Source organism: Haloarcula sp. S1AR25-4 (genome assembly GCF_031624555.1).
Lineage (GTDB): Archaea > Halobacteriota > Halobacteria > Halobacteriales > Haloarculaceae > Haloarcula > Haloarcula pellucida.
This window is the reverse complement of record NZ_JAMQOR010000008.1, coordinates 1-52,551: the sequence shown is the minus strand read 5'-3', so window position 1 is coordinate 52,551 and position 52,551 is coordinate 1. Positions and strand designations below refer to the sequence as shown.

Genomic DNA, 52,551 nt, shown 5'->3' with positions numbered 1-52,551 from the left:
GAAGCCGACGTCGTCAAGGCGATTGAAGGCGCCGGCTACGAGGTCGTCGGGGGCTCGGACGCCGAGGGCGATGATGAGGACAACCAGGCGGCCGATGGCGTCGACATCGCACCACCATCGGAGGTCTGGACGAGTCCTCGCGCGAATAAGACGTGGCTCGGCGCGGCGTTCCTCACCGCCGGGCTCCTCTTCGAGTTCCTCCTCGCAGGACAGAATATCGCCATCGCAAGTGTCCTCGAGTACCCGCTCCACATCGCAGATGTCCTGTTCCTCGGCGCCGTCGCGGCCAGTGGCATCCCGGTCGTCCGTAGCGGGTACTACTCCGCGAAGAACCGGAGTCTGGACATCGACCTGCTAATGGGGACGGCCATCATCGCAGCGACCGGCATCGGCTATTTCGTCGAGGCCGCGACGCTGGCTGTCTTGTTCAGTATCGCCGAACTGCTCGAAGACTACGCGATGGACAGGGCGCGAGACTCCCTGCGTGAGTTGATGGAACTTTCGCCAGAGGAGGCGACCGTCCTTCGCGATGGTGAGGAAGTCACGGTGCCCGCCGACGAAGTGGAGGTGGGCGAGACCGTGGTTGTTCGCCCCGGTGACAAGATTCCGCTCGACGGGACGGTCATCGAAGGCGAGAGTGCAGTCGACCAGTCGCCGATCACGGGCGAGAGCGTCCCCGTCGACAAGGCTGCCGGCGACGAAGTGTACGCGGGCAGCATCAACGAGGAAGGATACCTCGAGTTCGAGGCCACTTCGGCCGCCTCGGATTCGACGCTCTCGCAGATCATCGAGATGGTGCAGGGCGCACAGGCGAAGAAGACCGAGTCCGAGCAGTTCGTCGACCAGTTCGCCGGCTACTACACACCCCTCGTCGTCGTGCTGGCAATCCTGACCGCCGCTATCCCGCCGCTGGTTATCGCTGACCCGGTGTCGGTGGACCTAGCCGGTTACGGGTTCACCTTCGCGGGCGACTGGCAGGCGTGGTTCATTCGGGGGCTTACTCTGCTGGTGATCGCCTGCCCGTGTGCGTTTGTCATCTCGACGCCAGTCTCCGTGGTGTCGGGGATCACCAGTGCCGCGAAGAACGGTGTCCTCATCAAAGGCGGAAACCACCTCGAAGCGATGGGCGATGTCGACGCCATCGCCCTCGACAAGACTGGTACCCTCACCAAGGGCGAACTCGCGGTCACGGACATCGTAGCGCTTGGCGGTACGAACGACGAGACGGTACTCCGGCACGCGGCTGCACTCGAGCAGCGAAGCGAACACCCAATCGCCGAGGCGATACTCGAACGCGCCGAGAAGGATGCCGGCGATGACGTGCCGAGTATCGAGAAATTCGAGAGCATCACCGGGAAGGGGATCAGCGCAGACATCGACGGTGAGACGTACTATGCAGGCAAGCCCGCCCTCTTCGAGGAGTTGGGTTTCGACCTGTCGCACGCCCACCTCCGTGCCGACGGCGGCGCAGTCGCCGAAGTGGCCCACGAGCAGTGCGAACGCGAGGACTGCACCGACCTCGAGGACGGCGCGATCTCGCGGTTCGAGAATGAGGGGAAGACGGTAGTCCTCGTCGGCACGGATACCGAATTGATCGGCATTATCGCCATTGCCGACGAGGTGCGGCCGGCCGCCGAACGGGCGGTCGCACGGCTGCACGAACTCGGCGTCGCGCATGTCGTGATGCTGACCGGCGACAACGAGGGGACGGCCCGTGCGATCGCCGAACAGGTCGGCGTCGACGAGTATCGCGCAGAACTATTGCCCGACGAGAAGGTCGATGCCGTGGAGGCGTTACAGGCGGAGTACGGCGACGTGGCGATGGTCGGCGACGGCATCAACGACGCGCCTGCGCTGGCGACCGCTGAGGTCGGCATCGCGATGGGCGCGGCCGGAACGGACACCGCAATCGAGACCGCCGACATCGCGCTGATGGGCGACGACATCGGCAAGCTGCCGTATCTCTACGGGCTGTCGCACACGGCGAACGGCGTGATCCGTCAGAACATCTGGTCGAGCCTCGGCGTGAAGGCCCTGCTTGCACTCGGCGTCCCGCTGGGACTGGTGAGCGTCGCGGTCGCGGTCATCGTCGGCGACATGGGGATGAGCCTCGGCGTCACCGGGAACGCGATGCGGTTGTCACGAATCGCGCCTGAACGCATGGACAGTAAGACTGGCCAAGAAACGGGTGCCTGAACCCATGAACACTAGCGAGGAAGGCAGTGCCACCTTATGCAGAACTGTACCACTCGTCGAACGCGAGAGCAACGAGCTCTCTGAACCCCTTCGGGCAGGTCCAACTGCTCGAATCCCGTCTCCCGAGAACGGGGACAAGAATAACCGTTACTCCGTTTGAAGTATTCCACAATAATGAACCCCTTCAATGCGATCCGCGAGTTCGAAGCCGATGGAACGACCTACAAGATGGCCGACCTCACCGTCCTCGAAGAGGAAGGCCTCTGTGAACTTGATAAACTCCCGGTTAGCATCCGTGTCATGCTCGAATCCGTCCTCCGAAACGCCGATGGGGAGGACATTACCGAGGACGACATCCGTGACCTCGCTGGCTGGCAACCGGACGTTTCCGACGCCGACATTCCGTTCCAGCCGTCCCGGGTCATCCTCCAGGACCTCACAGGCGTCCCTGCCGTCGTAGACCTCGCGGCGCTCCGGTCGGCCGTCGACCGCAAGGACCGCGACCCAACTCTCGTCGAACCCGAGGTGCCCATCGACCTCGTGATCGACCACAGCGTCCAAGTGGACTACTTCGGTAGCGAGGACGCCTACGAGAAGAACGTCGAACTGGAGTACGAGCGCAACAGCGAACGGTACCGGGCACTGAAGTGGGCGCAAAACGCCTTCGACGACTTCAGCGTCGTCCCACCTGGAACGGGAATTGTTCACCAGGTGAACCTAGAGTATCTCGGGCAGGTCGTCCACGAACGCGAGCAGAACGGCGAGAACTGGCTGCTTCCGGACACGCTCGTCGGCACGGACAGTCACACGCCGATGATCGGCGGCATCGGCGTCGTCGGCTGGGGCGTCGGTGGCATCGAGGCCGAAGCCGCGATGCTCGGCCAGCCCATCACGATGAACCTCCCCGAAGTCGTCGGCGTCAAACTTACGGGTGAACTCCCCGAGGGTGCGACAGCGACCGACCTCGTACTGCACGTCACCGAACTGCTCCGGGACGTCGGCGTCGTCGACCGATTCGTCGAGTTCTACGGCCCCGCCGTGGAGACGCTGACCGTCCCTGACCGGGCGACCATCGCCAATATGGCCCCCGAGCAGGGCTCGACCATCAGCATGTTCCCCGTCGACGAGGCCACCCTCGACTACCTCGAACTGACGGGCCGCGACGAGAAACACATCGAACTCGTCCGGAACTACCTGGACGCCCAGGGGTTGTTCGGCGAGCAGAATCCCGAATACACCGAGACAGTCGAACTGGACCTCTCGACAGTCACTCCAAGCCTCGCCGGCCCCAAGAAGCCCCAGTCCCGCGTCGAGATGGGTGACATGCGGGGCCACTTCCGGGAGTTACTCCACGGCGAGTTCGAAGAAGCCCTCGATGAAATCGATGAGGAGGCGCTGGCCCGGTGGCTCGGAGAGGGCGGCAACACCCAGGCCGAGTTGACCGGAGAACCAACCGACGCCGAACGAACTGACGGCGGCGTTCAACAAGCGGGCGACACTGAAAAACAGAATCTGGGACCCCTCACGAAGCGCGCTACAGTGAACCTCGACGGCAACGAAATCGAGATCGGGCACGGGAGCGTCGTCGTTAGCGCCATCACCAGCTGTACGAACACGTCAAATCCGTCCGTGATGCTGGCAGCCGGGCTCCTGGCGAAGAACGCCGTCGAGCGCGGCCTCGACGTCCCGGACTACGTCAAGACCAGCCTCGCACCCGGCAGCCGCGTCGTCACCCAGTACCTCGAAGCATCGGGACTCTTGCCGTACCTCGAAGACCTGGGTTACAACGTCGTGGGCTACGGCTGTACGACCTGCATCGGAAACGCAGGGCCACTCCCCGAACCGATTGAGACCGCGATCGACGAACACGACCTCTGGACGACGAGCGTACTCTCCGGGAATCGGAACTTCGAGGCACGCATCCATCCAAAAGTGCGGGCGAACTACCTCGCCAGCCCACCGCTGGTGGTGGCATACGGGCTGGCCGGTCGGATGGACATCGATCTGGAGCACGACCCGCTGGGGTACGACGAGGACGGCAACCCGGTCTATCTGTCGGACCTCTGGCCAGACAGCGACGAGATCCACGAAGCCGTCCACGACTTCGTCGACCCGTCGATGTTCGAGGAGAAGTACGCCTCCGTGTTCGAGGGCGACGAACGATGGGAGGCGTTGGATGCGCCGACTGGCGAGGTCTACGAGTGGGACGAGGACTCGACGTACATCCGGGAACCGCCGTTTTTCAAGGACTTCCCACTGGAGAAACCTAGCGTCTCCAACGTCGAGGATGCACGGTGTCTGTTGACACTGGGTGATACGGTGACGACCGACCACATCAGCCCCGCAGGACCGTTCGGCTCGGACCTCCCCGCCGGGCAGTGGCTGATGGACCACGGTGTCGAGCCTCACGAGTTCAACACGTACGGTGCCCGCCGGGGCAACCACGAGGTGATGATGCGGGGGACGTTCGCCAACGTCCGCATCGAGAACCAGATGCTCGACGACGTCGAAGGCGGCTACACGATTCACCAGCCGACGGACGAGCAGACGACCGTGTTCGAGGCCAGCCAGCGCTACCACGAGGAGGGGACGCCCCTCGTCGTGATGGCGGGCGAGGAGTTCGGAACCGGCTCGAGTCGTGACTGGGCGGCGAAGGGAACCGACCTCCTCGGCGTTCGCGCAACCATCGCCGAGAGCTACGAGCGCATCTACCGGGACAATCTCGTCGGGATGGGCGTGCTGCCGTTGCAGTTCCAGGACGGCGACTCGTGTGAAGCGCTCGGACTAGACGGGTCAGAAGTCTTCGCTATCTACGGGTTGGACGACGGGCTGGAGCCGATGGCCGAGTTGACGGTGACTGCGGAGCGGTCGGACGGGTCGTCGGTCGAGTTCCCGGTGACGGCCCAGGTCGGGACGCCCGCCGGTGTGCGATATGTTGAACACGGCGGTATCCTGCACTACGTGCTTCGGCAACTTCTGACCGACTCGTGACGCGTTCCGGGTGAAATCGCGTAGGATCGACTGCTTTCAGGTATCTGGTTTTGTATTTGGAACTACTTAGAATCGAAAACAGCAGTACTGTGTTGAGGAGAAGTCCGATTTGGTTGCGATCCTCATTTCATTCCAAACACATTCAGCCGTAAAAGTTCCCTTCTGTTCTAATCAATCACACACCCAATATAGCTCAAGCCACTCATACTACGTTCAGCCATTCACACAGCCTCAGATGCCAATCATCAGTTATGAGTTCTCATGAGAGCCGTGTTTGTTATTGCACCGGCGATGGGTGCCGGCGCAGCAGGAGCGAGCGAGCAATCACTCCCGATGCGTCGGCGTTTCGAGGTGTTCGAGATGCATATGGTGATTTACGCACTGGTAGAGGCATCGACGCACGACGACGCGCTGGTCACCGGAAAGACGGTGTTCGATCGCCTGGTCGGCGCGGACCCACATGCCGGCGCCGTCTTCGACTACTATGTGACCTTCGACGAGGAGGACACGTCCGTTGCGGGGAAGGCACGATGGGGGGAGTTGCCGACGGCAGCCCCCGTCGACTCCGATGACGGCGAAGACCTGCTCGAGCGTGGCTGGGAGGCGACGAAGGAGGAATTCGAGCGTAATCTCGACCGGGTGAAAGAGGCCATCGAGGAGCTCTCCAACGAGGAGATCATGCGCGACGAAGATCTCGCTCGGCACGCGTTCCACCAGGTCGGTGCCTACGACGGGCCAACGATATTCCTGTACAACGAATATGGGAACGGTATCCGTCACCGTGACCACCTGGATCGAGTGCTGGAGGAGAGCGAGGAGCTCTGGATCGTGCCCGCCGACGTCCACTTCTAACAGATGTCCCGGATCACAAATTGGAAGCGCGAGAGCCGCACACCCACACTCGCATACCGGAATACCGAGACCGGCGCTCGGGCTGTCCTACACCGAGCCCCGGACTCGTACCGCTACAAGTGGCGTGGCGCAATCCTCGTCGACGGCTACCCAGTGTGGTCGCGGGGGTACGAGACGAAAGACGCGAACGCGTTCAGGAACGTTCTCCGCGACCAACCTGCTCCCGAGATGAGTTGTCGGGAGTGTCTGGACGGTGACGTGGTCGTCGGTGATAAATCGGCTGACGGTGCGAAGGTCCAGCGCTGGTTCGAGTGTCGGAACTGTGGGTACGAAGCGCCCTCAAGGATCGTGTACGGCGCCGAGCGCTGAGGGGACATCCCCGCCTTTACCGTGCTAAATATCGGTTTCGTCGAGAACTTTTCTATCGGAATTGTTCCGCTGGTCTTCCAGCCAAGTGCCGATATCTGAAGGAGACTTACTATCAAGTGTTCTATTTAATGACTTTGCACGAGAATTGAATGCCTTCTGTTGGAGATTGAACTTGTCCTCGTTATTCTTTTTGAACGTTACCAGCACAAGCGCGATGTTGTGTTCGTCACCGGCAAAGTACCCAGAAAACGCTCTCGCACCGCTACCATTTCTAGGAGACCATTTGAACTGCCATAAATCACTCTGCAGCGGTTTTGCAAAAGCGGCCTCAGGGCGCCAAGCATCAAGAAAATCCGTGATTTGGTTTTCCAGCCGTGTCGCCATATGATTCCCCATCGCATCAAGATTCGTCAGAGCTGGCTCAAAGAACACGACGTATCGTCGGCCCATCTATACGAACAGCAAGCAAACAGGAGTAATAAAGGCGAGTGTTAGAATTCGGCCTCAAACTCGTCTTCGTCAGGCAGCATCTCAAGTGCCTCCTCAGGAGAAACAGCTTCAGGAGACTCATTATCGGCTTCGTCTCCGGCTTCTCCGGCCGTGGGAGCGGACATACAAAACCATACACAGTGTGGTCTGATAAACCTTTGCCAGCAGTACAGCACCAATCGACATCCCTCACGGCGAATGACGTTTATTTGTGGGCCGGGATGGGTGGCCCGTCTCAAGCGGGCCAGATCCACAGATGAGTCTGGAAGTCATCGACCGCCACAGCGAAGCACTGTTCGAGTTCCTCTGGTGTCCGGTCTGCGGGCACGAGATATTCAGTCACATTCCCTTCGAGGGAGTGTTCTGCAAGAACTGCAACACGCAGGTCATCCTCCGGGAATCCAGAGAAGACCGTGGCTACGAGGAGGCTGTGCTCGCGTGCTTCGACACCGACTCGACGTGGAACCTTCACGTCGACGAGAAGTTCCGTCGTGACCTACCCGATGGATCGGCACGGGTGAAAATCCTCGGCGCACCGGGGGCCTACAAAGTCGACTGGTGGAGTCCAGCACCTGGGGAGGATTGGGAGCCGGTCGAGCGTGGTGAATTCGACGACGTGGAGGAACCAGCCGATATCTCCCATCTCGCGTAGGGGCAAGCAGTCCCTGTGACTGTTTTTCACCCCCTGAGGGGTGCGGGGGTGCTCGAACGAGTAGCTCCCGAACAGACCGATGAGTAGACCTAGCGACACACACTCGATTGAACAGACACGCCCAGCGAGCGGCTGCGACATCGTCTACGTCGGGTATCGGCAGAGCGGGCAGGCTATCGTTGAGAAACGTCCCGGCCAAGAACGGCTCACACCAGAACGGAGTCTCGCGCTGGTGAATCACAGTCCCTCGGGATTCGAATGGGGATATGGTGGTAGTGGTCCGGCACAACTCGCGCTCGCACTCCTCCTCGACTACACGGGAGACGAGGCGTTCGCCCTCGATCACTACCAGGCATTCAAAACCGAGGTCGTGAGCCAACTGGACTGTGCTGGGTCTGCTGGACGCTGGCGACTCACCGGGCCCGAGATCGACGCAGTCCTTCACGAAACACCCGGCGAGCCGGCCGCACCGTCCATCTAAATACCAATCACCGAAAGAAATCCATGTCAGAACATACCCAACCATCTCGTACGGATGGCGAATCGGCTGAATCGAGCGAACAGACGACACGAACGGAGTACGTCGAACGCAGTGATGTCGGCGTCTCCCTCACCGTAAAGCTCAAGCGTGGAACCGGCACCAGGGACCAGGACGAGGTAATCGCGAAAGCGAAAGGCAAGACCCTCGAAGACGCTCGCGAGGACATGGAAATCCTTCGGGAGTACATCCACGATCTCGCGGAGGACGCTCGACAGATCCAACCCGAGGAAGCAGACGGGTAACGGCGAGGGCTGTTTTTTGTCGCCTCAGCAGTGACGGAGGCGATCATCAGTGAGCAATCCAGACGGTCAAACAACAGACGCAAGCGAGCTTTCGCCAGAACAACGGCTCGAGCCATCGAATACGCGACTCATCAACGCTGGTATCGTGACGATCAACGATATGGAGACGCTGCGAGCCTGCGTCGCCTACGAGAACGCGAATCAGCAACGGGTCCAGATCCTCCGCCGGCTTGAACAGCGGGCCAGCGAACTCCGCGCACAAGACGATTGACCCAAACGCCCGGAGGTGTCTGTCGGAGCCTCGGTGGGTGGAGGCTCAATCCAGATGAGCGATCGACCAGAGTTCGAGATTCAACGACAGACCGCATTCGGTGACGATGGCCAACTCGAAGTAACCGAAACAAGCGTCGAGACCTCGCTTGAGGACTTCGGCGCTGACGTGGATCATCGCGACCGGGATTCGCGTCTTGACCAGCCCGAGGCGAGTGAGTTCGGCGTCGACGATCGACCCGAAGTTGAGCAAACATCCGAGGGAGATCAGTCAACACTCTTCGCTGATACGGACGAGGATCAGCAGACCCTCGCTGGCGACGATGCAGCCGCTCGCTGTCTCTTCGAAGAATAGACTTGCCTCTATCGATTGGTTGTCTGATGAATTGTTATAATCTGAACTATAATAGTCTGAATTCTAACTTTGAAGCGACGTTGAGGGGCTAATAGCCGGTGGTGGTTTTTCGACCCCCAGCAGGGGCGCGGGGAATCCGAACGCCCGCATTCAACCGATGGAGACGAATTCGACTACCGACCCACGAGCAGTCGTACAGGATGCGAGTGAGCGATGGCAGGCGAATGCAGACTGCGTTGAGTACGTCGGAATGCGTGTCGAGGGAACGCCAGTGGTCCTGAACCTCACCGCACACGAACGCCTCTCCCCAAATCGAAGTCTCCGTCTCGTGCGGCATAGCCCGGCGGGATTCGACTGGGGCTATACGGGAAGCGGACCGGCACAGCTCGCCTGTGCGCTCCTCCTCGATTACACCGACAACGAAACCGTCGCCCAGCAACACTACATCCAGTTCCGCAACGACGTAGTCAGTCAGCTGGTGTGTGCTGGCCCGGCCGACTGCTGGCACCTCACCGGGGAGAATATCGAGGCGGCACTCGCCGAATTCGAAGAGTCCCGAGCACTCACGCCAGATGGTGGGACGCCGTCATCGTCACTGCCGGCGAATTGGAGTGCGGTGAGCCGGACAGATCGGACAGTCTTCCAACGTCGGGATATCGACCACTACGTCGTCCTCGCCGAAGGGAGCGAAGAGTGGTTGATCATACTTTGTGCGCAGGGGGTCCGGGCGTATCCCGCCCCGCTTGACCATCGAACACTTCCGGTCGAGAACGACCCTGCCTCAGCTGTTCAGGCACTCGTCGCTGAGAGTAACGACCTCGTCGAGCCAGAGGAGGCCAACTGATGGAGAAATTCCGACTTTCGCGAGCAACGTACCAGCTCATCGAACGCGCTGTCACGGCGCTGGAGTGCATCAGCCGAGAACTCGAGCGATACAACGACCGGCACGAGCGAACGGCTGGGAAAGACACAGACGAGACGAATCCCGGCGAATCATGACCGCCAAAGCGACGCTTGACGATTTCGAGGGCGAGAATTCAGCCGGTGGGTCTCGGTCGCTCACGCTGGAAGAGCGACTCCTCACCCCAATTTCTCCGTCCATCGGTCTGCGGGTGATTGCCGGGCGCGGCGATCCGCTCTATCTCCAAAATCGGGGAACAGAACGGTATCTCTTCCGCGACGATCATAACCGATGGTTCATCCTTCAACCCACAGCGAAGGACTCAGAGGACACGTTCGTCCGGTGGGTGTATCTCCCAGCAGACCGGCCCGAACGGCTAGCGCAGTCGGCGCTTCGTCGACGGACAGTGATCGGCTATAATTATATTCAGCGGTCGGCCGCACCAGATCCAGTCAGGTCGACGGTGACGGCGATGTTCGTCACGGAACCGTGGACCGAGACGGCCTACGAGTGTGGGTCGTGTGAGGCGCTGTTCGACACGGCACAAGAGCACGCCCTCCACTGCTGGGACGACCATCCGTGGGTGCCAAATCCTGAACAGGTGCGCCGTCGACGCCACGCCGACGAGTGAATTGAAGAGCCGAAGCCAGGTGTCGGGACCGCCGGATGATTAACCAACAGTGCTGGATTATTGGGTAGAATGTTGGTTAAGAGTGGTTGTTTTTGCGCCCGTGAGAGGGGCGCAGGGCGCGTGATGAGAGCGCCGTCGCGGGTGACGAATCCGATTTCGAGGTGACTGCAATGAAAGACCCAGAATCCAGAACCGTGTTCGCTGGCGTCGACGGACGAACCGATACAGAACTCCCCGACTGGTACCGCCGGAAGAAAACGATCGACGAACCGAAGTCCTTCGCCGAGACGGTTCGTGACCTCCCGCAGGCCGTCGAGACGACAGTCGCATACCGGAATCCCTACTCCGACGAGTGGGTCGAAACGGAGCGCTTCAACGCCTTAATCGAGCCGACGAGAGCGCGCGACCACGCGACAGACGATGAGCCCGACGCAGACCCACTATTTCACATCCCTACGGACAGTTACGCGATCATCAATCCGGTGGACGTGTACGGACCACTAGAGGAGGTCCTTCGCGAGGAGACCCTCGACGGAACGCCGCTGGGTGACGTGATGTTCGGCGAGATCCGGCGCTACCGGGGCGGCGGCGAGGTCCACATGGACATCATGTTCGACGGCCTCGAGGTGCGCCTTCCTGGTCGGTCGGATCCGATTACGATGGGCGTCACGTCGGGGTACGACTTCTTCGGAGAGCACGCCGTCTACGTGGAGGGGTTTGCCCAAGATGGGTACTGCTCGAATACAATGCGCTCGCTCACCGACAAGGAGGTCATCAAGCACGTCGGCGACGTGCGGAACTTCCGCACTTGGTGGGAGGAGCTCCTCGCACAGGTCGAACTCGTCGCCGACGACCTCTTCGAGTTCATCCGGGACGCCCAGGACATCGACCTCGACTTCTCGGACCTGCCGTTCACCGTCACGGAGTTCTACAGCCTGCTCGGCTTCCCGGACTACCTGGCCGAGCGTGCCGCGAGTGATGCGGAGGCCAATGCGACCTCCCCCGTCGAGATCGATATGTGGACGCTGCATTCCGGGGCGACGTACGCTCTCACCCACTTCTTCCAGGGGAAAGAAGGGGCATCCCTCGATCAGTACGTTCGGATCGCCAACGACATCCTGTTCAACCCGGAAGGCACCATCGAGCGCGTCGAGCAGGCCTACGAGCAGCAGCTAGAGGCAGACGGTGACGACGGATCGCAAGCCTCGCTGGAAGGTGAACGAGCACTGGCGAGCATCGAACGCGTTAGCGACGACCTGCAGGAGAAAGTCGAGCAGTTCGAAGAACGCGAAGATGCGCTGCGTGAGCGGTTCCGAGAGGTGATGGGCTGATTGTCAGAGTGGCGTTCACTGAGAGGATCTAAGAGGGATTATATGAGCGGCTCCGGTTCCTCGTTATATTCAACTACTAATTCGACGTCCTCAGGCCCGAGTTCATCACGTTCCGCTTCCAGCGTATCAAGAGCGTCCTTAACCGGGAAGAAATCCGGCTTCTCGAGTGCATCTTCTGTCGCCCAGCTGTATCGAACCGTTTGGTCGGAATCGATGAGGAACACGGCACGCTGCGGGACGCGCTCGTGGTTCTCCCATCCGTCATAACAGACATCATATGACTCGGCAACGCTCCCGGAGCTATCACTAAGTAACGGGAAATTGAGGCCGTATTCCTCGGCGAATGCTCGGTGAGCGTAGACGCTGTCACCAGAAATTGCCCAAACATCGAGCGCCGGCGTCAGCTGAAACCACTCCGCATCGCGAATCGCACACAATTCGTTTGTACAAACAGGACTGAAATCAAACGGATAAAATACCAGCAACACAGCCCGATCATCCGCAGTTGTCTCATCCAAATTGTACTCAGTTTGTTCTCCGTCACGGAGACCTGGAAGAGTAAACGACGGTGCAGACGCTCCCTCGTTTATCATGTGTCACAGTAGCACACGGAGAAAGGATAGTCTTTGGGCCAACACTCTGGCCTGAATTATTGACCCCCAGATATGGGATCAAGTTCACTAGAACCTGTACGTCAGGAGTTCGCCGTCGCCCACTCAAGAAGGGGTTCTAATCTCGAACGAATCTCATCCCCCTCGTCAGTTAGCGCGTATTCGACACGCGGTGGGATTTCATTATACTGCGTCCGTGAGACGAGTCCTGCCTCCTCGAATTCGTCGAGGCGTTTCGAGATTGTCGACGTGCTCGCTGTGGGGAGGTGCCCCTCGATCTCCGCGAACCGCAGCGATTCGTGTGCGCCGATGATGCTGACGAGTTGCATCGCGTATTTCCGACTTAACGTGTCGATGACCCCTGTGAGCGGACAGTAGCACGTCCCGTCGACATCGCACGTGGGCGCCGATGAAGTAGTATCTGCCATAGCTTCGTTGCCTCCAACTTACTCTATAGCTTCGGACTCTGGAGTATAAGAACTTCCTGTCGTAAAGTATTGGCACTGATGACCCACACCTCCGACTATGATCTCGTGATTCTCGGCGGTGGCGCCGCAGCCTTCGCCGCGATCACTGAAGCGAGCCGCCGAGATCTTTCAACGGCGATGGTGAACACCGGCCTGCCAATCGGCGGGACGTGCGTGAACGTCGGCTGTGTCCCGAGTAAGCATCTGCTCGCCGTCGCCGAGAGCGGCGCTGCAGCATCGGAGAACCCCTTCGACGCCGTTCGATACCCCGAGGAGCCGACCGTCGACTGGGCCGACGCCCTCGACGGCACCGACGACCTCGTCGAACGGTTCCGGCAGGAGAACTACGTCGACGTCGCCGAGCACTTCGAGACCGACCTCTACGAGGGCTACGGCCAGCTGGTCGACGACACGACCATCGAGGTCGTCGACGGCGCCGACAAGGGCGCGCGTATCACTGGGGAGAAGGCGCTCGTCGCGACCGGCAGTTCACCGTGGGTGCCGCCCATCGACGGCCTCGACGACGTCGACTACTACACGAGTGAGACAATCCTCGAGGAGCGCGACCTTCCCGAGAGTATTCTGATAGTCGGCGGCGGGTACATCGCGCTGGAATGGGGCCAGATCCTCCACCGTGTCGGCGTCGACGTGACGGTTCTCCAGCGCTCCGGTCACGTGCTCTCGGACATGGAAGGCCAACTTGGTCGCGAGATGCAGCGTGCATTCGAGGAGGAGGGCATCGAAGTGATCACCGGCAACGACTTCCAGCGCGTCCGCACGCTAGCAGCCGATGGCGGCGCCGAAGCGATCCAGTCAGGCATCGCCGTGGAAACGACCGTCGACGGAGCCGAGCGAACGGTCACCGGCGATGCGCTGTTCGTTGCGACCGGTGTCCAGTCGAATAGCGAGGGCATCGGCCTCGAAACGGTGGGGGTCGAAACGAACGACGACGGGACAGTCCACGTCGACGAGCACTTCCAGACGACGAATCCCGACGTCTACGCAGCGGGCGACGTGATCGGCGACCCCGAACTGGAGACGGTCGCCGCCAAAGAGGGCAATCACGCCGTCAAGAACGCCTTCGGGGACGAGGGCGTCAGCATCGACTACGATGCCGTCCCCGCAGTCGTCTTCACCAGCCCCGAAGTCGCAGCCGTCGGCACGACCGAACGCGAGTATATGGACGAGCACGGCACCTGTTCGTGCCGGACCGTCCAGATGGAGGACGTCCCGCGGGCGAAGGCGGTCAAGAACACTGACGGCCTCGTCCAGGTCGTCAAGCACCACGAGACCGGCGATATCGTCGGCGTCCACATGGTCGGCCCCCGTGCCGCCGACATGATTATGGAAGCCACGCTAGCGGTGACGTTCGGCCTCACGGTCGACGACATCATCGACATCGTCCACCCGTTCCCGACGTTCTCCGAGGCGTTCAAACAGGCCTGTCAGGCGTTCCGACGGGACACGTCGACGATGAGTTGCTGTATCGAGTGAATCTCACTCCGGGTTGGCCGGCGCAGTACTGCGGAGGAGCATCGTCTTCACGCGACCGACCCCATCGAAATCACGGAGCCGATACACGAGTTCCCGCACCCGTGCCGCATCGCCGTGACAGAAGACGGTCTCCAAACACCACTCCCCCTGGTGAGTGTGGCTCATCGTCTCGATGACGTCCTGAAACTGGTGCTGGGCAGAATGGAGATCGTGAATCACCTCGTGATGCTGGTAATCGAACGCCAGTACAGCGACGACCTCACCGGAAACCTCTTCGAGCTGTGAATGTCCCTCGATGTATTCCTGCATCGCTTCACGAATTGCCCGCGAGCGGGAGTCCAACCCCTCAGCCTGCCATGTCTCATCGAACTCCTCAAGAATATCCTCAGACACGTTCAAGCTCGTGCGCATACTCCCCAATTGATCCCCTACTGTCTTGACCCCTCGATTATTACGGAATTCCCGTTTCAGTCTTAACAACCGCTATACAGCGCAGGGATAGAGGAATAAATGATGCTCCACGGTGAGGCGTTACCAGTATTGGTCGGCGCGATTGCGCTCGGATTTGTGCACGGCATCGAGCCCGGACACGGATGGCCAGTCGCCGCGAGTTATGCGCTCGACCAATCCAACAAGTGGCTCTACGGACTCGCCGCCAGCTCGCTAATCGGCATCGGCCACCTCATTAGCAGTCTGGCGATGGTCGGCGTGTTCTTCTATGCGAAATCCTACTTTCAGCTGACCCAAGTGAACGAGCCGATCTCGATTCTTGGCGGCATTACCATCGGCGGTCCAGTGAGTATCGTTGCAGGCGTTTTACTCATCGGACTCGGGGTTCGAGAGTACACACACGGTCATTCCCACCAGCACGAGGACGAACATGGGCACAGCCATGGACACGACCACGATAAGCATACGGAGGAGCAGTCGAGCCACCACAGTCACGGCACGTCACCCACGCACGAACACTCCTCAGATGGGCTTCTTACACGCGTAAAAACTCGGCTTCCAGGAATCGGCGGGCACTCCCACGAGCACGGAGCCGATCCAGGTACTGACGCCGACCGCGGACTACTCGGAATCGCCTGGTTCGCATTCGTCCTCGGGTTCGCTCACGAGGAGGAATTCGAGATTATCGGCCTCTGTGCCGGTTCGACGTACTGTCTGGAACTCATGACCGCATATGCGCTGACGGTCATCGTCGGTATCGTCGGGTTAACGATGCTCCTCATCGCCGGCTATCAGGAGTATGAAGAAACGGTGGAGAAGTATACACCGTACCTGCCACTGTTCTCAGCGACCGTCCTCGTCGTCATGGGACTCGGCTTCATCGCCGGCGTCTTCTGAATCACGTCGAACGCTCTCCACCGTCCCATTCTCAGTGAGGTCAATAAGCGCGCGATTTAGCAATTCCCGAAGGACGAACTCCTCGTAATGCTGGGTCGCACAGTACTCGCACGGCTTCATCTCTCGTGCCACCGCTTCGATGTCGTCGCCGTGCTCCCCATAGAGCCTCTCCACGAGCCCTGCTAATTCGGCTGTCGCGGTGTCCTGCGCCCCAGCGAGCGTCTGCTCAGCGTCCTCTGGAAGCTCATACGAGAATATCCGCGTGTTCGACTTGTAGTACTTCCGCGTCCCCCCACCAGCTTCCTCGAGACGGGCGATCTCAACCATCCCTGCGTCCTTCAGGACGTTCACGTGGTGGCGCACCGTCGTCTCCGCCTTTTCCTCGCCACGACGATGCAGTTCGTCGTGGATCTCCTCAATCATCAGCTCCTCGGCTGCGAGCATGTCGAGGATCTTCGCCCGAACGTCGTTCTCCAGTGCCTTCGCTTTCTCCGGGTCCGTCGTCACGACTTCGCGGATCGGCACGTTAGATTCGAGGAGCGCCATTATTGTGACGAGGTAAGTGGACGACTACGGTAAGAGTAACGCCACGCTCCCGACAGCAGTATTAGTATCTCGAAACCGCTATAACGTTTGTCATAATGGTTATCCGCGTCGCAGGATAACCAACAGGCACGATGGGAACGACACACGAACAATTCAACGTCGGGGGGATGTCCTGCTCGTTTTGCGCCGAAAGCATCGAGAAGGCCTACAGCCGAACCGATGGTGTCGAGGACGTCGACGTGAGTCTCGCCCACGAGGAAGTTCTCGTTGAATACGACGACGACCTGCTGAGCGAGGTGGCGGTGAAGGACACACTCCGGGACCTCGGCTACACCATCCGAGACCCGGACAAGGCGAAACGATACGAGCAGCAGCAGGCCGAACTCGCCGACGGGAAGCGCCGTCTCCTCATCGCCGGCGGCGCATCTATCGTTGTCGCTGCCCTGATGGGATGGATGATTTTCGTAATGGGACGCTTCGAGTCAGCGTCACCGGCGATGGATCTGGTGGCCTTGGGGCTGGCCCTCGGGACGATGTTCGGTCCCGGGCGCTACATCAAACAGAAGGCGTTCCAGAGCCTTCGCCGGGGGATCTTCAACCAGCACGTCCTCCTAGAGGCGGGCGCCTTCGCAGGGCTCCTCGGTGGGTTACTCGGCCTGTTTGTCTTCCCGAGCTTCCCGACCGTCCACTTCTTCGCCGTCTCCGTGTTCATCACCACCTACCACATCCTCTCCGAATATACGAGCCTCATCGTCCGCACACGAGCCTCACAGGCCGTGCAGAACCTGCTCGACCTCCAGCCCGACACAGCACGCCGCGTCAGTGATGACGGTGACGTCGGGGAAGTTCCCCTTGACGATCTCGACGTCGGCGACTACGTCCGGGTCAAACCTGGCGAGAACATCCCCGTCGATGGGACGGTCGTCGAGGGAGAGTCCACCGTCGACGAGTCAGTCGCCACCGGCGAGTCCATCCCCGAGGAGAAAACGGGCGGCGACACGGTGATCGGTGGTAGCGTAAACGAGACCGGGACGCTGCTCATCGAGGTAACTGCAACCGGGGAGGACGCGTTCCTGACTCAGGTGGCACGCGAGATCGAGGAGGCGCGGGCGATGAAACCCGGCATTATCCAGCTCGCCGACCGCGTCCTCAAGTACTTCGTCCCAGGCGTCTTGACGATTGCCGCGCTCTCGTTCCTCTTCTGGGTGGTCGCACCGCTCGCGTGGGGGGCAGCTCCCAATGTCCAGCGCGGGGCGTTCGCAGCGCTGGCCGTTCTCGTCCTCGGTTATCCGTGTGCGCTTGGGATGGCGACACCGCTCGCCCTAATTCGGGGTGGCGGGAAGGCGGCGAACCGCGGCATCCTGATGCGGTCGGGCGACGCCTTCCAGATATTTCCCGATGTCGACCACGTTGTGTTGGACAAGACCGGCACCATCACCGTCGGCGAACCTGCCGTCAGTGAGGTCGTCGCGTTCGGTGCCGACGAGGTGGATGTACTCACGACTGCAGCCAGTGCAGAGGCGTTCTCCGAGCATCCTCTCGCTGATGCAATCCTCGAATTCGTCGACGAGCAAGATGTCGAGGTCGCTGACCCCGATGCTTTCGACTCCGTGACCGGCAAGGGCGTCCGGGCAACCGTAGCCAGCGACGACGTGCTGGTCGGGAAACCGGGCTGGCTCAGCGACGAGGGAATCGACCTGTCGAAGGGCGGCGACGATATTGAGCGACTCCAGGGCCGCGGCCTCACCGTCTCTGGGGTCGTCCATGGCGGTGACCTCATCGGCTTGATCGGCATCGGCGACGAAATCAAAGCCGACGCCGCCGAGACCATCCAGCGGATGCGCGACGCCGGTATCACACCCGTGATGCTCACCGGCGACAACGAACGCACCGCACAGGCTGTCGCCGAGGAGGTCGGCATCGATCGCGTTATGGCCGACGTCCTCCCCGACGAGAAACGCGAAGAGATCGGTCGCCTGCAGGAAGCCGGCCACCGTGTGGCGATGGTCGGCGACGGCATCAACGACGCGCCCGCACTTACGCAGGCGGACATCGGCATCGCAATCGGCGCAGGGACCGACATCGCCATCGAGTCGGCGGATATCGTCCTGATGGGCGACCGGCTCGGCGGCGTGATGGACGCCTACGAGATTGGGAGCGAGAGCTATCGGAAGACTCGCCAGAATCTCGCAACGGCCTTCGCGTTCAACGGTATCGGTGTCGCCGCTGCGACCACCGGGCTCGTTCATCCGGTGTTCGCGATGCTCGCGATGGTGCTGTCGGTCTCGGCCGTCCTCGCCAACAGCTTCGCTGGCCAGCTTCTCTCGGGCAAGGGTATCAACACCGAGTTCGCCCTCGACGAACGCACGGACGGTGACGTGAGCGACGGCCGGACGGCGGCCGATTAGGCCACGACGTCGTAGCCAGCCTGTTCGATTGCCGCGTTCACCTCATCATCGGAGACCTCATCCTCGAGGACCACGTCGACCGTGTCGTCGTCGTGGTCGGCCTCGACCCGATTCACACCGTCGAGGTTTCGCAGGGCGGTCTCCACGTTCTGTTCGCACCCGTTGCACGACATCCCGGTGACTGAGATCGTCTTTCGCTCCATACGGGACTGTAAATACTCGCGGAGGATGACCATTACGGTAACTGTTGTATCGGTTCAACCCTATTAGAGGTGGAGCGTCATCGTCCGGAGAGTTGTTTGTGTCGGCCCCAAAGGGGTGGGGGCTCTTTGAGATGGAGACCACTGACGACGAAGAGAGTAACGAATTCCCTCCAGAAAAGCGTCTGGAAGCACCGAACCATCGACTGATCAAGGCAGGGATCGCGACGATTCCCGATATGGAGACCTTGCAAGAGTGTGTTGCCTACGAAAACGCCCACCAGAACCGGACGCAGATCCTGCGACGGCCCAAGTGGAAGGCTGATGAGCTACGTGAGGATGAAGGGTAAACTCTGCCGTTAACCAACACCCTCCACGTGATTTCCCTCTATTGTTGGTTAATATGCTGTGTCTCGGGTTTTCGGGCCCCGAATGGGTGCGGGGCAGCCAGCAGCAGCCTCGCGATCCAATCATGTCCTCCGATCTGAGATCCAGCGCCACCACGGCGAGTGAAATCGCTGCCGCCAGACAAACTGACTTCGTGGCGTTTCTCCACCGAGCTCCCTTCGCCGGCGATGCTCTCGCCCTCGGATTTCTCCCTGGATTTCGAGAAGATTGTGGATATCAAACGGACCAGTATCAGAACCTCAGCCTCCCCGTCGGGATGCTCGACAACGATTTTCGGAATCCCGATCTGGAGCGGTTCGTCGACCGCTTTTTCGAGTACGAACCACAGGTCGGCGTCATCGGGGACGTCGACGATATCGACGATGTCGACGCCCATGTCGCTGCTGCTCGTGAGATCCAAGCAAGCTACCCCGAGGCCGAGCTCATCATCGTCCCGAAGTCTAGAGCGGTGATCGACGCGATTCCGAAGGGTCTCGTCCTCGGGTATTCACGGGGATACGCCGACCGCCTGGCCCACGATTTCTCCGACCCGGCAGACTGGCGCGGTCGGCGCGTCCACATCCTTGGCGGAAGCCCACCCAAGCAGCTCGACACCATTCGACAGCTGACCAGACCGACGCTCTCTGACGATCCGCCAGCCGACATCGTCGGCGTTGACTGGAACGGACTGCATCGCGGCGCACAGTTCGGTGAGTTTTGGACGGCCGATGGCTGGGACGACAGCGGTCGCGACGCCGACCACGTCACCGTCCGAAAGACGGTGCGTTATAGTCTCGCTCGAATCCGTGACTTCTGGCAGTCACATGGAATCTGGCCCGAGACGACACCTGAGGACGCTGGGTTACACTTCGAGTATGGGGGGCCAAGCCCCGCCGATCTCGAACAGGCAGCTTGCACCGAATGCGGATCGAACGTCTGGCGAACACGTCGCGGCCCCTTCGTCGCTGAATACGATACCGGTGCAGTCTGTGGGTACTGCAGTTACGAGTGCTACTTCACCCATCGCCATCGGAACAACCTCGAGGAGATCGCTGGCGAACAGAGTGTCTACATCCCTCCAGCGTGACGCAGGGTGCTGTTTTTCGAGCCCGGGGAGAGGGCGGAGGCTCGGTCGTGAGCCTTCGTCCAGAGGTGACTTTCCGTGAGCCAGCAACAAACTGCAGACGACGTTTCAGTCGATGAGATTCCAATCGATATCTCGAACACCCAGTCCGGGAAGATAGAACCAGCCGACGTGCCCGGAGAAATCGAGTCGATAACCCGTGGTCTAGCAAGCGAACAACCACCGACGAACCCACTGGTCGTCCTCAAAGCGGCTCGCTGGTGGTACATCCATGGCAAGGGCGGCACGGATCCCGCCTTCCGGTGGGCCATCGAGTGGGCGCGCCACCTTGCGACCGACACGCCTAGCGACGTCGAGCGGTTCGACGAGTTTCTCAAGTACCTCGTCACGGTCGGCTTCGCTGACGAGACCCACGAACTCCGATAACCGAGAGGGTGGTTTTTCTTCGCCCCCTGAGGGGTGCGGCGCGTTCTGAACTGCTGCAGTCCCGGTAAACTCGATTCGGTGAACACAATGGCTACGACCAGTAATTCGTCGGTTTCCTTCGAGGAGACCGACACGCGAGACGACGAGATGAACAGCACCATTGAACAGTGGATCGACGACCTTGTCGCAGACGTCGACGAGGCAAAAGCCAGCCAACAGTTCCAAGAGTGGCTCGATGTCCAGTCCCGATTCCACGACTACTCCCATCGCAACACCCTCTTGATCAAGCTCCAGTGTCCCGAGGCAACCCGCGTGGCGGGCTACAATACGTGGAGGTCGGAGTTCGACCGGCACGTCCAAGAGGGCGAACAGGCGATCTGGATCTGGGCACCCATTATTACGAAGCAGTGCCCGGAGTGCGAGAATTCGCCGAGCTACCACGAGCAAAGCGACTGTGACTACGACGAGACATCGCCCGAGGAGTGGTCCAAAGGACTGGTTGGATTCAAACCAACGGCAGTCTTCGATGTGTCTCAAACCGAGGGCGAACCGCTCCCCGAGTTGGAAACCGAGGCCACTGGTAACGCCGACGACCTGGTGCCAGCGCTCCTTGATGCGGCAGCTACGCTCGATATCGACGTCCGTGTCGTCGACGCTGCTGAGTGGGAGCATGGCGACGCAAAAGGCGTCTGCAAACACCGGAACCTCCACGAATGCCAACCCGTCGTCGAAGCGAAAGCCCGCTCGAATCAGGCCGATCTCGCCGTGACGCTGATTCACGAGTACGCCCACGCACTGCTCCATTTCGATGTCGACGACGAACCCGAGCGTGCAAAACGCGAGATCGAAGCCGAAGCCGTTGCGTACATCGTCGGGCGGTATTTCGACCTAGATACGAGCGGATCAGCGTTCTATCTCGCCGCGTGGCAGGACGACGATGCGGAGAGCATTCAGGAGCGTCTCGGCCGGATCAGTTCGACCGCGCAAGAGATAATCGGGACGGTCGCCGAGGGCTGAACACGCCTTCCCCGGCTGTTAACCAACGCCTTGGGGTACTATCCCACTCTGTTGGTTAATTCGTTCGGCGTCCGACCCTGCGTGTTTCGATCGGTCCCAAGACATACCCCACCGACAGTCGATGTTATCGTTCAGAATCGATTCGGCGCTGCTGGTCACGAAGGAACTCAACGACGGCATCGATATCCTGGTCGGGAACCGTTTGCTGTTCGAAGACTCCTTTGAATGCGTCCGCGAAATCCTCCGATGTGAGTCGGTCGAGGACAGTCTCGATGCGACCAGCGAGCTTCTCGGACTCCCCGCGATGCAGATGAGTCGCGATCCGGTCGAAATCCGCGCCAGCAGCAAGCACTACCAGATCCCGGGAATCCGCCTTGCGGCCACTGTGAAGTTTCACGGCAAACAGCAACTCCCGTTCCGGAATCCTGGCTGTTACCGGGCGCCCGGTTCGCAGTTCCTCGGTGATAGAGTGCTGGGCCAGATAGCGATACGACCACTCAGCTTCCGTCTGGCGGCAACCAAGCGCGTCGACCATCGCGTCGAACTGAACCGGATTCCCGATGTCTTTCGTAAACCGGATAGTACGGCCCTCGTAGAGCTCGTTTCGCTCGACATCGGCCGTTTTCTTGTAGCCGCGGTCGGTGAGAAGGTCGGTGTAGTCGTTAACCGCTTGTGCCGGAATGACGACGTCGACGTCCGTGGTGAAGCGCTGATTGAACGCCGCGATCGCCCACCCACCGACGAGCACGTACGGCAGGTCAGCGTCAATGACGGCCTCCAGCGTATCCAGCAATTCGTCTTCGCGTTCACCGAGGCTCATGCATTGAGACGCGGATCCTCGTGGGACGCGTCGATATCGCGGTCGTACTCGTCGGCGATCATCTCCAACGCCGGCTCGTAGTTCACCCGGTACTCCAACATGTGCTCAATCGTCTCATCCAACGGAATAACCGGATTGCCGTCGACCCACTCGCGAGTGATCTCCCCACTCGTCGGGAACAACACGTACGAGACGGTCGCGTCGTAGTCGGTCGCATCCGGCCGCTCTTCGATCCGGCTCGGAATCCCGAACTCATCGAAGAACGCCGTCCACCGTTCGATATCACGGTCGGCAACCTGGATGAAGATCGGATAGTCGTCGTGGCCGCGGGCGATCTGATAACCGCCGTGGGTCCAGACGTAGACGCCGTCGATTTTCGTGTACGCAAAGGGCATCCCCGCGAAGTGCGGAATGACGTAGCCCTCGTCGATCGAGGGGGAAGCAGCGCGGGAAATGGCCGCGACGAGGTCGTAGTAGCGATCCCTGACAGCGTACTTCTCGATATAGACGCCATCCTCACGTCGGATGAAACCGGCGTCCTCTAACCGCTCGATCCAGTCGTACACCCACGAGTAGGAGCCGTCGATCTTCTGGGCGATCCGCCGGATCGAGTCGCCCGGCCGGGCCGCGACCATGATCTTCGCCGCGGTCTCGTCGACGTACTCCATCATCACTAGTTATCGGTATCGTATCTAACAGTATTAGTCTTGTCCCCCGTATTCCCTATAGAGTTATCTCTATACAGATATACAATTCTTGGCTCCGGTAGTCCGAATCGGCTCAGTATTTGAGCAGAAATCAATTAACCAACAGAGGATACGACTGATCGCTATTTGTTGGTTAAGTCTATCAGCGCCCGCCGAGGGGCGGAGGCGCAGTCCCGTCTCCACGAACCATGACTGAACCCTATTTGTCCGCTGTCCTCAATGAGGCGGAACGAGTTGCAAAACAGCATGACCAGGTCGCTCGATCGACGGACGCTCCAGCACACGAGTACCTGCGGTACGGCGTCCTTCGGCTGCTCGAAGGCGAGACCGACGAGACGGTTGCGGACATGCCCGATACCGACGGCGTGACTGTCGGCTATGGGAGCGATGAGGCGATGTTCGATAGCTGGAGCTCCAGCGAAGACTGGTGGGAGACCGTCCCGCCACAGAAGGCGTGTACCCGCTTCTGGGTGTTCTTCCCCGACGACCACCAGACAGTTCCACGCGACATCGTCGACGTGATGGCTGCGCTTGGTGCCTGGCAAGTTTGGACCGGGAGCGCAGCCGCGTGCGGCTCCTATGACCATCGCGAGCGCCGCGAGGTCCAATACCTCTGGCCGGAAGGCCATCCGGTGGAGGAAGTGCTCCTCGAGCGGCTCAGTGGCCCTGCGGAAGCCGTCGCTCCGGACGGGGGTCGAACGGGCGACGTTCGCGACCGGCTGGTCGTCGACGAGAACACACAGTCGCAGAACGATCTCGAGCCTCGCACGAAGCGTGCCGTCACCGAAGCGATGGACGCCTCGCTCCTCTCGAAAGGTGGCCGCTACGAGGTACAGTCCGCGTCCGGGAACCGGTACGAAGTCGACGTCATCGACAAGTCGTGTACCTGCCCTGACTGGCAACAGCGCTCACCCGAAGGAGGCTGCAAGCATCTGCGTCGGGTGGATCACGAGATTAAGCAGGGGCGCGTTCCCCGCCCAGATGGTCGACTCCCCTTTGATTTATAGTGGGATCAATTTGAGGATCCATCATTTAACCGCGGCAGGGTCAGTATAGGTCTTCGACTGGCAGCTACTCAGAAACTCTACTAGTCTTGTGTGTCTATATTCGTTCTCAATTCGTGCAGTGCGTGTGGCGCATATGACGTGCGACTCCCCGGATGGTGTTTTTCCCAGATAACGTACCCATTGGTCACGATCGGATCTTCAGGATCAACATCTCCAATTTCCCGTACCTCCGCGTTTCCATCCTCCCCCCACCGTACTGTGAAGTACCAACCCCCATCGCCACCTCGATAGTAGGCCTGTACAAGACCATTTCCAAGCCCGGTAATTGCGGTGGCAATCACACCGTCTGACGGCAATATTGAAAAAAGGTGGTCCTGTGATTCTGCCGAGAGTTCCGTTAGATCGATCACATTGAATTTTCGCGGATCAAAGTTTTCGACAGGAATCTCAATGCGTGTGCGGCAGGGTTCTTTTGCAGAGCTGGCGATTCCCCAGAAATCGTTGAGCACGGATAAACCTGTGAGAAGGTCCTCATTTGTAGGACGAGTTTGCTCCATATCCACTGTCTCCTGAAGTTTCGCTATGGATACGACCAGACAGGTAGCACCATTTTTCAGGGTCACCTCTGCATCATCTACGAAATCCCTATGAAGGCGATACCCCATATGAAGAATCTTCAGTAACGCAACGCCCCCTTCAGAACATTTCTCCGGATTCAACAGGAGGTACAGCCAGTCCAAAGTAGTGATATTCTTCGGCTCCGGTTTCTGATTTGGATACCGTACCCGGAACTCGGTAGCTGATGTCCGTCGCATCGGTGTCCAGCGTACCCAGACGAAAGAACGCTCCATTGAACCTACCCAATACTCGATCAAGGCTCTCAGCGGCCGCGTCACCATCTTATAGACTAAGCGAGTAGGAAACGCCACATCCACAAAAAGGGGACGGGCCACACCCCCGCCCACAGATTTCCCCAAAGTCTTGTTATCTGACTTACTCACTGCTTCATCCGCTAAGTATCGGTCGTTAACCTCGATGGCGCGGACCACTCCTGTGAAATGTTTGCGAATCTCATCTTCATTCGCAGTATTAAGAACGAAAACCAACTCATCGTTATTCAGCTGAAAGTCTGCGACCATCTGCCGGATCTCATTAGACGTAGCGATATGTTTAATCAGTGCCCACTCCTCCAACCGCACATCGCCCTCTACCTTCGCAGTAACACTGGTTTCTCCAGTAAATCCACCAACCACTGGAAGGGGCTTTGTGAATAACCGATACAGCAGACGTTCTGATTCACGCACCTCTATCCCAGTAATCGTCAAATTAAACCGGTTCTCTTTTTCAGATTCCGTCCACCCAGAATCTATCTTAACCAGCTCCCCTCGCAATAGTTCCTGACGGTCCTGTTCCGAATCAGGAGACGAAAACCAGTGAGTGAGTATCGTAACAATGACTGCTACAGCACTTATCGCTGCCACCGCGTACTCAGACACCACAAACCGGCATTCATCCTGTTCTCACATAAATACTGGATACGCCAACAATGACGGAACCTACACTCTGGAGAATGTCAACAGTTCAAAGCTCGATTATTGTGCGCGTCAGATTTTTTAGGGAACCTCAAGAAATCGATGTTAGATGTTGGAGTCGATTACTGAAAGTCTGCTCTCCGCGTTCCGAAACGGGGTAGCAATCCTGTTGATTGGAACTATATTCACAGTGACCATCACTCGACTCTATGACACGGATGAAAACGGAGTTCGAATCCGGGATCTGTACAGGAATAAGCGTCTGGTACTTGCTCTGGCTATCTCTCTACCTCTCGCGTCCGCAGTACTATTCGGATTCACGCAGCCTGTGTTAGTTCGCTCGTTTCAAGATCCACGTTTGTTGGTGACGGGGGTTGGAATTTTGCTACCACTTCTACTCATCCGGACGAATGACGAAGCTAAGAATTGGAACGTACTTGACGGAAATCGGGATACGTTAGCGATTATGGGTCTTTCGCTGCTACTTATATTTAGCCCGTGGTTTGGGCCACCCCTATTCAACTACTTTATTCAACAGATCACCGCGCTCGTAACTGGTATCATCGATTACGTTGTGAGAAGCGTGACCACATTTATCGATCAGACTATTCAGTCAATTATTGGGTTTGTGATGTCACTTCCTCTACAAGACATTGGAATCGGCATTGTCCTACTCTTGGTCTTGATTGCAGTCTTCAGGGGATAATTCGAAGCCAAGCAGTCCCGATAGGGGTTATGGTAAGTCCACCTCGTAGTCAGCCGCCAGGTCCCGAAACTCGTCCCACTCCGGGAGCCGGTCGTTGTCGACCTCGCCGTGGGTCTCGAGGTAGCGGAGCAAGGCGTCGATTTCGTCTTCGAGACCATACGTCGCCGCCTGCTCTCGGAGGGCCGCCTCGTCGACGTCGACGTGGCTGAGCAGGAGGAGACAGTACGAGCGGTGGCGGCTACCGTCGTCGATCAGCAGCGTGTGACAGCAGAGCTCCGCCGGCGAGACTGCGTCGAGGTCTTCGGAGTAGAGGTAGTAGCGGTGGCCGGTAAGCAGGAACTGGAGGTCGAAGGCCGCGAATCGAGCGAGGCCGGTTTCGTGGAACGCCTCCACGTCGATCTCCGTCTCGGTCTGGGCGAGGAATTCGTCGTAGTCCTCCCAGAGAATCGTGCCTTTCGGGGCGACGGCTTCGAGGCGCTGGCGATGGAGATGGTGTGTGAGTTCCCGGGCGAACTCGTGGAGGCGGTCGAAGTCGGCGTTGAACTCGTAGTGGCCGTCGGCCGTCCCGACGAGCCCACGGTCGCGAAATCGCTTGAGAACCCGGTTGACCGTGTTGCGGTAGTTGTCGCTCCGGTTGGCGATCTCGGAGACGGTTCGCGGCTGGTCGAGGTAGTACAGCACCTCGAGTGCTTTGCCGGTCAGTAGCTCGGGGAAGCCGATGTGGGAGTGCTGGCGGACGAGGTCCTGGTAGCGTTCGACGGCACGAGCGTCCGACGGGACGACTCGTTTTCGCCGGCCATCGCGTTCCGTGTAGACGAGCCCCTTCTCGACGAGGCCGGCGACGGCACGAGAGAGGTAACTCTCGCTGTGGTCAAGCTTCGTCGCGAGCTCGGTGATCGTGTCGCCGCGGTCGACCGTGGCGAGGACCTCGAGTTCGATGCGCCGGAGCACAGTGTAACAGACTACGAAACTCGTATATGAAGAAGTTTCGAGTAGTGTTACAACGAGCAGACACGAGAGCCGTCTCCACCGCCTTAACCAACAAAACTATGGAGTCGTGGGTGGTGTTGGTTAACACGAGAGCAGCCGATGTCCTACGAACCCCCGACCCCACCGGCGAACCTCCCAACGGAGATCGTCAACACGCTCAACGAAGCCACATCGGAGCATCTTCGGGACGTTGCCAGCTACGCCGAGGCGTTGGCCGAATACAAGGAGCGTGAAGCTCGTCTCGAGGAGGAAGAGGCGGACGACGCCGACGTCGAGGAGCGCCCCGATGACCTCCCGGACGACGTGCCAGCGAAGGCGACGATCACGATCAAGGAAATCAACGACAACCGCTACTACTACTGGCAGTGGCGGGAAGGAGATTCGGTGACGTCGAAGTACAAGGGGCCAGTGAATCCCGACGAGTAGACGAGATTGAACTGTAGTCTGATGTTCTTTTCAGTACTAGTAGAGACGTAGCAGGCGACACCCCCCAGAGTGTGAATGGGATCGGTTTGTCCAACACCCCTCAGTGTGAATGGGTCCGGTCACCCCGGACGAGTAAAACTCGATGAGGGAGGACACCCACCCCACGTTTCCGTCGTAACTGGATGTGGGTGGAGGGGGTGACGCTGATTTTGAAGGGACCACACCCCCCGCGTTTCCGTCGTTTCTCCACCGTCTCCCCATAATCGATGGTCCCGACGACAAAGAAATCGTAGGACACACCCCCCGTTTTCGAGTTGTAAATGGGAGAGGGAAAGGGGAAAGCACAGTACATCGACCGGCAAGTCAAATCTCTTGGCTCACCCACCCCCCGTTTTCGAGTAGTAACGAGACATCCCGACGAATGACACCCCCCATTTTCGAGTTGTAACGCACCACGAGGGATACGAACACCCCCCGTTTTCGAGAAGTAAGTGTGAGGAGAATACGGGCGAGATTAGTTTTTACTCCGGAACTGCTTCAGCCGTTCGCGGACAACCGCTCTGATAGTCGCCTCCTCGTGAGCTAGATCTTCGAACCGGGAATCCTCACGGATCGTCTCCATGATCGTTTCCGGATCCTCGGAGAGGGAGAAATACATATGCACTCCTCTGCCTCGCCCCTTGCCCCGACGCTCGAAGTCCAGTACACCGTACGTACTCTGCTCTGTGACGTGATTTACGAACGTCTCGCGGCTGTACTGGTCCGCATCCATCGTATCGGCAATGAATTGATACGTCTTGAACGCAGGTCCAGCAGGGATCCACTCAGGATGTTCTCTTGCGTAGTGGGCAGTGGCCGCCACAGCGTAGATGGAGAGTTTCTTTTGAGTCGAAATGCCGCTGATATGGCGGAGCTTGCGGTTTTCGGTGTATTTTTCCTGAGCATCACGGACATCAGTCTCGATAACCGTGTCAGCCCCACGCCGCTCGGCTAATTCACCAGCCCATCTGAGGAGGTCAATCGCTTTCCGCGCATCCCCGTGCGTTTGGGAGCCGAACGCAGCAACAAGCGGAACAACGTCATCTGCAAGTGAGTCTGGCTTGAAGGCGTCCCGCCGGTTACGGAGAATACTACGGAGCTGGTTCGCATCGTAATCGTCGAAGAAAATGTCGTCAGGGTTGTAAGAACTCTGTGCGCGGCTGTTGAGGTCCTTCATAAAGTCGGCGTAGTTCGTGATCGTCGTGAGCGAGATGGGACCATCAAAGTCGGCGAGTTTGCGAGCCCGTGAAAGCTGGTAGATGAGAGAATTGTACTCTGCTTCCTGATACGGCCCCTCAAGCATATCGATCTCATCGAGAATGAAGATGACACCGTCGTAATACTCTCGCATGAGTTCGTACAGTCGCTCCAGCTTCTGATCCGTTGAGACGCCGGTTTGGGGAACACCAGGATCAACGCCGAGATCGTCGGCAGCAGCTTTGACTAACCGATAGACAGCCCTATCTGCGGTCTTTGGCCCCTCGCAGTTGATTGAAATGACCCCAAAGGTCTTGCCTTGGGATTCACACAGTTCGACGATCTGTTTGCAGACTGCATGAATGATGAGCGATTTCCCCGTTCCAGATGGGCCGCTCAGGAGCATATCGGGGATCCCTTCATTCTGGAGAACCGGTTTTAGATTGTCGACGACACGGCCTAGCTGGTCGTCACGACCGACGATACGGTCCTCGTCGATGATGGTATCTGACCGGACGAGGTCTTTGTTCGCGAAAACGCCACCGGACGACTCGGTTTGGAGTCGATCACGAATTGAGATGCCACCACCGTCGCCATTAGTTGCTTCTTGAGCCGAATCAGCGGGATCTGATCCGTTTTCGAAGGTCGATTGTGACGTGCCAGGAGAGGCCACCTCCTCATCCGTCGATGCAGGAGTTTCAGGATCAGCAGCAGAAGATTGACGATCCTCCTCACCTTCCGGATTATTCGATCCTGCTCTACGTCCCTCTCGTCCCATTATGAACCCCCTCGAACCCTGGGTATAAAAATATGGACCCTTGTGGAGTTGTAACCGGGCGAAAACAGGCTATCTAACGACTACAGCCCCGTATCCTCTGGATGAGTCAGATACCGTCTTCGGAATCTATCACCCTCCGTTGTCGAGTTGTAACGGTTCGACGAAACTCGCTGTCGTCGATCTTCCTCGATGACCCGGACCCCCCGTTTTCGAGTTGTAAGATTTTGGGAGGCGGTAACACACCTGGTTCGATGCTCCCACCCTCACGTTGTAAGGAGAAGGAAGTCGAAGTGAGTCTCGAAGCAAAATCCACATAATCTGGATTTTGTAAATGATGCTCTGGGTGATACGGACTTACTCACACTCCCCGTTTTCGAGTAGTAAGCGCCAGAATAGCTGCGAAAGAACGACGCTCGTAGGATCCATTCACGAGTGAGAGGAATACCGGGTTTCGGACATGATTGCTGGTGAAGCCGCTTCGGTGATCTCGAATGTTTCACCCCCTCCCCCCTTTTTCGAGTTGTAAGTCGATGGGAACAGGCCACACCAGACGCCATGTAACGAGCGTTGAGGTAACAGAAGTTGCCGTAGAGGCGATGAAATGTGATAGTACACGGGATCAGAACCACGGACGAGATGAAGAGGTCATCTACTCCAGAGATCTCAATCGTCTAGCCGGAGCTAGACGATTTGCTTTCTTTGTCTCTAGTGCGGTTGTGGTAAGGTAACGTACAACATAAACTTTCGCATTTCTAGTTACAAGTTAGAAGATGAGGTGTTCACCCTGTCTATTGTGCATATTCGCCACTATCGGCCGCTTTGCAGTTCCTCTTGCTGTTCACCCCCTCCCCGAGGCCACGAGTTTACAACTCGAAAAAGGGGGGAGGGGGTTCGTCAGGTCCAGTCCGTGATACCGACTACACGTGTTCCGTTGAGCTCTCGTCGGATATCGTTCCGATCCCAGTCAAGAGGTGCCAGTATGCTCTCGACCGCTCTGATCAGCTGCGTCTCGTAGTACGAGGCGTCGTAGGTCTCGATCTCCTCGTGGGCGAGGGCGACCCGGTCTCGCGAGGATTTCTCGTCGTCGACGACCACGTACTCGATATCCTGGCCCGGGTGGACTGCCAGTTCCTGCTCGCGGGCTCGCTTCAAGGCGGCCACGTTCTGGGTATTCTGTGAGTAGCCTTCCAGCGGCTTGGAGACGCGATTCCGCTCGACGAGCCGCTCCACTGCTACGTTGCCCGCCTGCAGTTCGTCGATTGCTCGTTCGAGCCGTCCGAGCACCGCGTCCGGTGACCGCGTGGCATCGAGCCGGTCGAGACAGTCCCGCTGGACGTCCTCGATGAACGGCGGGGTTGAGCGCAGCCGGGCTTCGATACCTCTGATCTTGAATTCGTCGTCACCGGCGACCTTCCCGAAGTACTTCGTCAGCGCGCCGGCGTCGCTCTCGCGCTGTGGCACGAACGCCACCCAGTCGTAGTGGGCTTCGTGTTCGAGCCGAATCTCGACGCGTTTCGTGATCTCCGTCGCGAGCGTCTCGAGGGTCTCGCGGTCATCGTCGTCGACGTCGGGGTCCGGAGTCACCCAGATGGAGTCGACGATGCCGTGGACGACCCGCCAGCCGCCAGCTTCCAGCCGCTGTTTCGCCGTCAGTAGTATCTCGCGAGCGAACGCGTTGATCGCCTCGTGGCACTCGATGCGGCCGAACTTCGCGTTGCTGAACCCCTGATAGCCGAAGCAGGCGACGAGGAACCACTTCAGCGCTCCCGACCGTCCCTCGAGTTCTGCCAGACGGTCCTCGTCGGGGTCGTCTCGTTCCTTCTCGCGACGGATGGCCGCCTTGATCTCGTCGCGAGCGTCGATGATCGGCTGTAGCACGTCGACGAGGTAGCCCTGGTCGTCGCAGATCGAGTATCCGAGGCCGGGGACGTCGTCGCGATCGCTGTGGCAGTCACACCGGATGACGTCTGGCGAGACGTTCCGGGTACAGATGATGTTCGGGTACAACGAAGAGAAGTCGAGTTCGTGGACGTTCTCGTGGAGGCCGACCTTGGGTGCGAAGATGAAGCCGCCGCGGTCGGCATCGTGGCGCGTCCCCATCGGCTTGTAGAACTCGTGGCGCCAGGAGTTCCACGGGACGAGGACGCCGCGGTCGTGGGCCTCGCAGATCTGGATCGCCGTGAGCACGTTCCCGATCGACGCCCACGCGAGCTCCTGGACGGGCTTTTTCGAGCGCGACACGAGGTCGAGGACGCCGTCGAGGTTCGTCTCCCCGTAGAAGAACGTGTTCGACTCGTCGATAATCACCCGGCCGGGCAAGTTGTACCGCGCCGGGGAGTGACCGACGCGGCCGTAGCTCGAGTACGTCGACCGGCTCGCGAGCTGCTGGTAGTCGATGTCCGGCCACCGACTCAGCGAGAAGTCGTCGACGCCGGCAGCCGTCGCCATCTTGTACAGAGTAGGGACGATCTCGCTCGTCGAGCAGATCAGGACGTCCGGATCGTGTGATTCGAGCGCCCCCTGGACGGCGGTCAGGAGATCCGTCGGCGAGCCGGTGACGGCGTCACCGGCGACGGACAGCTGCCCATAGACGTCGTTGCTCGTTTCGGTCACCGGAACGCTGAGCCGGAGCGTCGACAGTTCGCTCGCCGGCGTCGGATCGGCGCCGGTCTCCAGACAGTATCGGAACTCTCGCGAGAAGTCGACGTTGAAGCAGGCGAGATCCCCGACTGGATAGTCCGACAGCTGACGCGCCTGCCGGGCGAGTGGAGTGATGCGGTCGATGTGGGCGACGTCGACTGCGAGAACGGCCTCCTCGTCTCGTCGAAAGCCCGGCCGTCGCGTAACCATCTCGGTCGCGACGACGTCCGGGTGCTGGTCGTACACCGACTGGAGTGTCGTGAGATCGAGGTCGGCATCAGGGTCGCGAGGGGCGACGTAGAAGCGTGGGGTGTAGTCATCGCGTTCGGTCGCGACGGCGCCGTCGGCAGTTGCCTCCCACTCCAGGACGCGGCCGTCGTCCAGAAAGTCGATGTTGAATGGCACTATGTCATTAGGATAGTCGACTCACCGATAAGCCGTGGCGTGTCGTTTCCGCATTTTGGTGAACGGACTTCAGAAACCCTTCTCAAGTACACATACTGCTGTTTTGAGTATTTTCCCTTTTTCTGGAATGATTTCCGGAATTCGTCTACCAGTGTTAACCACCGTACTCGAACAAGCCTTCATCTGTTGATGAAATCATTGAACGCTTAATAATACAAGCGACAGGATGACAACATGATATGCTTCCTAACCAATATTCGCTTTCACCTACGGATCCTCCAAGCCATCCCCGAAATGGGTGACTTCATTTATACCATCTCGCCCTTCAAACGGCTTTGGCAACTTGGCAATCTCTAAAGCGTGGCCAATAACCGGAATCATTTATATAACGTGGGTGCTTCCGAGATGATGGAGGAGTGGCCAAAGAGACAAGATTGCCAAAGAACTAAATATATGGGGGTGTGAATCGAAAACGTCGATGTCCGAGAACCAGAAAACGCTCGAAAACTTGCTCGTTGACGAGGAACAGATGCATGAAGAGATCCTCCATGATCTACTGGAGGAGTACATCCGAATTGGCAAACAGAGTGGAGACCTTATCCCTCAAGACCGATTTCGGGATCAGACGGCAAAGAATAAGACGCTGATAGTACTGCTCGCACAGAAGGCTCGTTCGGAACTGGATATGGTCGAGTCCGAGTGGATGACTCCCGGGGAAATTAGCACACAAAGTGGGGTTAACCAGAACACGGTGTACCCCACTGTAAGGGAGTTAGATAATGAGGGCCTGATCGAGGGTGACGACGGTACCTATCGAATCCCCTCGCATAGTATCGAGCAAGTCCGTGACTATATCAACGAGGATGATACCGATGAGTGACAGCGCTGAGAGCCTCGAAGAACAGGTTGAGGAACTGGAGCAGCGAGTCACGGAGCTCGAAAATCGACTCGATGGGACAGACCAGCCAACCGCTGGAGCGAACATCAGGGAGTTCGTTGAGGAGAACGATCCTTCGAGTCACACTGAGCGATCCCTCTATATCGCGTACTACCTTGAAACCCAACGTGGGGTTGACGAGTTCACGGTTGGTGATATCGAGGATGCCTATCGTGAGTGTCGAGTCCAACCTGCAGGTAATATGAGCGACGTACTGGGCCGTATGGAGGATCGTGATTGGATTCTTCGGACAGGTAGTGACGGACGTGCACAGCTGTGGAAACTGACTGCGACCGCCCTAAAAACCGTCGAGGAGGGTTCAAACAATGGATCTGAGTGAGCGAATCAACGAGGAGATCGTCGTCGACGATGCGACGATCTTAGAATCGGAGTTTGACCGCGTCAAGAAACTATTCGACCTGCATAGTGACGGGACTATCAATCTTGACAGCAGGGCCCGGTCGCTCGATGCCGAACTCCAGATTCTGGTGTACTTCATCGGGCAACGGTTCGCGTATGAAGGCAACCTCGTGGATGAACCAGAACTGGAGTCGTCGTTCTTCTACAGCCGTCTCGACAAGAGTGACCGCACGGTTCGGAATTACCTTCAGAAACTTCGCGAAGCGGGGTATCTATCGAAGGAGGGGCAAAGTAAACACGAAGTCCTCGTTGAGAACCTTCCGGAGGCTCTTGATGAAATTGAGGATGCGATGGGGGGTGGGGACTAATGACTACGAAACGGCTGTTCAGGCGCCCGAAGCACACGGAAGATGTCCTCGGAGAAATCACTAGTGGGGCATCTACTACTGACGAAGTCGCTGAAGGGCTCGGCAATTCGCGTAAGACAGCTATGAACAAAATTCACGATGGCGTCATTCTCGGTCTCGTGAACCGAGAAGATGGCCACCTGTCAGTGACTGAAGACTCGAGGCGGGTCGTCCAACTGCAGGATCTCACCCCTCTACGCGAGGCTTTTGAGGAGCTTCCGGGTGTCTCAAAGCTCCTCAATCAGATTCAGGACGACTCAATGACGTTCGAAGAAGCTGGTCGGCTAATTAGCTTCGAGACTAAATCTGGTGCTGCGGCTGAAGATACTTTTCGATCATATGGCTCTGTCTATGCCCATTGGATTAGCTATCTTGATCTCGGTACTAGATCTGACGGCGTTCTCGCTTCGAGCCCCGAACAGGTATCGGTCGAAACAGAGCCCTTAGAAAATCCGCGGGGAGCAAACTGTCCCCGCGTTGCCCCGGAGAAGGTTTTTGAGTTACTCCCCCGCATCTCAAGGGCAGACTCTCGTGAGGATTTGGAGGCGAGTACGGAGATGTCTACAAAAACGGTCGAGAAGACCCTATCGACCTGTTATGCGCTTGGGATTGCTGACTATACTCGTACTGGTCCGGTTGTAACTGACCGAGGAAGAGAGTTGCAACAATCCAGCATTGGCAACCGGAAATCGATACTCGCTGATGAGTTGTTACAGATCCCGTTAGTTCAAGCATTCTGTGAAGAAGCTCCAGACGGGGGGTTCAGTGCGGAAACTGTGATGAATCGGGTTTCAGAAACCCACCTTAAAGGATGGAGTGAGGTCACCGTTCAAACTCGTGCCAATCGACTCGTCCCTTGGCTCACGTACACTGAGATTGCAGAAGACGAGACCCAGGGAGAATTAGTTCTGTCAGCAGAGCTTGATAATCAAGCCGCTACGCCGTAGTCAGATACTGCTTATGAGTTCTTCTGAGGCCTCTCGACGAGCAGCAGCGGCACGAATTTCATCGAGATCGTCAATATTCAGGTCGACTTCTGTGACCCGACCATTCTTTGATTTCGTTACGACATCCCGACTATGGAGAGCATTGACTGCAGAGGCCACATGGCCTGTGGAACTAATATTGAGCTCATCGGCGATTTGTTCGTAGGTAACTGACTCATTATGCGCCATTATGGCTGTGATGACCCCCTCAACGTACCGAGGTGACGTTGCATCATCCTTTGCAGACGTGATTTTGTCTTGGATGGCTTCGTCACTCAGGAATTCTTGATAGGTATGAACACTCTTCTCGGCCGTTTCGCTGGGCTGCTCGGTTGTAGGGTTTGATTGCGCCGACAGCTCTTTTTGAAGCGTTTGAACGCGCTCTTGGAGCTGTTCTATCTCTTTCTCTTGAGGGTCCAGACCGAGTGCTTCACCCAATCGAAGATACGCTTCTGACACTTCTTCGATATTCTCGTTGAGGGCCTCGATGCTTTCGACGTGATCGGCGGCCTCCTCAAGTTCCTGAATTCGGTTGTGCAGCTCTCGGTTCTCCTGGCGGAGCTTCTGATTCTCCTCCTGTAGCGAACGTATCTGCTCGTTTTTTTCTTCCCGAATCTCTTCAACGGTTTCCTCAATCGTCTCCGAAGATTTTCTTTGGCCATCAGCCTCAACGAGAGCTTCAGTAAACCGCTCTGCGAGGTCACTAACATCACGAGACCTCTCTAATTCTTCTTGAAGTTCATTGATGTGCTCCTCACGCGATTCCAGCTCAGATCGGAGGCGTTCTATTTCACTCTGCTCGGCCTGTTTCCTTTCGGATATCGTTTCCAGCTCCGAGAGGATATCGTTGCTGACAGATTTCAAATCCGGCCGCTCGATCTCCTCCAGCCCCGGTGTCGCCCCTGCGTCAAAGGTATACTTTCGACGGAACTGAACCTGCCTGATTTGGTCATTCCAGTCCGTATGGAGGATCGCTTCACCATCATCGAGGTCTTTGACTGTCTCCGCATATTCCGGCCCCAAGACTCTGCGTACAACCTTCGTGTCATTCTCCCAGGTCAGACGATGCCAAACGTGCCAGTCGCACTGGGTGATGAAGTCTTTTTTGACATCTGCGGGACGTTGTGAGATGCCACAGAGCCCGAGACCGTGTTTTCGCCCTCGTTTTGCGATTTTGATGAGCATCTGCCCAGCATCGTCGAGCCCCGACTCTGGGATATACTCATGAATCTCTTCAATAAGGAATAAAAACGGTTTCTTCAGCTTTTTTTCTTTCGCGAAGAGATGTCGCCCGACTTCTTTGATTAGTTCTTTCTGGTCTTCTTCGTGGAGATACCCGGACACATCGAGAATGACGGGGATGTTCTCCTCGAGGGTGAGTTCCGCGATCTTCTCTGCATGCTCAGCCCCGACCTGCAAGTCACACTCTTCGTCCGCTCCTAAATGTAGAAGTTCATACTCCTCTTTGAGCCCGAAGTACTCCCCGTCGACATCGACGATCAGTACTGGATAGCCGTCTTCGAGCAGTTCCTCTACGACGACACTTGCCGTGTTACTCTTCCCGCTGCCTGATTTGCCTAAAATCACCCCTCTTCCAGTAAGAACTTCGACGACGGGAAGAGTGTCTCCCGCTTCGTTAATCTGGATTTCATCTTGGGAGCTCGCCTCCGAAGCTTCACTCCCGGAAGCGGCCTGATTAGACATAGGCCATTCTTAGGAGAACCCACGGGCTGTTAACGTAAAAACTATACTATTTCTGTCATATTTTGGACCTTTCCTCGCTATTCGCCTCCGTTTTCCTCATTCGTCGTATCCTGACTCATGAAAGAATCTAGTGATTGATCTGTAGAGTCTGAATCCTCTTCAGAATCTTGATTGTTTGCAGAATCACCCCCTACTCCACCCGTATTCGCTAACTCGTTGCTGAGATCCTTCTCGAGACCGCGACGTATTGCGAGAATCAGTTGTTCAACACTCTCGGGTTCATCATCACCGCTCAATTCTAGACTGACAGTGAACGAGTCTGATTGAGTTCGATTCACTGACTTGTGTTGGCCCCTCCCGTCCTGATTCGGACTTCGATGAGATGGGATATCCCTCTCGGAGGTGTCTGGTTCAACTTCGGGATTAGCACTCGATTTCGGAGACGCGTCTCGGTCACTCTGTCCAATTTCAGTATCTACGGTTGTTATCTTCTCTACGATATTTTCGAAGTCCTCCGTAACCTCTACCCGAGATTCTTTTCCACGTCGACCGACGATATAGTCCCCACACCCACCAGCATCGAGTGTTTGCAGGAAAGTAATTGCAGCATCTCCTAACGTGCTTTCACTCCCACTCAATCCCATCTCGGTTCGGAAGGTCCGGAGGACATCTTTCTTTGTAATTACCCCGCTGTCTTGTGCTTCTGGAGCCAGAGTTTCGAGTACATCTCTGTAGAGATCATGCTCGCTGAGCCCTTCTATGATGTGTTCTTCAAGATCACTATCCCCCTCGTCGCAATAGCTTGCACCAATCCCCCGTTCAGTCGCTTTAATTTCCTCTTCCGAGTCCGTTAGGAATCCCAGTCGACTCCCGTATTCAATTGTATCGCCAACTAAACTTCGCCCGATGTCTGCCTCCTCATATATTTCCTCGCGAGGGAGGGGGCCCTCTCGAAGAATTTCACACAGAGAGAGTAGATTTCCTACGGAGGCGTCCTTTCGGGGTGTCGCGTAACTCATCAATCTTCCTCGCCTGAATTAAGCCATTTCGTAGCCTGATGGGTCTTATGAGGCGGAATGAGGTACCCTCCCTGTTCGTCGTCATTAACGACAAAATCCAGATCGGTCGCTGCGTGTCGGATGGTACTGTCGTCAACACCAATCAGGTCCGCAAAATAGGTTGAGTCTTGCCCGACTGTCTCCTCTTCTTCAAGCTCATCAAGGCTCAGTAAGGCTCGCCGATACAGTAGAAGCGCTGTAAACTGCTTCTTCGATGTTGAGGAACTGAACTTTTCGCGCAGGACTGGCTTTGCGGTTTCGGTATCAATTCCGATCAAGCCTGAGATCGCGTCCCGTATTCTTTCCCGATCCTCACTGGCATCGACATACAAATCCGCTAAGGGATTCTCTTCTTGCTCTTTGTTTGCCATATCTGTCCTATTGTATACTCCCATAATCAAACTTCCCGGTCATTGGAGTCGTGACCAGACTGCCTCTCGGTACTTCCGCCCTTGTTTTTGAGTGCGGTCTCAAGTTCCCCGAGGCGCTCTTCGTGGTCGTCGAGGCGGGCCTCCTGTTCGAGATCGATGCTGAGCAGCGCCGGCAGCAGCGGGTTCTGGTGGTTCAACAGCCCACTCGCGTCGGCGTGCTTGCGGGCGTACTCGAACAGCCGGTCGAAGCGCGGCTGGTCGCGACGCCGCAGTGCCTGCCGGAACTCTGCCCAGCGCTCTTCGATGGCCCGCAGTGCATCTCGGTACGTCGGGTTCGTGCGTCCCATCGCTATCGCCCTCCTGTCCCTGTCGCCGTCCATGCATCGAGCAGGGGATCCGCGGTAGCCGCCACCGTTTCACCGTCAGCTGTGACGCCCGTCCCAACGCCCTCGGGAGTCGGCGTCGACGTCGTCGGTTCCACGCCGACCTGCGTGGCGCGTGCCGCGAGCAGCTGCCGCCAGTACGCGAACGTCGTCTGGTAGTACGCGCCGTCGTCGACGGGATAGACGAGCGTCTCGAAGTCCTCGCCGACGACCCGTGGGCCCATCCGAGTTTGTTCGCACTCGAGGTGATGGTCGGCGACCGTCACGACTGGCTCGGTGAATTCGTTTCGTTCGTTTCGCGTAACGAGCACCGGGATGTCGTACCCATCGGCGTAGGTCGCCAACCGGGCGAGAGTTCGGGTCTGGAGGGTTTTTGCGTGGGTCTCGCCAAGGGTATCGTCGGCGCGGTACTGGGCGTCGACGGCCGGCGCGACGATGAGGGCGGGGGTGTGGGGCGACGTGTTCTCGTCACGCCTTGGCGCCCCTCGACCGGCCGCCCCGTCATCGGCGGTGGACGTCTGGATCGACTTGTTCACCGCTTCCGGGAGATCACAGACGGCGCCGTAGTGCTGGTAGGCGGTAAATCCGCGTGCCACGTGGATTCGGTTGAGTAGCCGTTGACTGGGCGCGATCTGGGCGAGTGTCGTAGTCGTCGCGTGACCATTTGCGTCGACCCAGAAGGCGGGCCCGTCGTGCAGGAGGAGATGGTCGAGCACGAGCGATTGCAGGATCGGGACGCCGCGGCCTCCCTCGACGTCGAGCAGGGTGATGCCGTCGTCGAACTGCGGCAGCAGCATCTCGTCCGTAGCCGGATCGGCCTGGTCAGCAAGGGACCGATTGCGGTCTGCGCCCCGTGTCGGCTGGTCCACCGCCAATCGGTTCGACGTTGAGTGTTCTCCCATACTCGACTAGTTGACTACGTTCCCGATAAGCCGCGGCGTGGCGCTTCCGTGTTTCAGGGAAGGCACGAGATAGATAGCAACCAGCTCTCTGTCGTCGTATTTCCACGAACGATTGACTGTTTCCAAGAAGGTTTCCAGAATAAGGCTTATCCACTGCTGTTCTGGTTAACCAACACTCCGAATTATCGAGAAAGTTTGTTGGTTAAAATATTGAGCACGTCCAAGACTTACCAAAGGTCGCTCTTGCGTAGGAGATTGTTGACCCTGCTGAGCGATGATTGCGGGGTTACAAAGGAAGTAGAACTATGACAGTCAGCCAGATACAGGAGACCAGCGCCGTGGTGAATCATCTGTTCCGTTCATTAGGCTCTGTTGAAACCCTTCTCTGTTGACATTCGAGAGAGACTCTCTACTGACTGTTCTCGACCGAAGCAGCCGAAACCTGCCGCTGTACGAAACCGCACGACTGCAAGAGGGTTTCAACAAGGCCGTTCATTACTGTTCGATCGACTTGCTGCCTGAACACTACTTCAAGCCTGATTTCAGCAATTTCGTTGTGTTCCGGCGGGATTTCTGGGCTCCGAATCAGAAGCAACTATCTATGTGTATATAAATGATCCACCACCAGATACTTTTTTACGCGCCCACAAACTCGTGCTAGGTAGTATCCGCTAACAGTACCGTATACGGCTATGGATACGGGGTGAACGACTATGTTGAACCTTGGGCAGCCGACAAACGAAACGAAGCGGGCGATTCCATTAGCACTGCTGAAATTGGCCAGTGACAATGAAATCCAGGGAATCACCCGTTTTCAGAAGCTAGTCTTCCTGCTCCAAGAGGGCGATCTATTGAATATGGACGAAATAAGTGACGACGAGAAGTTTGACTACAAACCACACAACTATGGGCCATATTCAAAAGAACTCCATGACTGGTTAGACGAGCTTGCAAAGCAGGGGACTATCCAGCGTGAAATCAAAGAAACTCCGGCCGGTAACGAGAAAGAGGTCTACCACTGGTCTGACGAAGATGAGGATGCAATTGCAGACACTGATATATTGACTGATGAGGATATGAGAGGTCGCGTCTCCGCGGTCCTTGACGAATTCAATTCGATACCACTGTTGGAATTGCTTGATGAGGTCTATGAAGCATATCCTGAGTATACGATTAATTCGAAGCGGTAACGCGAGATCTGGGTGACCATCTTTGTTTGGGAAGCCGTTCTTGGTATTGCAGCTGGGTGGGTTTTCATTTCCGAATGTTGTTGCGGTCCTCCTGCTCCCAGTGTTCATTCTCCCGGGCTATGCAGGGCTCAAAATTCGACAGTATGTTGCTCGTCGGACAGACGACTATGATCGATTAGATACGGTTGCGTACAGTTGGATAATTAGCACGCTGTCTGTTGCGATTCTGTATGCAATCGTCTTCCTCTTAACGAATGACCTCACTCTGATCCCCGATATTGTTCGTGTTGAGCCAGTCACCAGTTCTGAATCGACTCAGCTCCCTCCTGGGAGTGAAACAGGACTGCGGTTGGAACGACTCGCGTTTGGATATGCCTGCCATTTTGTACTGAGTTCGGTTATTGGCGCGCTGTATGGGGCTTTCGCGTACAATTTTCTCGATGAAGTTCGAATTACTGCTGGAGACTCAAATCGAGAGCTACTTTTTGATCATATTGCCCCGGGCAAACGCGTGGATGTTCGGACGAAATCAGGAGAATTGTTTCGTGGGAAAGCTGGGATTAAGCGCGATACTGCAGATGAGGCCGGTATCTTACTCCGTTCTCCAACTCGTCTCGTTGATAACGACGCGGGTGAAATAGTAAAAAAGCATCCACTGGGGAGATATATCTATATCAACGCTGAAGAAATCAGTCGAATCTCTATTACAGACCAAGAGGAACCGGAGAACCTTGATCCGGAAGCGACATACGATAAGCCAGATCGCTTACAATCGTTCATCACGACGCTGATTGGTGGATTATGGCCGGATAAGATCGTTGCAGCATTATGGACACAACCACATCAGTTCGGTCGTTCGACGGTTGCTACTGTCGGGCCCTTCATACTGATCGGTGTCACTTTGGCCGTTTTTGAGTGGCGTGTTATGGCTCCTCCGAGATTTTCTATGAATCTCTCGTTTACCTTCCTTCTCGCGGTGTTGTGGATTGCCTTCCTCCTCGTAACTTCTGCCGGATTTCTCTCGTTATCACTTGAGAAAGTTTCACCTTGGCAACCTACAGTGGGTTTCACGCTCTCAGCGCTGTATAGTGGGACCTGGTTGTTTTTCAGTAACTCACTTATCGAAGGCTATCTCGGTGCCACTGCAGTCCTTACTGCGGGCCTGCTAATTGGGAGTGTCGGTGTTTATGCAACCACACTAAAACGGGCTCGATCTGGAATTTATTCTGTAATCACACTACTCGGGATTGCGCTTGTTAGTGACCCAGTGACTGTTCCAAAAATTCTCTCACAGGCACCGGTTCAACAGGGTATTCTCCTCATTGTATCCACGTTGATGTTTTACGAGGTGATTCAAGGAGGCCCCTCTCGCCGGATCACTTGGGCAAAAAAGATACAGCCGCCGATTATCATAGGTATGACAGCAGCTTGCGCCCTCAGCTTGCTCCACATCCCAGCATACGTGAGTAGGGGAAATCCGACATTTCTCTATTTTATTTTGCCGCTTGCACTCGGGATTTGGTTTGTATATCACCAGTATCGAAAAGCGATGAATTTCTGACCACCCAGGGTTAGACGGGTACAGTCTGTCTGTCGACGCTACATCTGGATATTTGGCTGTCTACGAGATCTCGATCCGAGTCAACAATCCCGCCAACGACGACGCCAGGTTGTCGAGCTGCTTGACCACAAATAATCGGGCCTCGGCGAATCCTGCTGCGGATCGGAGTAGACTCCCTCGTCACTACATTGGCGACGCAGCTGCCGAGTCGACGAGCGAGTATTCCCGATCCCGACTTGTGCCTTCTGCCTCGAGGAGGTTGTACTGCTCCATTTTCGAGAGGTACGTGCGAATAGTCCGTTTCGTCCGTGGGTCGTCGACCTCCTCTGTATAGGCCTCGTGAATCTCGCTCGGTCCGAGCGGGCCGTGCTCGCGAACGATCTCGTAGACCACCCGCTGATGCGGCGTGAGTGAATCGAGGCTCTTCTGTTTGATTTGGGCCCGAGCATCCTCGGCGGCGTTCAGGAGAATGTCGTCGGTGATGCGCTCGTGGTTCTCGCGATCGGCCTTGCCGGCGGCCGTTCGGAGGATGCCGATTGCGAGGCGGGCGTCGCCGGCGGCTGCGTCGGCGATTCGGTAGAGCTGGTCGTCGGTGATGACGTCCTCGTCGAGTCCCCACTTCGCCCGCGCACTCAGAATATCGTACAGCTGCTCGTCGTGGTACTTGTCCATCCGGACGTGCTCGCTGGAGCGCAGCCGGCTCACGAGGCGGTCGTCGACGCGGCTGAACAGCTCCTCTTCCTTGTTCGCGATGCAGATGATCGCGAACTGCGGGAGGCTGTGGAGGTCGTAGATGACGCTGGGGTCTTCGAGCTGATCGACCTCGTCGAGGATGACGACGGTTCGCGGGCCGTCATGCTGCTGGAGGCGATCGACGAGTTCGTCATGGGGCGTCGACTGCCGGTGGATGTCGATGGTCGCGCCGAGGTCGTCGAGGATCTGGTAGAGCGTACGGAACCGGGTGTAGTTGCGCCAGCAGTTGACGTAGGTGGTCTCGACGTCGAGGACCTCTTCCCGGAGTCGTTCGGTGACGAACTTCGAGATACAGGTCTTGCCAGCGCCGCTGGGTCCAGTGACGATGGCCGTGTCGGCGGGCTCTCCGTTCGTGATGGGCTCAAGAACGCTGGAGAGGTGGTTGACTTCGGCGTCGCGATGCTCAACTTCCCGAGGAACGAACCCGGTGCGGAGAACGCGAGCATCGCGGATCATCTTTGCTTGATAGACTGGTTTTCTGGCTAGTACTAAAAACGTGACTGGGGTATTTCCGGAAACGATTCAGTTAGTCCCGTTCCATCTGTGATTCTCCCCGAGCTGTAACGCGATTCATTTTGTGGAAAACACAGGCTTCCGGGAACTTCCGGAATTACGTTAGAACGACACCTCAGTATGGCCGGAGATCCCGCCACCGGACATCAGTTTTCGTTCCATCCTCAAGCTGAACACGATACAGAACAGCATCGCGAGAATCGCCTGTGACGACGCCAGCATCGTCCTCCAAGATAGCGACGATCTCGCCGTGACGACCGTGGTACCGATCGTAGTCAGGGTCCGTCTCGTCAGGGATATCGATTCGGACGCAATCACCCTCTTCGTACTGGTGGTCCGTCATTCTTATTTCCGGAGGTATTTTCGTTCGTGGACGCCTTTCTCGAACTCGACAGTCGGAGTGAGGGGGGAGGTCAGTGGCGCAGCTACCGCGACCGCGGTAATCGTAAGAAGGACATATCGAACTATGAGGGAATGAGTCCACGTAGAGAGCCTCCCTCGCCAATTCCGATCTCTCATAAACTCGGTTTCATCCTGAATTGCACACTACCACTACATAATTCTGTCAATGGTGAGCCGATAGACGACTCAATTTTTCTCACCAAATACTAAGTCACCTTGAGGGATACATTCGGCAACACGATGATTTCTCTCCCTCCTCTCGTCGATAACGCCAACCGGACTGTCGAAGATGTCTACAGGAAGATCATCCCACAAATCGAAGAAGCACGAATCGCTACCGGCTACTTCTACCTTTCTGGATTCGATCTGTATCGAGAAGATCTCGAACAACTCGCCGACCCAGACGAACTTGGTCACGCGCCCCTTCGTATCTTGATGGGGCGACAAACGAATCGGAATACAGCAGATGAAATCGGAGAGGGCCAAAGCCTACGTGACGAGCTCAAAGATGAGGTCGAAGAGAGCATCGAGGAGCTCAACAACGCGCAGTTAGGACGGTTGGACCGGCTGCGAGACTTCATAGCCGAAGACAAGGTTAGCGTCCGTGTGCGAAATCCAGAGAACGGCTACTTCCACGCCAAAGGAGCCTCATTTAGAGCGCCACAGGACGATGATGACTGGGCAGCTGACGACGATACGGATACGCGTCCCTGTGCGACGATTGTCGGGTCTTCAAACTTCACCGCGAGTGGCCACCGAAACAATATCGAACTAAACCTTACGAGTCAAGACCGTCCTGAAGCAGAGGCGTTCGAAGACTGGTACGATAACCAGTGGGCCAATGCCGAGGACTTCAGCGAAGAGATCATCCGGATCATTGAGAACAGCGACAAGTACCAAGACTGGCAGGATCACCAGGAAGAGAAACCAGATGATGAAGAGACGGCTGATGACTTAGGCACGTACATTGAACCATTCGAGCTGTACAAACTTCTCGCATACGACGAACTGAGCGGGAACGTCAACATCCGGGATAGCCCGCTGTACTACTTCCAGACACTCGGATACGAAAGCGCGAAGGAGAAACTCTCCCAGTTCAACGGCTGTATCATCTCTGACTCCGTCGGGCTCGGGAAATCGTTCATTGGCGGTGAACTTCTTCACGACTACCGTCAACGAGGGGATCACTGCCTTCTCATTGTACCTGCGAACCTCACCGAACAGTGGGGAGACCTTCTTCAAGACGATACTGATGAAGACGGCAATCCGTATTTCGGCCTCGAAGTCGATGGGACTCACTTGGAGGTGATGAGCATTAGCAAGTTCCAGAATCTCGCGTATGAGGAGGTACAGGACCTCAAAGACAGATTCGATGTCATACTCATTGACGAAGCTCATCGGTTCCGGAACCACGGCAAGTGGCGGCCGGACCCTAATGACGAGGACGATTACAAGGGAACTCGTCGACATGCAAATCTGCGACAGCTCCGCGGGAAGACGATGATAATGCTGACAGCAACACCGATCAACAATTCAGCGACCGACTTAGAGAATCTCATTAGTCTGTTCACTAGTCCTGAGGAACTACGGAACAAGGCGTCACTGGATTTCGATGCCTTCGAAGAGTACATCGAGCTTTCGGAGGCTCGGAAGAAGATCGCTGCTGGCAAGGAGGAAGCCAGTGAGGAAGAACAACGGAAAATCACCGAGCAACTTCAGCGGCACTCGGAGGAGATCTCGAAGATTCTGAACGAAGTGATGGTGCTTCGAACGCGGAAGCACGTCAAAGACCAGATCCAAGATGGGGAGGACTTCGAAATGAGCTTCAAGCCCCCAACGCTAAGCAAGGAGCAATACTCGCTCCCTGCGGCGTACCAGCCGGTATACCGAATGTTGCCGGACGTAATGGACGCGCTTCACCTCCCGCATATCACGGTGAAGAACCCGAAAGCAGGTGGCACACTAAAAGCGTTATACAAGCTGAATCTGCTCAAGCGGCTGGAATCTTCGACGTACGCGTTCGTACAGTCCATTGAAACCCTTCATCAGAGTGAACGGCAACTTCTCGGCCTCCTTGATGGGCTTCCAGAAGACGAGCAAATCGATATGCTGCGCGCGGCACAGAACGACGAAGAATCTGAGACGCTTGATGACTTTGTGGAGGGGAGTGATGCCGCCGAAGACCTTGAACAGACACTGGAAGAGTTCGGATTCGATACGACCGCTGTTCGTGCCGATGAGGAAGCTGAGAGTGATACCCCAGACGAATTGACGGATGCGACAATCGGTGAGGTGAAGACGTACATTCGAGAGGACTTGACGCTTCTCGCCTACTTCTTGTCCCAGTTCATCGGCGATATCGCACAGGATTCTGGCGATTTGAGCGATCAAGCTGTTTCGACACGGCAGTGGCTTCACGATCATAATGTCGGTGTCCTTCCGGACGTCCCCGAAGAGGAATTAAACCCGATCCTCTACCCGCAAAGTGACCTGACTGACGTCGATGAGGCGACGCGGGAGTTCTATGAGGCGGTATTCTCGTTACGGGAGTTTCGTGACCCGAAGGTTGAGCGGCTCGCGGACGTACTCTATGGATACGATGACGAGAAGGTCCTCGTCTTCACCCAGTACCGTGCCACCGCGGACTACGTTCATCGAACGCTCCTCAACAACCCTGACTCCCCGGTAACAGAGGCGAATAGTGCCGTCGTCAAAGGTGGTGACGACAACAAACAAGACGTTATCAAGCGATTTGCACCGGAGGCCTCGGGGTATCAGCAAACGCTGGCTGAGTCCGGTGAATCGGAACTACAGTACGTCGTGGCAACCGATACCCTATCCGAGGGGGTCAATCTCCAGGACGTCGCAGTTCAAATTTCGTTTGACCTTCCGTGGAATCCGATGCGGATCGTTCAGCGTGTGGGGCGTATCGACCGGATCGGGAGTACTGAGGAGAAGTACGTCCACAACTTCTATCCTGATGGAGATATCGAAGCTGCGATTAAGCTCCTGAAGCGGCTGCAGGCAAAGATCAACGACATCGCGCTCATCGTCGGGAAAGAGAATAATATTCTAGACCCGAATGAGGACCAGATTCTGGAGAAGACGGGTGTCGACACCGAAAAGACGATTGGTGAACTTCAGGTGGATGAGATCGAAGACTCGCTTCAGAAGTCCCGAGAAATCGATGACGTGAACGAGCTTGATGACACGAGTAAGAATCCCCTCCTTCGAAATGCGGGGAGTAACGAGCACGCGGCCTACGAGCGATTCTTGCTCAAGAAGGAACTGAACGAGGACTTCGGACTTTCAGAAGACGACTTTGAATACGCGGCAGACTACTTCGAAGAGGCCCCAGAGGAGCGCGAACGCCTGTACACGAACGTAACCGACCACGATGTAGGGCCACGGCCCGGCGTGTTTGCTCTTGCTCACCTCTGGTTTGATGACGAAGATCACAACCCACCACTTGGGCGTGTTCGTCGGGGGTTCTACTACAAACCGTTCACTGACGACGTAAAGGAGCGTCCTGTTGGTACGCTCAAGATTGATCCATCGGTAGGTGGTGAACCGATCACTGGAGACGCTGAGAACGTGCTGTCAAACCGTGAGGCAATCCAGGATGTTCTCGATGACCGTTTGGAAGCGATTCGAGAAGGGCAAGTCGAAGGTGCATTCAAGCAGGGGGAGGCATTCTCGAAAGAGCAAGAGACCATCCTCGATTTTATTGCTCACTACCTACAGCCAAACCACGGTGAGATATCTGTTCAGAGAGATGACTACGAGACCCTTGAAGAGTGGGCTAGTGACCTTCGTGAGACGCTTCAAGATGTGAAGTTAGCAAATACTGACGAAGACCGAATTCTTCGGAATACATTTCGGCATAACGATCAGTATGACTCGTTCCCTGAGTGGCCCCCCGTAGAATTCTTGAAGCAGCTTGAACTCTTTCTTGAAGAAAACGTAGAAAGTTCAACAGAGTACCAAGCTAAACTCGTAGGCGAAAGCGAGGTACAGGCCAGACTAATGTGTTGGGGCGTTATCGGAACCTGACTAAGTTCGGTAACCTATAGTGAGGGGACCTACGGGTAAGGCCCCTCTTCATCTAACTCGGAGTACTTCTCAAACACGAGATCGAAATAGGGATCATCCATTAGCTTTGGATTGTCTACCTGGTAAAAATCATTGAGTATGAATCTTGTCTCTTCTTCGTTCATCCCATAGGCATGGAATGCAGCAGCGTCGATCTCTGCTTGTAACTCCCGGCGTTTTTCTGCATCAGTAGCTGGATCAATACCACCGAGGCGGTCGCGCATTCCGGAGAATTCGTCTCCATAGCAATTCAGTCTCGCCGCACGCTGAGAAATCCAATTGAACCAGTTGTCACCGGCAGTGAGTCGAGGAAGTTGCGTCTCATTAAGTTTGTATTGGACGATATTGGTGTCGATCTTTGTCCTCATCAGGTAGTCGATTGGGATGCTATTCAATAATCCAAGAACGACGAATAATTCCTCATCGGTAAACACCTCTTCGTAGGCGCTGTGCATCGGGTAATTACCGAGATCATCCTCTGTTGGTTCCACAACATGAGGGCGGACTGTGGCGATGCTGTGTACAGTGACGGTGTCCTTTGGAATGACCCCCGCGATTAATGTCCGTTCATTGGTGCTATTCGTAATCTTTCGAATAGCGATTCGGTACTTCGTGCAGTCAAGCAGCACATCTTCCTTTGATAGTTCTGGTCGACCATGTTGCTCAAGCAGATCGTTGACGAACGACTTCTGCGAGCCTGATCCATCGAATTTGTTGTAGATTGCCTTTTTCAAACTTGCATCAGGATCACGTGACCGGAAGTTCTTCATCCGAACTCTGTGTTTCGCACTTCGGTCTGGATCGCCTTCGTCCACTCCCCAGAGAGATATAGGGTTGATGTCAAAGACGGAGGTGTCATCATAGGCGAACTGGTGCATATTCTTTCCTTCGTAAATTGGGTAATCGCCGTCCTCTTGTTGTTCTATGAGGAGATTGGAGTCATTTGCCCGGTCAAGCTCCTTCATGTACAAAGAGACAAACCAATCGTCTCCAACTTTCTCTCCAATTGGAGGGTGGTCTACGAATTTAGACAGCGAGTCGATCAATTCTTGTGACCGGAAGAAGGGGAAGATACGTGACTCGGGCGAGTATTCAAGCAGAACCTCTGCTGGGATATTAATCGAGTTTTGGTCGAAGTTCCGGAGTATCGATGTATCGCCAGCAGCGAACCCACCTTCCACATTCTCAGTTGCTCCGGTGTTTTTGAATGTACAAATCGCGAATTTATATTGTCCATGTAGCCCTTGGAAAATCCCATTATTCTCAAACTGCACAAAGTGTTCTACACTGGTCTTATCAATCAGATACCTTCTGAGATCCTTCGCAGTAGCCCCAAGGAAGAAATTGCCAGGCATGATTTGCGCTACATACGAGTTTGAACCAGCTAACTGCGTAACTCGCTCAAAAAACAACAGTGAGAGATCGGTTTCGGTTGCGACTGTCTGGCCACCAACTGTCGGTTTCTGCAGTTTATATTGGTCTGATGAGTTATAATAATCGGACCGAATCTGCATATTTTTCTTGAATTCTTCATATTCAGCTGCGATGTCAGGATTCGATAGAAGCTCCTCCTCTTTTCTGTCTTTTTCACTTGGAAGTCGGGTTCTGAACCGCTCGTCGTACTTGGGGAAGAAGTGACTTCGATCCGGTGTGAGTACGTCCCAGGGTGGATTTCCGATGATGATGTCAAACCCACCATCTCGGTAGATCGTAGGAAATTCAATCACCCAATGGAACGGGTGATATTCTTCTAGTGTCTTTTCACCAATCTCCTCGATACCCGCATCGTGGAACTGGTCGAGAATTTTTTTATTCAGTTTCTCACTGTGAGACTCAATCCGGGATTCTGCTAGCTTCCGCGCGTTTGTAGCGACTTTAGAGCTTGTCGCATCTTGGTGACGTTCAATGGCTTCGATCACCCCTTCGTACATCTCTTTGATTCCAGTCCCAGTTCCACCGCCGTAGTTCGAAAGAGATGCATCCCCACTCTTAGTGGCTACTTCTTCGACATCCGTGAACCCAATGAGTGTATTCCCCTGGCGTATATTGAAATCGATATTCGGCAGCGGTTCGACCTCGTTGGGCTCGTCTTCGATATCCGCGACCATCGAGAGCCACAATCGAAGTTTGCAGATCTCGACGGCCCCTTCATCAATGTCTACCCCACAGTAATCACGTTTGGTTAGTTATCATAACGCAATTATGGGGTTTAGCTCAGCTGCATTACCGGACCTCAGATAGCGATAGCCAAACTGGATTAATCAATTGAGATGGGTTCTGTGGGAAAAGACTTCGTGAGAACTCTACTGAATCGTTGCTATCCGTACATTCATTACGTTATGATTTCTTCAATGACCCATGGCTCTCCAGCAAATCACCGCGACCGATATCGCGAGCTGGGACTCTCTACAGGATATCGCTGACTCGTTTGAGAAACGTGGACTGAAACCCCGTCGGAATCTCGGAGAGGACAACGAACTTGTCCTTCAACTAGCCGATGACGAATTCGTTGTACTCGTCAACGCAGGCCCTGGTGAATCAGCGACCGACTTCAAACCAGACAACCGTTCCCGACACACGAACCTCGTCGCCACGAACGAATTCAATGAATTTACTTTTCTCACCCGAACGCGCAGTTGGGAAGGTCAGCAGCACGGTCGTATCAAGCATCAGAAAATCTCGTTCACCAAAGAACAGTTCACAAGAGATAGTGGAGAAAAGAACACCGTTCTGAAGAAGCTCAATTCGATCGAATACGGTTCCTCAGCTGCAATTTATGATACGCTGTACGATACGCAACAAGTAGTCAAAGAATTTTACGAGGAGTTCGAAGACCTCCGCACCGAGCTCGTTCAGGAAGTTTCCGGTATCCCAAGTGACCGGGGCGATGCGAAGCAACGCTACGTGCAAGTTATCCTTGATCGGATGATTTTCCTGTACTTCATACAGGAAAAGCGCCTGCTAGACCGGAACCCAAACTACCTTCACGAACAGCCTAGCGAGGTAGTGGCTGACGGCGAAGACCGTTACGAAAACTTCTATCAGCCGCTGTTCTTCGACTACCTTGCAGAAGATAAGCAGAACCCCGACTTCGGTAGCCTCCCGTACTTGAACGGTGGACTGTTTGCCAAAAACCCTGTTGAGGAAGAGTTCTCGGACGCAAAGCTTGGTGAGTCAGCTCAGGAGACGAACAAGCTCTTCGACGAGATCTTGAATTTCCTGTCGGGGTGGAACTGGAATGTGGACGAACGCCTTGATATCGTTGATCCGAAGAACCTCTCGCCTGCCATTCTCGGGCATATCTTCGAACAGACGGTCAACCAGAAAGAGATGGGCGCCTACTACACCCCTGAGGAGATTACCGGCTTCATGTCCCGCCGGACGATTCACCCGTACCTGCTTGACCAACTCAATGACGTCGTAGATGCCGAATACAACGAAATTGACGACGTATTCGGGTTCCCGAGTGTAGAATCCGGTAGTAGTGAAGTGGCATTAGCAGATGGCGGAACGATGACTCAGCAGGTACCCACTGAGAACGTAGACACGGAGCACGTCGAAACGCTGTATCACGACATACTGAAAGAGGCGCATGTCCTTGATCCAGCAGTTGGTAGTGGTGCGTTTCTGCTCGCTGCACAGGATGTGTTGGTGGATATCTATATGCAGTGTCTCGAGTACTTCCAGCAACTCGAAAGTGAAAATAAGGGGTGGGAGTTAGATTCCCGCACACGTGATGAGTTAGAAGAGGTCAATAAAGGACAGGGAGGGCCCTCGCTATACGCGAAGCGGACAGTTATTCTGAATAATCTCTACGGGGTAGACATTGATGAAGGGGCCGTCGAGATCTGCAAACTTCGATTGTGGCTCTCGATGGT

51 protein-coding genes are annotated in these 52,551 nt (G+C 56.5%); 30 read left to right on the top strand and 21 right to left on the bottom strand.

All coding sequences use genetic code 11. The features are described from left to right. The 4 genes from NDI85_RS20740 to NDI85_RS20725 form a co-directional block, all read left to right on the top strand. The coding region (locus NDI85_RS20740) for a cation-translocating P-type ATPase (protein WP_310916866.1) at positions 1–2,196 on the top strand (2,196 nt) is incomplete at its 5' end. Between the two features lie 174 nt (positions 2,197–2,370). Further along, positions 2,371–5,187 carry an aconitate hydratase gene (locus NDI85_RS20735; RefSeq protein ID WP_092635704.1) on the top strand — a complete coding sequence of 939 codons (2,817 nt, stop codon included), beginning with the start codon at positions 2,371–2,373 and terminating at the stop codon, positions 5,185–5,187. 360 nt (positions 5,188–5,547) lie between these two features. After that, positions 5,548–6,039, top strand: coding sequence for a hypothetical protein (locus NDI85_RS20730; protein WP_092635773.1), 492 nt, complete (start codon positions 5,548–5,550; stop codon positions 6,037–6,039). A 3-nt stretch (positions 6,040–6,042) separates the two neighbouring features. Beyond that, positions 6,043–6,408 carry a hypothetical protein gene (locus NDI85_RS20725; protein ID WP_092635706.1) on the top strand — a complete coding sequence of 122 codons (366 nt, stop codon included), beginning with the start codon at positions 6,043–6,045 and terminating at the stop codon, positions 6,406–6,408. 24 nt (positions 6,409–6,432) lie between these two features. Here the strand turns inward: NDI85_RS20725 and NDI85_RS20720 are convergent, their stop codons facing one another. Further along, positions 6,433–6,858 (bottom strand): hypothetical protein, encoded by a 426-nt coding sequence (locus NDI85_RS20720; protein ID WP_144800164.1) that lies wholly within the window; start codon positions 6,856–6,858, stop codon positions 6,433–6,435. A gap of 41 nt (positions 6,859–6,899) precedes the next feature. Continuing rightward, complete coding sequence (locus NDI85_RS20715; protein ID WP_255409719.1) at positions 6,900–7,022, bottom strand: hypothetical protein; 123 nt, start codon at positions 7,020–7,022, stop codon at positions 6,900–6,902. 131 nt (positions 7,023–7,153) lie between these two features. On the opposite strand from NDI85_RS20715, the gene NDI85_RS20710 reads away from it, so the two are divergent. The 9 genes from NDI85_RS20710 (at position 7,154) to NDI85_RS20670 (ending at position 11,820) form a co-directional block, all read left to right on the top strand. Continuing rightward, positions 7,154–7,549, top strand: a complete 396-nt coding sequence (locus NDI85_RS20710) for a hypothetical protein (RefSeq protein WP_092635708.1) — start codon at positions 7,154–7,156, stop codon at positions 7,547–7,549. Between the two features lie 79 nt (positions 7,550–7,628). After that, positions 7,629–8,030, top strand: a complete 402-nt coding sequence (locus NDI85_RS20705) for a DUF6166 domain-containing protein (RefSeq protein WP_092635710.1) — start codon at positions 7,629–7,631, stop codon at positions 8,028–8,030. Positions 8,031–8,053: 23 nt separating this feature from the next. After that, positions 8,054–8,332, top strand: coding sequence for a hypothetical protein (locus NDI85_RS20700; protein WP_310916865.1), 279 nt, complete (start codon positions 8,054–8,056; stop codon positions 8,330–8,332). A 49-nt stretch (positions 8,333–8,381) separates the two neighbouring features. Next, entirely contained in the window at positions 8,382–8,603 is a 222-nt protein-coding gene (locus tag NDI85_RS20695) for a hypothetical protein (RefSeq protein WP_094557575.1), read from the top strand. A gap of 54 nt (positions 8,604–8,657) precedes the next feature. After that, complete coding sequence (locus NDI85_RS20690) at positions 8,658–8,957, top strand: hypothetical protein (RefSeq protein WP_310916864.1); 300 nt, start codon at positions 8,658–8,660, stop codon at positions 8,955–8,957. A 157-nt stretch (positions 8,958–9,114) separates the two neighbouring features. Next, positions 9,115–9,801, top strand: coding sequence for a DUF6166 domain-containing protein (locus NDI85_RS20685; RefSeq protein WP_396275603.1), 687 nt, complete (start codon positions 9,115–9,117; stop codon positions 9,799–9,801). After that, positions 9,801–9,956 carry a hypothetical protein gene (locus NDI85_RS20680; RefSeq protein WP_310916862.1) on the top strand — a complete coding sequence of 52 codons (156 nt, stop codon included), beginning with the start codon at positions 9,801–9,803 and terminating at the stop codon, positions 9,954–9,956. The genes NDI85_RS20685 and NDI85_RS20680 overlap by 1 nt, the downstream gene beginning before the upstream one ends. Further along, positions 9,953–10,489, top strand: coding sequence for a hypothetical protein (locus tag NDI85_RS20675; protein WP_310916861.1), 537 nt, complete (start codon positions 9,953–9,955; stop codon positions 10,487–10,489). Before NDI85_RS20680 ends, NDI85_RS20675 begins: the two co-directional genes overlap by 4 nt. 170 nt (positions 10,490–10,659) lie before the next feature. Continuing rightward, positions 10,660–11,820 (top strand): hypothetical protein, encoded by a 1,161-nt coding sequence (locus tag NDI85_RS20670; RefSeq protein ID WP_310916860.1) that lies wholly within the window; start codon positions 10,660–10,662, stop codon positions 11,818–11,820. 38 nt (positions 11,821–11,858) lie between these two features. Here the strand turns inward: NDI85_RS20670 and NDI85_RS20665 are convergent, their stop codons facing one another. Both NDI85_RS20665 and NDI85_RS20660 read right to left on the bottom strand, forming a co-directional pair. Next, positions 11,859–12,413: a peroxiredoxin gene (locus tag NDI85_RS20665; protein WP_310916859.1), complete on the bottom strand. Its 555-nt coding sequence runs from the start codon at positions 12,411–12,413 to the stop codon at positions 11,859–11,861. Positions 12,414–12,514: 101 nt separating this feature from the next. After that, complete coding sequence (locus NDI85_RS20660; RefSeq protein ID WP_310916858.1) at positions 12,515–12,859, bottom strand: helix-turn-helix domain-containing protein; 345 nt, start codon at positions 12,857–12,859, stop codon at positions 12,515–12,517. 78 nt (positions 12,860–12,937) lie between these two features. Between NDI85_RS20660 and merA the strand changes: the two genes are divergently transcribed. Then, positions 12,938–14,392, top strand: a complete 1,455-nt coding sequence (merA, locus tag NDI85_RS20655) for a mercury(II) reductase (protein WP_310916857.1) — start codon at positions 12,938–12,940, stop codon at positions 14,390–14,392. Between the two features lie 3 nt (positions 14,393–14,395). On the opposite strand, the gene NDI85_RS20650 is transcribed toward merA, so the two are convergent. Beyond that, complete coding sequence (locus NDI85_RS20650) at positions 14,396–14,803, bottom strand: CopG family ribbon-helix-helix protein (protein ID WP_262181190.1); 408 nt, start codon at positions 14,801–14,803, stop codon at positions 14,396–14,398. Positions 14,804–14,905: 102 nt separating this feature from the next. Here NDI85_RS20650 and NDI85_RS20645 point away from each other — a divergent pair, with 102 nt between their 5' ends. Then, positions 14,906–15,739 (top strand): hypothetical protein, encoded by an 834-nt coding sequence (locus NDI85_RS20645; RefSeq protein ID WP_262181187.1) that lies wholly within the window; start codon positions 14,906–14,908, stop codon positions 15,737–15,739. On the opposite strand, the gene NDI85_RS20640 is transcribed toward NDI85_RS20645, so the two are convergent. Further along, complete coding sequence (locus NDI85_RS20640) at positions 15,686–16,285, bottom strand: winged helix-turn-helix domain-containing protein (protein ID WP_262181186.1); 600 nt, start codon at positions 16,283–16,285, stop codon at positions 15,686–15,688. The genes NDI85_RS20645 and NDI85_RS20640 overlap by 54 nt on opposite strands. 131 nt (positions 16,286–16,416) lie before the next feature. Here NDI85_RS20640 and NDI85_RS20635 point away from each other — a divergent pair, with 131 nt between their 5' ends. Further along, positions 16,417–18,693: a cation-translocating P-type ATPase gene (locus NDI85_RS20635; protein WP_310916856.1), complete on the top strand. Its 2,277-nt coding sequence runs from the start codon at positions 16,417–16,419 to the stop codon at positions 18,691–18,693. On the opposite strand, the gene NDI85_RS20630 is transcribed toward NDI85_RS20635, so the two are convergent. Then, complete coding sequence (locus tag NDI85_RS20630) at positions 18,690–18,929, bottom strand: heavy-metal-associated domain-containing protein (RefSeq protein WP_310916855.1); 240 nt, start codon at positions 18,927–18,929, stop codon at positions 18,690–18,692. The genes NDI85_RS20635 and NDI85_RS20630 overlap by 4 nt on opposite strands. 98 nt (positions 18,930–19,027) lie before the next feature. Between NDI85_RS20630 and NDI85_RS20625 the strand changes: the two genes are divergently transcribed. From NDI85_RS20625 to NDI85_RS20610, 4 genes are all read left to right on the top strand, one after another. Next, complete coding sequence (locus tag NDI85_RS20625; protein ID WP_310916854.1) at positions 19,028–19,243, top strand: hypothetical protein; 216 nt, start codon at positions 19,028–19,030, stop codon at positions 19,241–19,243. A 122-nt stretch (positions 19,244–19,365) separates the two neighbouring features. Further along, on the top strand, positions 19,366–20,367 hold the full coding sequence (locus NDI85_RS20620) for a DUF6610 family protein (protein ID WP_310916869.1): 1,002 nt from the start codon (positions 19,366–19,368) through the stop codon (positions 20,365–20,367). Between the two features lie 75 nt (positions 20,368–20,442). Beyond that, positions 20,443–20,790, top strand: coding sequence for a hypothetical protein (locus NDI85_RS20615; RefSeq protein WP_310916853.1), 348 nt, complete (start codon positions 20,443–20,445; stop codon positions 20,788–20,790). Positions 20,791–20,877: 87 nt separating this feature from the next. Then, positions 20,878–21,807 carry an ArdC-like ssDNA-binding domain-containing protein gene (locus NDI85_RS20610; RefSeq protein ID WP_262181173.1) on the top strand — a complete coding sequence of 310 codons (930 nt, stop codon included), beginning with the start codon at positions 20,878–20,880 and terminating at the stop codon, positions 21,805–21,807. 124 nt (positions 21,808–21,931) lie between these two features. Here the strand turns inward: NDI85_RS20610 and NDI85_RS20605 are convergent, their stop codons facing one another. Both NDI85_RS20605 and NDI85_RS20600 read right to left on the bottom strand, forming a co-directional pair. Continuing rightward, positions 21,932–22,627 carry a nucleotidyltransferase domain-containing protein gene (locus tag NDI85_RS20605; RefSeq protein WP_310916852.1) on the bottom strand — a complete coding sequence of 232 codons (696 nt, stop codon included), beginning with the start codon at positions 22,625–22,627 and terminating at the stop codon, positions 21,932–21,934. Further along, positions 22,624–23,295, bottom strand: coding sequence for a helix-turn-helix domain-containing protein (locus tag NDI85_RS20600; protein WP_310916851.1), 672 nt, complete (start codon positions 23,293–23,295; stop codon positions 22,624–22,626). Before NDI85_RS20600 ends, NDI85_RS20605 begins: the two co-directional genes overlap by 4 nt. A 227-nt stretch (positions 23,296–23,522) precedes the next feature. Here NDI85_RS20600 and NDI85_RS20595 point away from each other — a divergent pair, with 227 nt between their 5' ends. Continuing rightward, on the top strand, positions 23,523–24,341 hold the full coding sequence (locus NDI85_RS20595) for a hypothetical protein (protein ID WP_310916850.1): 819 nt from the start codon (positions 23,523–23,525) through the stop codon (positions 24,339–24,341). A gap of 80 nt (positions 24,342–24,421) precedes the next feature. Here NDI85_RS20595 and NDI85_RS20590 read toward each other — a convergent pair whose 3' ends face one another. Together NDI85_RS20590 and NDI85_RS20585 are read right to left on the bottom strand one after the other, a co-directional pair. Further along, positions 24,422–25,837, bottom strand: coding sequence for a hypothetical protein (locus NDI85_RS20590; protein ID WP_310916849.1), 1,416 nt, complete (start codon positions 25,835–25,837; stop codon positions 24,422–24,424). A 769-nt stretch (positions 25,838–26,606) separates the two neighbouring features. Beyond that, entirely contained in the window at positions 26,607–27,530 is a 924-nt protein-coding gene (locus NDI85_RS20585; RefSeq protein WP_310916848.1) for a MarR family transcriptional regulator, read from the bottom strand. 138 nt (positions 27,531–27,668) lie between these two features. Here NDI85_RS20585 and NDI85_RS20580 point away from each other — a divergent pair, with 138 nt between their 5' ends. Beyond that, positions 27,669–27,995, top strand: coding sequence for a hypothetical protein (locus NDI85_RS20580; RefSeq protein WP_121513347.1), 327 nt, complete (start codon positions 27,669–27,671; stop codon positions 27,993–27,995). 514 nt (positions 27,996–28,509) lie between these two features. Here NDI85_RS20580 and NDI85_RS20575 read toward each other — a convergent pair. Both NDI85_RS20575 and NDI85_RS20570 read right to left on the bottom strand, forming a co-directional pair. After that, positions 28,510–30,009, bottom strand: coding sequence for an AAA family ATPase (locus NDI85_RS20575; RefSeq protein WP_310916847.1), 1,500 nt, complete (start codon positions 30,007–30,009; stop codon positions 28,510–28,512). Between the two features lie 894 nt (positions 30,010–30,903). Next, positions 30,904–33,054: a type B DNA-directed DNA polymerase gene (locus NDI85_RS20570; RefSeq protein WP_310916846.1), complete on the bottom strand. Its 2,151-nt coding sequence runs from the start codon at positions 33,052–33,054 to the stop codon at positions 30,904–30,906. Between the two features lie 478 nt (positions 33,055–33,532). On the opposite strand from NDI85_RS20570, the gene NDI85_RS20565 reads away from it, so the two are divergent. Genes NDI85_RS20565 through NDI85_RS20550 form a run of 4 tightly spaced genes read left to right on the top strand, consistent with a single transcriptional unit; the run spans position 33,533 to position 35,705 of the window. After that, positions 33,533–33,934: a helix-turn-helix domain-containing protein gene (locus NDI85_RS20565; protein ID WP_310916845.1), complete on the top strand. Its 402-nt coding sequence runs from the start codon at positions 33,533–33,535 to the stop codon at positions 33,932–33,934. After that, positions 33,927–34,331: a hypothetical protein gene (locus tag NDI85_RS20560; RefSeq protein WP_276278815.1), complete on the top strand. Its 405-nt coding sequence runs from the start codon at positions 33,927–33,929 to the stop codon at positions 34,329–34,331. The genes NDI85_RS20565 and NDI85_RS20560 overlap by 8 nt, the downstream gene beginning before the upstream one ends. Continuing rightward, the gene (locus NDI85_RS20555; protein WP_310916844.1) at positions 34,318–34,719 is read left to right on the top strand and encodes a hypothetical protein; all 402 of its coding nucleotides are present in this window, start codon (positions 34,318–34,320) and stop codon (positions 34,717–34,719) included. The genes NDI85_RS20560 and NDI85_RS20555 overlap by 14 nt, the downstream gene beginning before the upstream one ends. After that, complete coding sequence (locus NDI85_RS20550; RefSeq protein ID WP_310916843.1) at positions 34,719–35,705, top strand: AAA-associated domain-containing protein; 987 nt, start codon at positions 34,719–34,721, stop codon at positions 35,703–35,705. The genes NDI85_RS20555 and NDI85_RS20550 overlap by 1 nt, the downstream gene beginning before the upstream one ends. Here NDI85_RS20550 and NDI85_RS20545 read toward each other — a convergent pair whose 3' ends face one another. The 5 genes from NDI85_RS20545 to NDI85_RS20525 all read right to left on the bottom strand — a co-directional run bounded on the left by NDI85_RS20545 (position 35,706) and on the right by NDI85_RS20525 (position 40,162). Then, entirely contained in the window at positions 35,706–37,448 is a 1,743-nt protein-coding gene (locus tag NDI85_RS20545; protein WP_310916842.1) for a helicase HerA domain-containing protein, read from the bottom strand. A gap of 77 nt (positions 37,449–37,525) precedes the next feature. Then, positions 37,526–38,467, bottom strand: coding sequence for a hypothetical protein (locus NDI85_RS20540; RefSeq protein ID WP_310916841.1), 942 nt, complete (start codon positions 38,465–38,467; stop codon positions 37,526–37,528). Further along, positions 38,467–38,877 (bottom strand): hypothetical protein, encoded by a 411-nt coding sequence (locus NDI85_RS20535; protein ID WP_276278810.1) that lies wholly within the window; start codon positions 38,875–38,877, stop codon positions 38,467–38,469. Before NDI85_RS20535 ends, NDI85_RS20540 begins: the two co-directional genes overlap by 1 nt. 26 nt (positions 38,878–38,903) lie before the next feature. Further along, complete coding sequence (locus NDI85_RS20530; RefSeq protein ID WP_276278809.1) at positions 38,904–39,224, bottom strand: hypothetical protein; 321 nt, start codon at positions 39,222–39,224, stop codon at positions 38,904–38,906. A 2-nt stretch (positions 39,225–39,226) separates the two neighbouring features. After that, the gene (locus NDI85_RS20525; RefSeq protein ID WP_396275602.1) at positions 39,227–40,162 is read right to left on the bottom strand and encodes a hypothetical protein; all 936 of its coding nucleotides are present in this window, start codon (positions 40,160–40,162) and stop codon (positions 39,227–39,229) included. A gap of 713 nt (positions 40,163–40,875) precedes the next feature. Here NDI85_RS20525 and NDI85_RS20520 point away from each other — a divergent pair. Both NDI85_RS20520 and NDI85_RS20515 read left to right on the top strand, forming a co-directional pair. Then, positions 40,876–41,352: a hypothetical protein gene (locus tag NDI85_RS20520; RefSeq protein ID WP_310916840.1), complete on the top strand. Its 477-nt coding sequence runs from the start codon at positions 40,876–40,878 to the stop codon at positions 41,350–41,352. Between the two features lie 40 nt (positions 41,353–41,392). Further along, positions 41,393–42,913 carry a DUF6338 family protein gene (locus NDI85_RS20515; protein WP_310916839.1) on the top strand — a complete coding sequence of 507 codons (1,521 nt, stop codon included), beginning with the start codon at positions 41,393–41,395 and terminating at the stop codon, positions 42,911–42,913. A gap of 183 nt (positions 42,914–43,096) precedes the next feature. On the opposite strand, the gene NDI85_RS20510 is transcribed toward NDI85_RS20515, so the two are convergent. Together NDI85_RS20510 and NDI85_RS22410 are read right to left on the bottom strand one after the other, a co-directional pair. Next, entirely contained in the window at positions 43,097–44,122 is a 1,026-nt protein-coding gene (locus tag NDI85_RS20510; RefSeq protein WP_310916838.1) for an orc1/cdc6 family replication initiation protein, read from the bottom strand. 172 nt (positions 44,123–44,294) lie between these two features. Continuing rightward, positions 44,295–44,522 carry a hypothetical protein gene (locus NDI85_RS22410; RefSeq protein ID WP_396275601.1) on the bottom strand — a complete coding sequence of 76 codons (228 nt, stop codon included), beginning with the start codon at positions 44,520–44,522 and terminating at the stop codon, positions 44,295–44,297. A 299-nt stretch (positions 44,523–44,821) separates the two neighbouring features. Between NDI85_RS22410 and NDI85_RS20505 the strand changes: the two genes are divergently transcribed. Further along, positions 44,822–48,634 (top strand): helicase-related protein, encoded by a 3,813-nt coding sequence (locus NDI85_RS20505; RefSeq protein ID WP_310916837.1) that lies wholly within the window; start codon positions 44,822–44,824, stop codon positions 48,632–48,634. A gap of 29 nt (positions 48,635–48,663) precedes the next feature. Here the strand turns inward: NDI85_RS20505 and NDI85_RS20500 are convergent, their stop codons facing one another. After that, on the bottom strand, positions 48,664–50,829 hold the full coding sequence (locus tag NDI85_RS20500) for an Eco57I restriction-modification methylase domain-containing protein (RefSeq protein ID WP_396275604.1): 2,166 nt from the start codon (positions 50,827–50,829) through the stop codon (positions 48,664–48,666). Between the two features lie 202 nt (positions 50,830–51,031). Between NDI85_RS20500 and NDI85_RS20495 the strand changes: the two genes are divergently transcribed. Beyond that, on the top strand, positions 51,032–52,551 hold a 1,520-nt coding region (locus NDI85_RS20495; protein WP_310916835.1), incomplete at its 3' end, for a DNA methyltransferase.

What these genes read in the sequence shown, in the direction of transcription:
- NDI85_RS20560 (WP_276278815.1), top strand. Translation starts at nt 33,927, where the DNA reads ATGAGTGACAGCGCTGAGAGCCTCGAAGAACAGGTTGAGGAACTGGAG.
- NDI85_RS20520 (WP_310916840.1), top strand. Translation starts at nt 40,876, where the DNA reads ATGTTGAACCTTGGGCAGCCGACAAACGAAACGAAGCGGGCGATTCCA.
- NDI85_RS20705 (WP_092635710.1), top strand. Translation starts at nt 7,629, where the DNA reads ATGAGTAGACCTAGCGACACACACTCGATTGAACAGACACGCCCAGCG.
- NDI85_RS20635 (WP_310916856.1), top strand. Translation starts at nt 16,417, where the DNA reads ATGGGAACGACACACGAACAATTCAACGTCGGGGGGATGTCCTGCTCG.
- NDI85_RS20690 (WP_310916864.1), top strand. Translation starts at nt 8,658, where the DNA reads ATGAGCGATCGACCAGAGTTCGAGATTCAACGACAGACCGCATTCGGT.
- NDI85_RS20735 (WP_092635704.1), top strand. Translation starts at nt 2,371, where the DNA reads ATGAACCCCTTCAATGCGATCCGCGAGTTCGAAGCCGATGGAACGACC.
- NDI85_RS20660 (WP_310916858.1), bottom strand. Translation starts at nt 12,859, where the DNA reads ATGGCAGATACTACTTCATCGGCGCCCACGTGCGATGTCGACGGGACG.
- NDI85_RS20685 (WP_396275603.1), top strand. Translation starts at nt 9,115, where the DNA reads ATGGAGACGAATTCGACTACCGACCCACGAGCAGTCGTACAGGATGCG.
- NDI85_RS20525 (WP_396275602.1), bottom strand. Translation starts at nt 40,162, where the DNA reads ATGGGAGAACACTCAACGTCGAACCGATTGGCGGTGGACCAGCCGACA.
- NDI85_RS20530 (WP_276278809.1), bottom strand. Translation starts at nt 39,224, where the DNA reads ATGGGACGCACGAACCCGACGTACCGAGATGCACTGCGGGCCATCGAA.
- NDI85_RS20710 (WP_092635708.1), top strand. Translation starts at nt 7,154, where the DNA reads ATGAGTCTGGAAGTCATCGACCGCCACAGCGAAGCACTGTTCGAGTTC.
- NDI85_RS20505 (WP_310916837.1), top strand. Translation starts at nt 44,822, where the DNA reads ATGATTTCTCTCCCTCCTCTCGTCGATAACGCCAACCGGACTGTCGAA.
- NDI85_RS20650 (WP_262181190.1), bottom strand. Translation starts at nt 14,803, where the DNA reads ATGCGCACGAGCTTGAACGTGTCTGAGGATATTCTTGAGGAGTTCGAT.
- NDI85_RS20725 (WP_092635706.1), top strand. Translation starts at nt 6,043, where the DNA reads ATGTCCCGGATCACAAATTGGAAGCGCGAGAGCCGCACACCCACACTC.
- NDI85_RS20610 (WP_262181173.1), top strand. Translation starts at nt 20,878, where the DNA reads ATGGCTACGACCAGTAATTCGTCGGTTTCCTTCGAGGAGACCGACACG.
- merA (WP_310916857.1), top strand. Translation starts at nt 12,938, where the DNA reads ATGACCCACACCTCCGACTATGATCTCGTGATTCTCGGCGGTGGCGCC.
- NDI85_RS20595 (WP_310916850.1), top strand. Translation starts at nt 23,523, where the DNA reads ATGACTGAACCCTATTTGTCCGCTGTCCTCAATGAGGCGGAACGAGTT.
- NDI85_RS20670 (WP_310916860.1), top strand. Translation starts at nt 10,660, where the DNA reads ATGAAAGACCCAGAATCCAGAACCGTGTTCGCTGGCGTCGACGGACGA.
- NDI85_RS22410 (WP_396275601.1), bottom strand. Translation starts at nt 44,522, where the DNA reads ATGACGGACCACCAGTACGAAGAGGGTGATTGCGTCCGAATCGATATC.
- NDI85_RS20640 (WP_262181186.1), bottom strand. Translation starts at nt 16,285, where the DNA reads ATGGCGCTCCTCGAATCTAACGTGCCGATCCGCGAAGTCGTGACGACG.
- NDI85_RS20630 (WP_310916855.1), bottom strand. Translation starts at nt 18,929, where the DNA reads ATGGTCATCCTCCGCGAGTATTTACAGTCCCGTATGGAGCGAAAGACG.
- NDI85_RS20620 (WP_310916869.1), top strand. Translation starts at nt 19,366, where the DNA reads ATGTCCTCCGATCTGAGATCCAGCGCCACCACGGCGAGTGAAATCGCT.
- NDI85_RS20715 (WP_255409719.1), bottom strand. Translation starts at nt 7,022, where the DNA reads ATGTCCGCTCCCACGGCCGGAGAAGCCGGAGACGAAGCCGATAATGAG.
- NDI85_RS20535 (WP_276278810.1), bottom strand. Translation starts at nt 38,877, where the DNA reads ATGGCAAACAAAGAGCAAGAAGAGAATCCCTTAGCGGATTTGTATGTC.
- NDI85_RS20700 (WP_310916865.1), top strand. Translation starts at nt 8,054, where the DNA reads ATGTCAGAACATACCCAACCATCTCGTACGGATGGCGAATCGGCTGAA.
- NDI85_RS20675 (WP_310916861.1), top strand. Translation starts at nt 9,953, where the DNA reads ATGACCGCCAAAGCGACGCTTGACGATTTCGAGGGCGAGAATTCAGCC.
- NDI85_RS20680 (WP_310916862.1), top strand. Translation starts at nt 9,801, where the DNA reads ATGGAGAAATTCCGACTTTCGCGAGCAACGTACCAGCTCATCGAACGC.
- NDI85_RS20645 (WP_262181187.1), top strand. Translation starts at nt 14,906, where the DNA reads ATGCTCCACGGTGAGGCGTTACCAGTATTGGTCGGCGCGATTGCGCTC.
- NDI85_RS20580 (WP_121513347.1), top strand. Translation starts at nt 27,669, where the DNA reads ATGTCCTACGAACCCCCGACCCCACCGGCGAACCTCCCAACGGAGATC.
- NDI85_RS20730 (WP_092635773.1), top strand. Translation starts at nt 5,548, where the DNA reads ATGCATATGGTGATTTACGCACTGGTAGAGGCATCGACGCACGACGAC.
- NDI85_RS20575 (WP_310916847.1), bottom strand. Translation starts at nt 30,009, where the DNA reads ATGGGACGAGAGGGACGTAGAGCAGGATCGAATAATCCGGAAGGTGAG.
- NDI85_RS20540 (WP_310916841.1), bottom strand. Translation starts at nt 38,467, where the DNA reads ATGAGTTACGCGACACCCCGAAAGGACGCCTCCGTAGGAAATCTACTC.
- NDI85_RS20665 (WP_310916859.1), bottom strand. Translation starts at nt 12,413, where the DNA reads ATGATAAACGAGGGAGCGTCTGCACCGTCGTTTACTCTTCCAGGTCTC.
- NDI85_RS20550 (WP_310916843.1), top strand. Translation starts at nt 34,719, where the DNA reads ATGACTACGAAACGGCTGTTCAGGCGCCCGAAGCACACGGAAGATGTC.
- NDI85_RS20625 (WP_310916854.1), top strand. Translation starts at nt 19,028, where the DNA reads ATGGAGACCACTGACGACGAAGAGAGTAACGAATTCCCTCCAGAAAAG.
- NDI85_RS20545 (WP_310916842.1), bottom strand. Translation starts at nt 37,448, where the DNA reads ATGTCTAATCAGGCCGCTTCCGGGAGTGAAGCTTCGGAGGCGAGCTCC.
- NDI85_RS20565 (WP_310916845.1), top strand. Translation starts at nt 33,533, where the DNA reads ATGTCCGAGAACCAGAAAACGCTCGAAAACTTGCTCGTTGACGAGGAA.
- NDI85_RS20605 (WP_310916852.1), bottom strand. Translation starts at nt 22,627, where the DNA reads ATGAGCCTCGGTGAACGCGAAGACGAATTGCTGGATACGCTGGAGGCC.
- NDI85_RS20510 (WP_310916838.1), bottom strand. Translation starts at nt 44,122, where the DNA reads ATGATCCGCGATGCTCGCGTTCTCCGCACCGGGTTCGTTCCTCGGGAA.
- NDI85_RS20555 (WP_310916844.1), top strand. Translation starts at nt 34,318, where the DNA reads ATGGATCTGAGTGAGCGAATCAACGAGGAGATCGTCGTCGACGATGCG.
- NDI85_RS20600 (WP_310916851.1), bottom strand. Translation starts at nt 23,295, where the DNA reads ATGGAGTACGTCGACGAGACCGCGGCGAAGATCATGGTCGCGGCCCGG.
- NDI85_RS20720 (WP_144800164.1), bottom strand. Translation starts at nt 6,858, where the DNA reads ATGGGCCGACGATACGTCGTGTTCTTTGAGCCAGCTCTGACGAATCTT.